Annotated in this window: 59 protein-coding genes (1 of these 59 cut by a window edge); 41 read left to right on the top strand and 18 right to left on the bottom strand. The window is 42.4% G+C overall.

Features of this window, described 5'->3' with window-relative positions; translation table 11 throughout:
- From AC1DQW_RS20845 to pdeM, 3 genes are all read right to left on the bottom strand, one after another.
- Positions 1–1,030, bottom strand: partial view of a fumarate reductase/succinate dehydrogenase flavoprotein subunit gene (locus tag AC1DQW_RS20845; RefSeq protein ID WP_477406393.1) — the 5' portion only. Its footprint begins 905 nt before the window's first position; 1,030 of the gene's 1,935 nt are visible here — the first part of the coding sequence; the start codon lies at positions 1,028–1,030; its stop codon lies off the left edge, out of view.
- 108 nt (positions 1,031–1,138) lie between these two features.
- Positions 1,139–1,918 (bottom strand): succinate dehydrogenase cytochrome b subunit, encoded by a 780-nt coding sequence (locus AC1DQW_RS20840; protein WP_477455824.1) that lies wholly within the window; start codon positions 1,916–1,918, stop codon positions 1,139–1,141.
- Between the two features lie 161 nt (positions 1,919–2,079).
- A complete protein-coding gene (pdeM, locus tag AC1DQW_RS20835) occupies positions 2,080–2,745 on the bottom strand; it encodes a ligase-associated DNA damage response endonuclease PdeM (RefSeq protein ID WP_477455823.1) in 666 nt (221 codons plus the stop codon).
- A 146-nt stretch (positions 2,746–2,891) separates the two neighbouring features.
- On the opposite strand from pdeM, the gene AC1DQW_RS20830 reads away from it, so the two are divergent.
- From AC1DQW_RS20830 to AC1DQW_RS20770, 13 genes are all read left to right on the top strand, one after another.
- Positions 2,892–4,496 carry a sensor histidine kinase gene (locus tag AC1DQW_RS20830; RefSeq protein WP_477455822.1) on the top strand — a complete coding sequence of 535 codons (1,605 nt, stop codon included), beginning with the start codon at positions 2,892–2,894 and terminating at the stop codon, positions 4,494–4,496.
- Position 4,497: 1 nt separating this feature from the next.
- Complete coding sequence (locus tag AC1DQW_RS20825; RefSeq protein WP_477455821.1) at positions 4,498–5,196, top strand: response regulator transcription factor; 699 nt, start codon at positions 4,498–4,500, stop codon at positions 5,194–5,196.
- Positions 5,197–5,605: 409 nt separating this feature from the next.
- Positions 5,606–6,025 (top strand): cobalamin B12-binding domain-containing protein, encoded by a 420-nt coding sequence (locus AC1DQW_RS20820; protein WP_477406399.1) that lies wholly within the window; start codon positions 5,606–5,608, stop codon positions 6,023–6,025.
- 12 nt (positions 6,026–6,037) lie between these two features.
- Complete coding sequence (locus tag AC1DQW_RS20815; protein ID WP_477455820.1) at positions 6,038–6,820, top strand: enoyl-CoA hydratase-related protein; 783 nt, start codon at positions 6,038–6,040, stop codon at positions 6,818–6,820.
- A 468-nt stretch (positions 6,821–7,288) separates the two neighbouring features.
- Positions 7,289–7,891, top strand: coding sequence for a hypothetical protein (locus AC1DQW_RS20810; protein WP_477413618.1), 603 nt, complete (start codon positions 7,289–7,291; stop codon positions 7,889–7,891).
- A 186-nt stretch (positions 7,892–8,077) separates the two neighbouring features.
- Positions 8,078–9,502, top strand: a complete 1,425-nt coding sequence (locus AC1DQW_RS20805) for a sigma-54-dependent transcriptional regulator (protein ID WP_477455819.1) — start codon at positions 8,078–8,080, stop codon at positions 9,500–9,502.
- Positions 9,503–9,504: 2 nt separating this feature from the next.
- Positions 9,505–9,720 (top strand): hypothetical protein, encoded by a 216-nt coding sequence (locus tag AC1DQW_RS20800; protein ID WP_477403071.1) that lies wholly within the window; start codon positions 9,505–9,507, stop codon positions 9,718–9,720.
- 159 nt (positions 9,721–9,879) lie between these two features.
- Entirely contained in the window at positions 9,880–10,923 is a 1,044-nt protein-coding gene (locus tag AC1DQW_RS20795) for an AI-2E family transporter (protein ID WP_477403069.1), read from the top strand.
- A 154-nt stretch (positions 10,924–11,077) separates the two neighbouring features.
- Complete coding sequence (locus tag AC1DQW_RS20790; RefSeq protein ID WP_477403067.1) at positions 11,078–11,344, top strand: YtxH domain-containing protein; 267 nt, start codon at positions 11,078–11,080, stop codon at positions 11,342–11,344.
- Positions 11,345–11,417: 73 nt separating this feature from the next.
- Positions 11,418–11,768 (top strand): phage holin family protein, encoded by a 351-nt coding sequence (locus AC1DQW_RS20785; protein WP_477455818.1) that lies wholly within the window; start codon positions 11,418–11,420, stop codon positions 11,766–11,768.
- Positions 11,769–11,773: 5 nt separating this feature from the next.
- Entirely contained in the window at positions 11,774–12,217 is a 444-nt protein-coding gene (locus tag AC1DQW_RS20780) for a hypothetical protein (RefSeq protein WP_477403063.1), read from the top strand.
- A 66-nt stretch (positions 12,218–12,283) separates the two neighbouring features.
- On the top strand, positions 12,284–12,934 hold the full coding sequence (gene trmB, locus AC1DQW_RS20775) for a tRNA (guanosine(46)-N7)-methyltransferase TrmB (RefSeq protein ID WP_477455817.1): 651 nt from the start codon (positions 12,284–12,286) through the stop codon (positions 12,932–12,934).
- A gap of 278 nt (positions 12,935–13,212) precedes the next feature.
- Positions 13,213–13,545, top strand: a complete 333-nt coding sequence (locus AC1DQW_RS20770) for an MGMT family protein (RefSeq protein WP_477455816.1) — start codon at positions 13,213–13,215, stop codon at positions 13,543–13,545.
- Here the strand turns inward: AC1DQW_RS20770 and AC1DQW_RS20765 are convergent.
- Both AC1DQW_RS20765 and AC1DQW_RS20760 read right to left on the bottom strand, forming a co-directional pair.
- A complete protein-coding gene (locus AC1DQW_RS20765) occupies positions 13,540–13,899 on the bottom strand; it encodes a VOC family protein (protein WP_477455815.1) in 360 nt (119 codons plus the stop codon). The two genes, AC1DQW_RS20770 and AC1DQW_RS20765, sit on opposite strands and share 6 nt — an antisense overlap.
- Positions 13,900–13,973: 74 nt before the next feature.
- Positions 13,974–14,351, bottom strand: coding sequence for a VOC family protein (locus AC1DQW_RS20760; RefSeq protein ID WP_477455814.1), 378 nt, complete (start codon positions 14,349–14,351; stop codon positions 13,974–13,976).
- A gap of 168 nt (positions 14,352–14,519) precedes the next feature.
- Between AC1DQW_RS20760 and AC1DQW_RS20755 the strand changes: the two genes are divergently transcribed.
- The 6 genes from AC1DQW_RS20755 (at position 14,520) to AC1DQW_RS20730 (ending at position 21,805) form a co-directional block, all read left to right on the top strand.
- On the top strand, positions 14,520–14,864 hold the full coding sequence (locus AC1DQW_RS20755) for a carboxymuconolactone decarboxylase family protein (RefSeq protein ID WP_477455813.1): 345 nt from the start codon (positions 14,520–14,522) through the stop codon (positions 14,862–14,864).
- A 21-nt stretch (positions 14,865–14,885) separates the two neighbouring features.
- Positions 14,886–15,449 (top strand): DNA-3-methyladenine glycosylase I, encoded by a 564-nt coding sequence (locus AC1DQW_RS20750; RefSeq protein WP_477455812.1) that lies wholly within the window; start codon positions 14,886–14,888, stop codon positions 15,447–15,449.
- A gap of 188 nt (positions 15,450–15,637) precedes the next feature.
- The gene (polA, locus tag AC1DQW_RS20745; RefSeq protein WP_477455811.1) at positions 15,638–18,445 is read left to right on the top strand and encodes a DNA polymerase I; all 2,808 of its coding nucleotides are present in this window, start codon (positions 15,638–15,640) and stop codon (positions 18,443–18,445) included.
- 421 nt (positions 18,446–18,866) lie between these two features.
- Positions 18,867–20,291 (top strand): glycogen synthase, encoded by a 1,425-nt coding sequence (locus AC1DQW_RS20740; RefSeq protein WP_477455810.1) that lies wholly within the window; start codon positions 18,867–18,869, stop codon positions 20,289–20,291.
- On the top strand, positions 20,288–21,550 hold the full coding sequence (locus AC1DQW_RS20735) for a glucose-1-phosphate adenylyltransferase (RefSeq protein WP_477455809.1): 1,263 nt from the start codon (positions 20,288–20,290) through the stop codon (positions 21,548–21,550). Before AC1DQW_RS20740 ends, AC1DQW_RS20735 begins: the two co-directional genes overlap by 4 nt.
- Positions 21,551–21,622: 72 nt before the next feature.
- Positions 21,623–21,805 (top strand): hypothetical protein, encoded by a 183-nt coding sequence (locus AC1DQW_RS20730; RefSeq protein ID WP_477403041.1) that lies wholly within the window; start codon positions 21,623–21,625, stop codon positions 21,803–21,805.
- A 96-nt stretch (positions 21,806–21,901) separates the two neighbouring features.
- On the opposite strand, the gene AC1DQW_RS20725 is transcribed toward AC1DQW_RS20730, so the two are convergent.
- The 3 genes from AC1DQW_RS20725 to AC1DQW_RS20715 all read right to left on the bottom strand — a co-directional run bounded on the left by AC1DQW_RS20725 (position 21,902) and on the right by AC1DQW_RS20715 (position 24,409).
- Complete coding sequence (locus tag AC1DQW_RS20725) at positions 21,902–22,582, bottom strand: metal-dependent hydrolase (protein ID WP_477455808.1); 681 nt, start codon at positions 22,580–22,582, stop codon at positions 21,902–21,904.
- A 31-nt stretch (positions 22,583–22,613) separates the two neighbouring features.
- Positions 22,614–22,928: a YbaB/EbfC family nucleoid-associated protein gene (locus AC1DQW_RS20720; RefSeq protein ID WP_477455807.1), complete on the bottom strand. Its 315-nt coding sequence runs from the start codon at positions 22,926–22,928 to the stop codon at positions 22,614–22,616.
- Positions 22,929–23,194: 266 nt separating this feature from the next.
- On the bottom strand, positions 23,195–24,409 hold the full coding sequence (locus AC1DQW_RS20715) for a serine hydrolase domain-containing protein (RefSeq protein ID WP_477455806.1): 1,215 nt from the start codon (positions 24,407–24,409) through the stop codon (positions 23,195–23,197).
- A 109-nt stretch (positions 24,410–24,518) separates the two neighbouring features.
- Here AC1DQW_RS20715 and AC1DQW_RS20710 point away from each other — a divergent pair, with 109 nt between their 5' ends.
- The gene (locus AC1DQW_RS20710) at positions 24,519–25,520 is read left to right on the top strand and encodes a tetratricopeptide repeat protein (protein ID WP_477455805.1); all 1,002 of its coding nucleotides are present in this window, start codon (positions 24,519–24,521) and stop codon (positions 25,518–25,520) included.
- A 44-nt stretch (positions 25,521–25,564) separates the two neighbouring features.
- On the opposite strand, the gene AC1DQW_RS20705 is transcribed toward AC1DQW_RS20710, so the two are convergent.
- The 3 genes from AC1DQW_RS20705 to AC1DQW_RS20695 form a co-directional block, all read right to left on the bottom strand.
- Entirely contained in the window at positions 25,565–25,936 is a 372-nt protein-coding gene (locus AC1DQW_RS20705) for a PIN domain-containing protein (protein ID WP_477455804.1), read from the bottom strand.
- A 7-nt stretch (positions 25,937–25,943) separates the two neighbouring features.
- Positions 25,944–26,174: a hypothetical protein gene (locus AC1DQW_RS20700; RefSeq protein ID WP_477413581.1), complete on the bottom strand. Its 231-nt coding sequence runs from the start codon at positions 26,172–26,174 to the stop codon at positions 25,944–25,946.
- A gap of 220 nt (positions 26,175–26,394) precedes the next feature.
- The gene (locus AC1DQW_RS20695; RefSeq protein WP_477455803.1) at positions 26,395–27,609 is read right to left on the bottom strand and encodes a CehA/McbA family metallohydrolase; all 1,215 of its coding nucleotides are present in this window, start codon (positions 27,607–27,609) and stop codon (positions 26,395–26,397) included.
- Between the two features lie 289 nt (positions 27,610–27,898).
- Here AC1DQW_RS20695 and AC1DQW_RS20690 point away from each other — a divergent pair, with 289 nt between their 5' ends.
- From AC1DQW_RS20690 to AC1DQW_RS20655, 8 genes are all read left to right on the top strand, one after another.
- Positions 27,899–28,843 (top strand): helix-turn-helix domain-containing protein, encoded by a 945-nt coding sequence (locus AC1DQW_RS20690; protein WP_477455802.1) that lies wholly within the window; start codon positions 27,899–27,901, stop codon positions 28,841–28,843.
- Positions 28,844–28,953: 110 nt separating this feature from the next.
- Positions 28,954–29,490, top strand: coding sequence for a YbhB/YbcL family Raf kinase inhibitor-like protein (locus AC1DQW_RS20685; RefSeq protein ID WP_477455801.1), 537 nt, complete (start codon positions 28,954–28,956; stop codon positions 29,488–29,490).
- Positions 29,491–29,563: 73 nt separating this feature from the next.
- Entirely contained in the window at positions 29,564–29,971 is a 408-nt protein-coding gene (locus tag AC1DQW_RS20680; RefSeq protein ID WP_477455800.1) for a DoxX family protein, read from the top strand.
- A 90-nt stretch (positions 29,972–30,061) separates the two neighbouring features.
- Positions 30,062–31,663 carry a fumarylacetoacetate hydrolase family protein gene (locus AC1DQW_RS20675; protein ID WP_477455799.1) on the top strand — a complete coding sequence of 534 codons (1,602 nt, stop codon included), beginning with the start codon at positions 30,062–30,064 and terminating at the stop codon, positions 31,661–31,663.
- Positions 31,664–32,108: 445 nt separating this feature from the next.
- On the top strand, positions 32,109–33,503 hold the full coding sequence (gene fumC, locus AC1DQW_RS20670; protein ID WP_477455798.1) for a class II fumarate hydratase: 1,395 nt from the start codon (positions 32,109–32,111) through the stop codon (positions 33,501–33,503).
- A gap of 69 nt (positions 33,504–33,572) precedes the next feature.
- Positions 33,573–34,181 (top strand): fumarate hydratase, encoded by a 609-nt coding sequence (locus AC1DQW_RS20665; RefSeq protein WP_477455797.1) that lies wholly within the window; start codon positions 33,573–33,575, stop codon positions 34,179–34,181.
- A gap of 2 nt (positions 34,182–34,183) precedes the next feature.
- Positions 34,184–34,978 carry a S1/P1 nuclease gene (locus AC1DQW_RS20660; RefSeq protein ID WP_477455796.1) on the top strand — a complete coding sequence of 265 codons (795 nt, stop codon included), beginning with the start codon at positions 34,184–34,186 and terminating at the stop codon, positions 34,976–34,978.
- Positions 34,979–35,077: 99 nt separating this feature from the next.
- The gene (locus AC1DQW_RS20655) at positions 35,078–35,521 is read left to right on the top strand and encodes a low molecular weight protein-tyrosine-phosphatase (RefSeq protein ID WP_477455795.1); all 444 of its coding nucleotides are present in this window, start codon (positions 35,078–35,080) and stop codon (positions 35,519–35,521) included.
- Between the two features lie 83 nt (positions 35,522–35,604).
- Here the strand turns inward: AC1DQW_RS20655 and AC1DQW_RS20650 are convergent, their stop codons facing one another.
- Complete coding sequence (locus AC1DQW_RS20650) at positions 35,605–36,141, bottom strand: GNAT family N-acetyltransferase (protein WP_477455794.1); 537 nt, start codon at positions 36,139–36,141, stop codon at positions 35,605–35,607.
- Between the two features lie 308 nt (positions 36,142–36,449).
- On the opposite strand from AC1DQW_RS20650, the gene hisS reads away from it, so the two are divergent.
- The 4 genes from hisS (at position 36,450) to AC1DQW_RS20630 (ending at position 41,726) form a co-directional block, all read left to right on the top strand.
- Complete coding sequence (gene hisS, locus AC1DQW_RS20645) at positions 36,450–37,823, top strand: histidine--tRNA ligase (protein ID WP_477455793.1); 1,374 nt, start codon at positions 36,450–36,452, stop codon at positions 37,821–37,823.
- A gap of 149 nt (positions 37,824–37,972) precedes the next feature.
- A complete protein-coding gene (locus AC1DQW_RS20640) occupies positions 37,973–38,578 on the top strand; it encodes a DUF4142 domain-containing protein (protein ID WP_477455792.1) in 606 nt (201 codons plus the stop codon).
- Between the two features lie 95 nt (positions 38,579–38,673).
- The gene (locus AC1DQW_RS20635) at positions 38,674–41,097 is read left to right on the top strand and encodes a zinc-dependent metalloprotease (protein ID WP_477455791.1); all 2,424 of its coding nucleotides are present in this window, start codon (positions 38,674–38,676) and stop codon (positions 41,095–41,097) included.
- Positions 41,098–41,342: 245 nt separating this feature from the next.
- Complete coding sequence (locus tag AC1DQW_RS20630) at positions 41,343–41,726, top strand: hypothetical protein (protein ID WP_477455790.1); 384 nt, start codon at positions 41,343–41,345, stop codon at positions 41,724–41,726.
- A gap of 73 nt (positions 41,727–41,799) precedes the next feature.
- Here AC1DQW_RS20630 and AC1DQW_RS20625 read toward each other — a convergent pair whose 3' ends face one another.
- Entirely contained in the window at positions 41,800–42,702 is a 903-nt protein-coding gene (locus tag AC1DQW_RS20625) for a nucleotidyltransferase family protein (protein ID WP_477413546.1), read from the bottom strand.
- Between the two features lie 89 nt (positions 42,703–42,791).
- Positions 42,792–43,907, bottom strand: a complete 1,116-nt coding sequence (locus AC1DQW_RS20620) for a M42 family metallopeptidase (protein WP_477455789.1) — start codon at positions 43,905–43,907, stop codon at positions 42,792–42,794.
- Between the two features lie 265 nt (positions 43,908–44,172).
- Here AC1DQW_RS20620 and AC1DQW_RS20615 point away from each other — a divergent pair, with 265 nt between their 5' ends.
- Positions 44,173–45,090, top strand: a complete 918-nt coding sequence (locus AC1DQW_RS20615; protein ID WP_477455788.1) for a DUF6340 family protein — start codon at positions 44,173–44,175, stop codon at positions 45,088–45,090.
- 150 nt (positions 45,091–45,240) lie between these two features.
- On the opposite strand, the gene AC1DQW_RS20610 is transcribed toward AC1DQW_RS20615, so the two are convergent.
- Positions 45,241–45,681, bottom strand: a complete 441-nt coding sequence (locus AC1DQW_RS20610; protein ID WP_477455787.1) for a GNAT family N-acetyltransferase — start codon at positions 45,679–45,681, stop codon at positions 45,241–45,243.
- Positions 45,682–45,778: 97 nt separating this feature from the next.
- Complete coding sequence (locus AC1DQW_RS20605) at positions 45,779–47,320, bottom strand: acyl-CoA carboxylase subunit beta (protein WP_477455786.1); 1,542 nt, start codon at positions 47,318–47,320, stop codon at positions 45,779–45,781.
- Positions 47,321–47,426: 106 nt separating this feature from the next.
- Between AC1DQW_RS20605 and AC1DQW_RS20600 the strand changes: the two genes are divergently transcribed.
- From AC1DQW_RS20600 to can, 5 genes are all read left to right on the top strand, one after another.
- Positions 47,427–47,759: a hypothetical protein gene (locus AC1DQW_RS20600; protein WP_477455785.1), complete on the top strand. Its 333-nt coding sequence runs from the start codon at positions 47,427–47,429 to the stop codon at positions 47,757–47,759.
- Positions 47,760–47,837: 78 nt separating this feature from the next.
- The gene (locus tag AC1DQW_RS20595) at positions 47,838–49,442 is read left to right on the top strand and encodes a SulP family inorganic anion transporter (protein ID WP_477455784.1); all 1,605 of its coding nucleotides are present in this window, start codon (positions 47,838–47,840) and stop codon (positions 49,440–49,442) included.
- A gap of 8 nt (positions 49,443–49,450) precedes the next feature.
- Positions 49,451–50,173: a carbonic anhydrase gene (locus AC1DQW_RS20590; protein ID WP_477455783.1), complete on the top strand. Its 723-nt coding sequence runs from the start codon at positions 49,451–49,453 to the stop codon at positions 50,171–50,173.
- A 321-nt stretch (positions 50,174–50,494) separates the two neighbouring features.
- Positions 50,495–51,253, top strand: a complete 759-nt coding sequence (locus tag AC1DQW_RS20585; RefSeq protein WP_477455782.1) for a YoaK family protein — start codon at positions 50,495–50,497, stop codon at positions 51,251–51,253.
- Between the two features lie 19 nt (positions 51,254–51,272).
- Entirely contained in the window at positions 51,273–51,935 is a 663-nt protein-coding gene (gene can / locus AC1DQW_RS20580) for a carbonate dehydratase (RefSeq protein WP_477455781.1), read from the top strand.
- Between the two features lie 140 nt (positions 51,936–52,075).
- Here can and pruA read toward each other — a convergent pair whose 3' ends face one another.
- Positions 52,076–53,713 carry an L-glutamate gamma-semialdehyde dehydrogenase gene (gene pruA, locus AC1DQW_RS20575; protein WP_477455780.1) on the bottom strand — a complete coding sequence of 546 codons (1,638 nt, stop codon included), beginning with the start codon at positions 53,711–53,713 and terminating at the stop codon, positions 52,076–52,078.
- A gap of 100 nt (positions 53,714–53,813) precedes the next feature.
- Entirely contained in the window at positions 53,814–54,008 is a 195-nt protein-coding gene (locus AC1DQW_RS20570) for a KOW motif-containing protein (RefSeq protein WP_477455779.1), read from the bottom strand.
- 189 nt (positions 54,009–54,197) lie between these two features.
- On the opposite strand from AC1DQW_RS20570, the gene AC1DQW_RS20565 reads away from it, so the two are divergent.
- From AC1DQW_RS20565 to AC1DQW_RS20555, 3 genes are all read left to right on the top strand, one after another.
- Positions 54,198–54,545 (top strand): MmcQ/YjbR family DNA-binding protein, encoded by a 348-nt coding sequence (locus AC1DQW_RS20565; RefSeq protein ID WP_477455778.1) that lies wholly within the window; start codon positions 54,198–54,200, stop codon positions 54,543–54,545.
- 102 nt (positions 54,546–54,647) lie between these two features.
- Entirely contained in the window at positions 54,648–55,058 is a 411-nt protein-coding gene (locus AC1DQW_RS20560) for a VOC family protein (protein WP_477455777.1), read from the top strand.
- A gap of 157 nt (positions 55,059–55,215) precedes the next feature.
- Positions 55,216–56,361, top strand: a complete 1,146-nt coding sequence (locus tag AC1DQW_RS20555) for a redoxin domain-containing protein (RefSeq protein WP_477455776.1) — start codon at positions 55,216–55,218, stop codon at positions 56,359–56,361.
- The last annotated feature ends 823 nt before the right edge of the window (positions 56,362–57,184 follow it).

Raw genomic sequence — 57,184 nt, 5'->3', positions numbered from 1 at the left:
CGTTACGTGAGGCCACGTCGCGCGGAACAAGGTTACCAAACGCCGGATATTTACGTTCCAGGAAGTAATCGCGGTCGTCCTCTTTAACCTGGTCGGCCCTAAGTGTTCCTTTACGCAACTGCTCGGCAATCTCTACAGTTTTAGGCGCCCAAACGCGACCATCGTTACGTAACGACTCAGACATCAGCGTAAGCTTTGACTGGTGGTCGCCGGTTACCGGGATACATGTTGGGTGAATTTGGGTATAGCAAGGGTTACCAAAGAAAGCACCGCGTTTGTGTGCTCTCCAGGCAGCGGTTACATTTGAACCGATTGCATTTGTTGACAAATAGAACACGTTGCTGTATCCACCGGTACATAACAATACCGCGTGGCCTGCATGTGTTTCAATAGCACCGGTGATCATGTTACGGGTAACAATACCTTTGGCATGGCCATCTATGGTAACAACATCCAGCATTTCGGTACGGGTGTACATTTTTACCTTGCCGGCGTGAATCTGGCGGTTTAATGCCGAGTAAGCGCCTAAAAGTAGTTGTTGCCCGGTTTGGCCGCGTGCATAAAACGTACGTGACACCTGCGAACCACCGAACGAACGGTTATCCAGCAAGCCACCATACTCGCGTGCAAAGGGAACGCCCTGTGCAACACATTGGTCAATTATATTAACAGATACTTCGGCAAGGCGGTACACGTTACCTTCGCGGGCACGGTAATCGCCACCTTTTATAGTATCGTAAAACAAACGGTGCACGCTGTCACCATCGTTCTGGTAGTTTTTTGCTGCGTTGATACCACCCTGTGCTGCAATTGAGTGCGCACGGCGGGGGCTATCCTGGAAACAAAAAGATTTTACGTTATAACCCAGCTCGGCCAATGAAGCCGCGGCTGATGCGCCTGCCAAACCTGTACCTACAATAATAATATCGTATTTACGCTTGTTGGCCGGGTTAACCAGCTTCAGGTCAAATTTATGCTTGCTCCATTTTTCGGCTAATGGGCCTTGAGGAATTTTAGCATCTAAACTCATTTCTTATCTATTTTATATTTAGTGAGTGGTTGATTGGGTGAGTAGTGAGTGGTTAATAACTCACTTGTCCAAACTAAATCAACCTAATCTAACTTAATCAACCTTTATTTAGCGTACAAAAAAATAGTAGTACACCGGCATGGCTGCAAAAAGCAGCGGAATAATCACCGCAAAGAACCATGTGCCTACCGCGTATACTATAGGCGTGTATTTACGGTGTACCCAGCCCAGTGTACGGAAAGCGCTTTGGAAACCATGCAGCAGGTGGAACGATAGTGCGCCCATAGCAATTACATAGAAAAGCACATACCACAAGTGGCTAAAGCTATATACCACACGTGCATGCAGGTTTTTTAACCTAACTATTTCTACATTGTTTTCGGTAGATACAGAGTGGTTAAAGTCTTCAGATGCCGGAGTATAAGCAGACTCGGTTGTTTTACCTGTTGCCAGATCTGTGCGGTACTCCTTAAAAGCAACATCGTTGGTATATTTATACTTGAACCAAAAATCGCCCATGTGAATCACGATGAATAAAAACAGGATTGAACCCAGCAACCCCATGTTTTTTGATGACCAGCTTGCATCAGATTTTGCGGCCACCGCATAACCAACCGGGCGTGCCTTACGGTTTTTAACCGTTAAAATAAGCGCGTATAGCGCATGTACCAGGATTGAAAGGTAAAGCAGGTATGCAATAACCTCGATAGGTGGAAAATGTGTTAAAAAATTGGCATACACATTAAAACCAAAGCCGTTATCGTTGCTAAATAACAACAGGTTGCCCCCAAGGTGTACTATAATAAAAGTACACAAAAACAAGCCTGTTAAAGCCATGATAAGCTTTTTTCCCAGCGATGAGTTAAAGGTTTGTTTAATTTCGCTCATTATGAATTAGATTTATTTTGGCAAAAGTATTTATTAAATGCCAAAAGATATAAATGCATCCGGCTTATTAACCGCGAAAAAGCTATTTAGAATCAATCTAAGAAATTACAATGCAATTACACTCCTTTTATGCGTAAAATGCTTGCTGCAAGGCCGCGTGGTTAGGCAATAACAATTACCTTATCCTTCAAAACAGCAAATATTTTATCTTTTCGCTGGCTGCGAATAGCCACTTTGCCGGTGAATTTGCCAAAGGAGGGTAGTATAGCCTGCCTGCCGCTAAATGCAAAACAGGGCAGGGTGATGCTTTGCCTTCCCTTGCCGCTAAGGTTTACCCCAGGGTGAATATGCCCGCAAAAAACATAACCGGCAGCGTTTTGCAGTGCATCATCGGGCAAGGGGTGGTGCAGCATCAGGAACGGAGCCATCAGCAGTTCATCATGTAGTTCGATGTTCAGTTTTTGGTAGTGGCTGTCGGCAATAATATCGTGATTACCTTTTATTAGGATGATCTGCAGAGCGGGGAACTGGCTGCGCCAAAGAATGAACCAATCCCAGTCATTGTTCATATCACTGTGGAACAGGTCGCCAAGGAACAGTAGCTTTTCGGGTTGATGTTCATAAATCAGGTCGGATATGGTAGCCAGGTCGCTTTGTTCCATATCCCTTGGCACGGCTATGCCTGCTTTACGGAAATGCCCTACCTTGCCAAAATGCACATCGGCAATAATTAAAGCTTTTTGCTGCTGCCAGTAAATGGCTTTTTGGGGTAGCAATAAAAGATCCTGGTTGAGTAAATTAAATGGGGTTGCCGCACTGATCGTCATAACAGGGCCAAAGTTAAAATTTATTTTTTGAGATGGATGAGGTAAGTGTTCATGTTTAACCTATCTTATTTAATGTTAAGCAATGTTAACAGATTGACCTGGTTGGTATTGGTGTATTTACTTTTACCTTCATCAATCAATTTAAAATGAAAAAGAAGCTTAAAGTTGTATTTGTTCTGATCGTATTATCGCTAACCGGAATTATCATTTTTCAATCCTATTGGAGCATTAATGCCTATAGCGTAAATAAGAAAACATTTGATGGTAATATTGATGTTGCCATGCAGGGCGCTTTGGACAGCTGCAAAAAAGATTATTTTGATTCTATCAGGAAAGTAATTGTAAAGCGGCTTTCGGCCCCTGGTACAGTTATTAAAATAGATACTCTTCATGAGGCGGATACCGTACATAAGCAGCTTAGCATCTGGATATCAAACCAGCAAACAAGACTTGGTGAGCCGTTCCATATAACTAATAATGCGTTTGATTTTTACCGGCGAAAAATAAGTCATAAAGCCACATTACCGGAGGTGGTTACAGAAACGGCATTTTATGTGCCTGCTTTAATGAATCAGATCGATATGATATTTAGCATGTCAGATATATCTGCTCATTACGGTGAAATAGCGGCATATTTAAAAGCGCATAGTAACATTCCAAGTGATAGCATATTTGCCCATCACCAAATAGTTAAGAGTGGTGTTTATGAATTGCCAGAAAATTACAGGCAGGCTGATAGTTTAAAGCTTAGCAATTATTTAAAAACAGCATTGCATAAAATGCGTATCTATTCGCCGTTTAACTTAAGTTTTTCTGAAAAACCAACATTACCGCAAAAAACAAATTCGCATTACAGCGAAACCAGTGAGTATTCTTATAACTATCACGGTTTTGTATTGCTAACCCACACAATTTTTAATCATTTATACACCAAAGCCAAATTTCGTAACCCGCAATATGCGGTTATAAAAGGAATGATAATTACTCTTTCGTTATCAGCGCTGCTTATTTTGTTTACCATATTTTGTTTTTACTACATTATTAAAACCCTGAACCAACAAAGAGCGCTGGGCGACTTAAAGGATGATTTTATTAATAACATGACGCACGAATTAAAAACCCCCATCGCCACTATTACTGTTGCTATTGAGGGACTGCAAAAATTCAATGTATTAAATGATCCCGAAAAGACCCGGCGTTACCTGGAAACATCACGTAAAGAATTGAGCAGGTTGAATGAATTGGTGAGCAAGGTGCTTGATGTAGCAGCTTTTGAAAGCAAGGAAATTACATTGGTAAAAGAGAAAATTGGAGTTGATGAAATGATAAATGAGCTCATCACTGCCGAAAAATCAAAAACAGATAAGGCAATAAACATTACCTATAGTAACGGGGACAACATAAGCCAGATAGTGGCAGATAAATTACACTTTAAAAATGTACTGCTGAATGTTTTGGATAATGCTGTAAAGTATAGCCACGAGCCCGTCGACATAAAAATAGACTTGTATAAAAACCATAACATGGCTGCTTTTTCCATTAAGGATAATGGGATAGGGATCCCGTCTGCACACCTTAACCGTATTTTCGAAAAGTTTTACCGTGTGCCTACCGGCAATGTGCATAATGTAAAAGGCACCGGCCTTGGCTTAAACTATGTTAAGTATATTGCAGAAGCTCATGGCGGCGGGGTTTCGGTAAAAAGTGAAGTGAATGCCGGGACTGAGTTTATTGTTTCGATACCTTTATAAGATGAATAAAACACGCATACTATTAGCCGAAGACGAGCTTTCCCTGGCGCATATTGTACGCGAAAGCCTGGAGGAAAACAGCTTTGAGGTAACATTGTGCGCCAATGGCGAGCAAGCCATACAAAAATATAAAAGCAACAAACCTGATATTTTAGTGCTTGATATTATGATGCCTAAAATGGACGGGTTTGAGGTTGCCAGGCAGGTACGCCGGGCCGACAAAATTACCCCGATCATTTTTTTAACCGCGCGTTCGCAACCAAAAGATGTTGTAGCTGGTTTTGAATCGGGCGCCAATGATTATTTAAAAAAGCCTTTTAGTGTTGAGGAATTGATTATAAGGATAAAAGTATTGCTAAGTGATAACCGCCTGCTCAATACTTCCGGGCAGGTAAAGGCGCTAAATGAAAGCTACCAGATTGGCAGTATTACTTTTGTCCCTTTTAAAAATGTGGTTAAGCAAGGCATCAATAATTGGCAGTTAACCAACCGCGAGAGTGATATCCTGAAACTATTATGTAAAAATCGGCATGAAGTAATACCACGCAAAATGCTCCTGGAAAGTATTTGGGGCGATGATAGTTTTTTTAACGCCCGCAGCCTGGACGTATTTATCAGCAGGCTGCGGGGGCATTTAAAAGCCGATCCCAACGTGCAGATCATTACCGTACGCGGATTTGGCTATAAATTGGTTTGGTGATTTTTAGTTATTAGCCATTAGGCTTTTCAGATTCAAAATTCATTAAGTGTTCGGAGGTACTCGCGCAAAGACGCTAAGGCGCAAAGGATCAACTCGTATTCCCTTAGATTCTCTCGCAGAGAAACCTGAGGTGGATGCCTGTTGCATTGTACACATTACTTAGTATACGCTCTCAAGGTCCTTTTTTAAAGAAAGCCCGCTGATGTATTAAAATTGGTTTGGTGAGTGTTGCAAAATAAGACGGCTTTTTGATTGCTGTAGCTATTGCCTCCTTACCATAGGATTAAGTTATACATAATTCCATAATATATTAAATAAAGCTTTCTTTGCGTCTTAGCGCCTTTGCGTGAGTCAAATAACACAACATCATAATTTTCTTATTACTTTTACCACAACCAATCCGGTTTACATGAGTAATACCTTTAACCGACCCATCCGCGTTTTAGTTGCCAAAGTAGGGCTTGACGGGCACGACCGCGGGGCACGCATTATTGCTACCTCGCTGCGCGATGCCGGCATGGAGGTAATTTATACCGGTTTGCGCCAAACACCCGAAATGGTGGTAAATACCGCCCTGCAGGAGGATGTGGATGCTATTGGTATCTCCATATTATCCGGGGCGCACATGACCGTTTTCCCCAGGATACTCAAATTAATAAAGGAGAAGGAGATGGATGATGTGCTGGTTACCGGCGGGGGTATTATCCCCAATGATGATATGATAGCGCTGAAAGAACAGGGTGTAGGCGAACTTTTTCCACCCGGAACCAGCACCCAGGACATTGTTAAATATATAACAGGCTGGGTACATGAGCACCGTAACTTTTAAATAACAGTTGCAATGAAATTTCAAAATTTATTGATCACCAACCAGGATCGCATACAATATATCACTATCAACCGCGAAAATAAACTCAACGCGCTTAATAAGGAAACCCTTGCCGAACTGCATACCGCTTTTTTTGATGCATTTAATAATTCGGCCATAGGCGGTATTATTATAACCGGGGCAGGAGCGAAGGCTTTTGTTGCCGGGGCCGATATCAGCGAATTTGCCGATCTGGATGCCGATGCCGGAACCTCACTTGCCCGCAATTACCAAACTAAAGTTTTTGACCAGATTGCTAATGGCAGCAAACCTGTACTTGCGGCTATAAATGGCTTTGCTTTAGGCGGGGGCCTTGAACTGGCCATGGCCTGCCATATCCGTATAGCTGCCGAAACTGCTAAAATGGGCCTGCCCGAAGTAACATTGGGATTAATACCCGGCTATGGTGGTACCCAGCGCCTGGCCCAACTGGTGGGCAAAGGCAAGGCGCTTGAAATGATACTTACAGCCGATATGATTACCGCCGCCGAGGCGCTCCATTATGGACTGGTTACACATGTAGTTGACCAGGGATCCCTGCTGGAAAAAGCCGGGGAGCTAATGCATAAAATACTGCTTCGGGCTCCTTTAGCCCTTGCTGCCGCTATCCGGTCGGTAAATGCAGGATTAAATGATGGCGTAAATGGTTTTCAAACCGAAATAGAAGAGTTTGGCAAATGCTTCGGCACCGAAGATTTTAAAGAAGGTGTAGCTGCTTTTTTAGGAAAACGCAAGGCGGAGTTTAAGGGAAAGTAAAAACCCCCTCTGATTCTATCTATTACGTATTTGCTAAAGAAACTCTTTTGTCATCCTGAAAGAAGTGAAGGATCTACTCTCCGCCATGCTTCTTCGTCCTGTACAGTCTGCGAATAGATCCTTCACTTCGTTCAGGATGACAAATCTACGTGAGCCCACAAAGAAAGATTGCGTAACTTTTTTTCTTCAAATTTCAGTCTCCATTGAGAATAATACCCATTTCACGCAGAAAAATTAATTTTTCCCCTTCCAAACCCATGTTGATTCTGCGTCAATTCTGACAATAAAAAAGCAATCGCTGCCTTATTTTACAATGAGCTGACCTTGATACCCGGATGGTCAAAAAATAAATTATTGTTAATCAAACGCTTAAATATTCGTGACTTTGGGATGAAAAATCATATATCATCTGGTGCTTTACTTTGCCATGTGTTTAAAACAAATAAAATCAAAAACACAACAATTGTTATGAAAAATACATTCAAAATTTCAGCTTTAATTTTAGCTTTTGCCGGATTGGGATTGGGCGCAAAAGCACAAACAACTACCACCACTACCAGCACTACATCATCAACTACTACCCCGGGTGGTATCCGTTACAGCATTGGTGTTGATGCGGGTATCCCTGTTGGCAATTTTAAAGATAACTACAAATGGAACTTAGGTGGTTCGGTACAGGCAGACATCCCTTTGTACAAAAACCAGTTATTTGCAACTGTTAACGCGGGTTACAACAATATTTTTGGTAAAAAAGATATTGGCGGTATTGCTAATCTTGATGCACCCGATTTTCATTTAATACCTGTAAAAGCCGGTTTAAAATTCTTCCCGGTTGAGAATTTTTATGTACAGGGTGAAGCTGGCGCGGCGTTTTTGCTAAACAAATCTGATGTTGGTGCCAATAAATCAACTGCCTTTGTTTATGCTCCACAAATAGGTGTTCAGTTCCCGGTAAGTGCGGGCAGCTTTATTGATGCAGGTGTACGTTACGAAGCAACTACCAAATATGCAAGCGGTGTTGATGCCAGTAAAGTAAACTTTATAGGTGTACGTGTAGCATACGGGTTTTAATATCGATCCTACTTATACCTATTAAAAAATTGAACAAAGAAGGGAGGCCAGATCAGGCTTCCCTTTTTTGTTTTCGGATATTTTTTTAACCTGTGAAAAACTATAATTAAATAAAACATCCTAAAATTAGCAACATTGTTTGTAACTTAACGGCTTTAATACATTTTACCACCTGTTATAACTAATATGAAGAAAATCCTCATCATTGATGATGAAGTTAATGTAGGCTTGTTGCTATCTAAATTTTTAACACGCAATGGCTTTGAAGTAAGCACCGCCACAAGCGGCACAGGCGGAATGGAGGCACTTAAAGAAGGCGAATACAACCTTGTACTTTGCGATTTTAGGTTGGAGGATACGGATGGACGGGAAATGTTACGTAACATCAAAACACAGTATCCAAAAACCGGTGTTATCATTATTACCGGCTACTCGGATATTAAAATGGCTGTTGAGCTCATTAAAATGGGCGCCTATGATTACATTACCAAGCCCTTGTACCCCGACGAAATATTAAATACCATTAATAAAGCCGTTGAAACACATTATGCCCTGGTTGAAGACACGGAAAATGCTACTTCTGTAGTAGCTGACAAGTCAAAAAGCAGGGAGCATAAAAAGCAGGTTTTTGCAAGTGAATTTGTTGCAGGTACCAGCAAGGCTTCAAAAGAACTTTTGAGGCAGATTGAACTTGTTGCACCAACCAACTACAGCGTGATCATTTTGGGCGAGAGCGGGACGGGTAAAGAGTCGGTAGCCAAAAGTATCCACCTGAACAGTCCGCGCAATAATCAGCCATTTATTGCTATGGATTGTGGTTCGCTAACCAAAGAGCTGGCTGCCAGTGAGTTTTTTGGTCATGAAAAAGGATCATTCACGGGCGCGCTATACACAAAGATAGGGCACTTTGAAATGGCCAACGGCGGTACCTTGTTTTTGGATGAGGTAGGTAACCTATCTTATGAAATTCAGGCCGCCCTGTTGCGTACCGTGCAGGAGCGTAAGGTTAAAAGGATAGGCAGCACCAAAGAGATAGACCTTGATGTGCGCATTATTATAGCTACTAACGAGAGCCTTCAGGATGGTATCCAAAAAGGAAAATTCAGAGAAGACCTGTACCATCGCTTTAATGAGTTTACCATTTATATGCCGCCTTTGCGCGATCGTGGTAACGATATTATGCTGCTGGCCGATCATTTTTTAAGAATAGCCAACAACGAACTGGGGCGCAATGTAGATACGTTTTCGCCCGAGGTGGTTGATTGCTTTATGAATTATCGCTGGCCGGGAAACATTCGCGAGCTAAAAAACGTGATCAGGAGGGCCGCATTACTTGCTGAGGATAATGAGATAACCATGAAAGCATTACCGCTGGAGATCTCGAACTTTAAAACACCATCGTTTGATAGCTTTCACAATTCATCAGTAAACGATGCTCCGGAAGTAAGGGAAAATCGCCATGATCTGAAAAACGCAGCGCTTGAGGCCGAGTATGAAACTATTATCAGGGTTTTAAGGGAAGTAAACTTTAACAAGACCAGGGCTGCCGAAATATTGAAAATAGACAGGAAAACATTGTATAATAAAATGAAGGCCATCAATCTTAAATAACGATGGGGTTACTGCAACAACATAGGGAAGGAGAGGATGAAAATATGCGCAAGCTGAAGCACGATATAAAAAATCAGCTTTCAAACATTCACCTTGCACTTGAGCAGCTAAAATATGAACTGCCCGATATTACTGATGATTGCCTGTTTTATATTGATACTATTACAACAAGTGCAACCAAAATAAATAACCTGTTAAACAATACGGATAAACCTTAAATACAGCGTATATTCTTTCAAAAACGCTAAAACTTTTTGGCGTTTTTTTGTTTATAAATGAAGAGAATCAATAGATAAAGATCAGCAGGGAACTTTTTGATCGTTAGTCTTATCCTGGCTCTTTTTTCCTGACTTTCTGAAAAAAACTCCAAGCCTTTAATGTCAATTTTTAACTATAAGCAGCGCAATAATATCATCCTGGCAAGCATCATTTTACTGGGATGTTTTTTGCTTTATGCGCTTAGCGGTTTGTTCAGCAGCATACTTGGGGCAATAGTGTTGTACACTATTTTCAGGCCGCTGTATATTAACCTGGCCGAGAAACGGGGCTGGCCAAAAGCGCCGGTTGCACTGCTCATTATTTTTACCTCCCTTATTATTATTGTTATTCCTTTTCTTACACTGAGTATTATGGTTGTAGGGAAAATATCAAGCATAAATCTTAAAGAGCTTCCCATTGAGCAATGGACTTCAAAAATTGATGCTTTTACAGGTGCAAACCTTAATCAGCCACACTTTGCCGAAGATACACTTCAAAAACTGGGCACTATTGCCACAGGTTTATTTCCATCCATATTAAGCAGCGCGGCCAGCATTATCATAACATTGCTGGTTTTGTACTTTATTTTGTATTTTATGCTTACGCAGATGAGGGAATTTGAAGCCGGATTACTTAAGTATGCGCCATTCAGGGAGCAGCATGCATTAAAATTTGCAGCCGCCCTACGCGATTCTACCTATTCGAACGTTTTAGGACAAGGAATAATAGCCATAACACAGGGAGTGCTGCTGGCCAACGGCTTTTTGATATTTGGCATACCCGATCCTGTATTCTGGGGGGTTATTGCTATATTTATTTCGTTTTTACCGGTTGTGGGCGCACCAACATTGTGTATACCGGCAAGCATAGTGCTGTTTGCGCAGGGACATAACTTGCAGGGCGTTTTGCTGCTGGCTTATGGCTTGTTGTTTATTGGTAATGTAGATAATTTTTTAAGGATGATCATCAATAAACGTATAGCCAATACGCACCCAATAATATCCATCATCGGGGTATTTATCGGGATACCTCTTTTTGGGATTTTGGGCCTGGTTTTTGGGCCGGTATTATTATCGTACTTTTTACTGCTGATGGAGATTTACGAAACCAACCGTTTGGCTGCCGACCGCCTGGAGCGGATACGTACTGTGCCGGAAAACTGACACGTATATTGGATACTTTTGTACACACAGCATCAAAAACGCAACAAACAAAAAACAATTTATACATTAATTGCATTCAAATAATACAATTAATGATATTTGGCAAGGTATTAGTATTAATCAATCAAATGTTCAATTTTTAAATTATATTACAATGAACGATAACACAAAAGTAGTTGTTGCTTTACTTGCAGGCCTGGCAGCAGGGGCAGCTTTAGGTATTTTATTTGCTCCGGATAAGGGAGATGAAACACGCGATAAGCTTACAGAATCATTAAAAAACCTGGGCGAATCTATCAAAGAAACCGCCGCGGCCGAAATTGATAACCTGGTTGGCTTAAAAGACAAGGTGGTTGGAAACATTAAATCAAAGATTAGGGGCGCTGAAGAAGAATACCAGGACGATTTGGAACACGCATAATTTTAAATTACCCGGATAATTCATCCTATATGAGTTATCCGGGATTATAAAATTATAATACAAACAAACACCTATGGAAGCCAAAAAAGAAACACCACCGCCATTACCACCTATTATTGATCAGTTAAAAGAATACGCCGAAACGCGTTTTAAGCTTTTAAAATATGAGGCTATTGAAGGTGGAACTTCAATTTTAGCAAGTATTATTACCGACGTAGTTGTCACAATAAGTATGTTGCTGGCTTTTATTTTTGCCAGCTTTACGCTTGCTTTTTATTTAGGTGATGTGTTTAACTCATTGTGGGAGGGCTTTGGATGCGTGGCGCTTATTTATTTAGTGATTGCGATTATTATAAAACTCAATAAAAATGCCATTGAGAAGCCTTTGGCTAACATTTTTATCCAGAAAATATTTAAAAGGTAAATACAATGAGCTATCAAATAAAAAGTATAAACGATCTGCAGGACGAGATTTTCAGGTTAAAAACGGTGGAAAGCCAGCAAAGCGTGGCGTTAAAGGCGCGCTTTAGCAGTCCTTCTGCCATATTTTCATCTGTTATGTCAATATTTCCGCGCTCGGTTGATAGCGAGGGTCGTGATCACGGGGTTTTTCACCCGGATATTATAAACCTGGTTTCCCGGTTGGTTATTCCGCTAACGTTAAACAAAACCATTTTTAAAAACTCCAATTTTTTAATTAAAACCCTGGTGGGGCTGGTATCTCAAAAAGCATCAAACTATGTTAACGAGGATTCGGTTTCGGGCATTTGGGGTACGGTAAAGGGGCTTTTTGAAAAATTCACCAAAAAGAAATCAAAGGATGATTACAAGCCCGCACCTTACAAAAAACCAGCAACAGGTGCAGTTGTTTAAGGCTATTTTAAACCCCATTCCGCTCAATTAACAGAAAAGCCTATTTTTGCACTTTATTTTTATAAAGTGGGAAAAGATAAGTTAAAACGATTTGCTGAAATTGATACTTTTAGTAATGTATTGCAATTAGATGCCGGTAAACCTTTTAAGGGCCAATGGAGCGCCGGTTTTTTTAAAAATGACAACCCCGTTGTTTTAGAGCTGGCCTGTGGTAAAGGCGAATACACTGTGAACCTGGCCAACTTGTTTCCCGATAAAAATTTTATTGGTATTGATTATAAAGGTAACCGCATTTGGCGCGGCGCCAAAACGGCTATTGAAGATGGTGTTGCTAATGTTGCCTTCCTTAGGATACAAATAGAAAACCTACTGGATTATTTTGCCGATGGCGAAGTTGATGAGATCTGGATTACCTTCCCCGACCCTCAACCCCAACTGAGCCGCGAAAAAAAACGCCTTACTTCGCCACGCTTTTTGAATAAGTATATTGAAATACTAAAGCCATCGGGCTGTGTTAATCTTAAAACCGATAACGATGGTCTGCATGCTTATACTGTCGAAAAAATCGAAGATTTGAAACTTAAATTGCACGCTAAAACCGAAGATTTGTATCATTCGCCATATGCCGATGAGGTTTTATCCATCAAAACTTATTACGAGAAAATGTATTTGAAAAATAATAAGAACATTAACTATCTTAAATTTTCGTTTGCGTAACAAGACTAAGAAGCTGTTTAAAAATAAAAAAAAAGGCCGTCATTGCGAGGTACGAAGCAATCCCCTACTATGCAGATCGGATTTGCAAAGCTACTCTGTAAGGTGGGGATTGCTTCGTACCTCGCAATGACGCGTGGATATGTGGTTCATTGGAGGTATAAAAACATTGATAAATCAAATTTAAACAGCTTCTAAGAGTAATCGCATTTAAGATTGTTAAATAATTATCAGCAACCAATTGTTCCGCATTTAGGTCTTAAACTTTTAGCTTTGATAACATGGAAGAAATTAACTTTTTTGATAAAGTTTACCAGGTTGCCCGGCTGATACCAAAAGGGAGAGTAACGTCGTATGGCGCCATTGCATCGTACCTGGGCACCAAAGGTTCATCGCGTATGGTAGGTTATGCTATGCAGGCCGCGGGTAAGGTTGATCCGCCGGTACCGGCCCACCGGGTGGTAAACAGGCAGGGATTGCTCACCGCCAAGTTTCATTTTGGTGGAAACAGGATGCAGGAAATGCTGGAAAGCGAAGGCGTAAAAGTAACTGACGACCAGGTGCAGGATTTTAAAACAGTTTTCTGGGATCCGAATATCGAGCTGGCATTATAGCATCTGCAGCAACTCCATCCGGTTTCCAAACGGATCGATAAAAGCAAAGCGTTCGCGGCCTGTTATTTTGGGTTCTTCCACAATTTCAATCCCATGATTTTTGAGGTGCCTGCGGGCAGCAACAACATCTGTTACCTCAAAAGCAGTATGCCTGATTGTGCGTGGCAGCGATGATTCAACACCAATGTGTAATTGAATATCACCTATATTAAACCAGTATCCTTTTGAGGTAAATACGTCTGGCCTTTCTATAACTTCCAATCCAATAATATCAGTATAAAATGCCTTTGCCTCCTCCAGTCTTTCTGGTGGCACACAAACATGTATATGGTCGGCACGTTTAAAATTGATCATAAGTTCCCTTTAAATCTCCCCCGGTAAGGGAGTCTTTTAATTTACTTTTTAAACCCTCCCTTCCGGGGATGGACCTACTCATCCTCCGCAAAAGTGAGCACATAATTGTTATTATCCTTTATTGAAAACTCAGTAGCGCCATAAAAAGTAGTTTCAAGGCCCTTTAATACTGGAACCAAATCCTTTATTCCTTCAAAAAATGTCCTGATGTTTTTAAGCTTGATGTAAAGCAGCATCGATGCGCCATCCTGCCGGCTGATTTCGGGTAGCTCCGCGCCCAGGCTGGCAAAGGTTTGGAACATGAAAGTAACGTTCCCTTTGGCCATCATGGCCCATACCAGGTCGGTGCCGGTTTCGGGCACCGTAACCACCAGGCCGAAACCCAAAAGCTGGTAAAATTTGATGGTTTCGTTAATATCCTTAACAAAAATATTTGGCGACAGGCTTTCCATGGTTTTTTTATTGCGTTGTAAAAATTGAAATTAATAATCTTGCGATAAAAATAAATATTTATAACTTTAAATGCTAAATAAATTAGTAAAATTGTAAAATAAATAGCTAAAAGTAATTTTATAAATTGATGCAGGCTATCACCAGTTCAATAACTCAATAATTTGAAAATGGGAAAACTAATAGAAGAATTTGACGCCTATCGTACTAAAATGAACGACAGGATAATGGAAACTGCCAACACTAACATTAAGCGTTTTTTTGCACTCGATACCACCAGCTATGCCGATGGCGCCCTCGACGTAAAAACCAAAGAAATGCTTGGCCTGGTAGCCAGCATGGTACTGCGTTGCGACGACTGCATAAAATACCACCTTGGCAAATGCCACGAGGCCGGTGTAAAACACGATGAAATGAACGAGATTTTTATGATAGCCAACTTGGTTGGAGGTTCGATCGTGATACCGCATTACCGCAGGGCAGTGGAGTATTGGGATGAATTGAATGAAGCTTAGCAAGTTTTAACAAAAACAATTATGTCAGATTCACCTAAAGAAATAACCCGTTGCAGTTGGCCGGGAACCGACGAACTCTACATCAAATACCACGACGAAGAATGGGGAAAGGAAGTTCACGATGACCATATCCTATTTGAGTTTCTCATACTTGAATCAGCCCAGGCAGGCCTGAGCTGGATCACCATTTTACGCCGTCGCGAAGGATATAGAAGAGCCTTTGCCAATTTTGACGTACACAAGGTAGCTGCTTTTACCAATGAGGATGTGGAACGGCTAATGCAGGATACGGGTATTATACGCAACCGGCTTAAAATTCTGGCGGCCATCAATAATGCTAAACTTTTTATCGGCGTACAAAAAGAATTTGACTCATTTGATAAATACCTGTACAGCTTTATGCCTGGTGGTAAACCTATTATAAACCATCACCACAAAATTCCGGCAAGTACTGCAGAGTCAGATGCCATTAGCAAGGATATGAAAAAACGCGGCTTCAAATTCTTTGGCACCACCATTTGCTACGCCCATATGCAGGCAACAGGCATGGTGAATGATCATATACCGGAGTGTTCTTTTAAATGAACACGAATTGTCACGGATTTAATCGAATTTCGCGAATTTTAATATATGCGAATGGTACGAATTGATTCGAATTTCACGAATTTTAATGGGCATGAATTGTCCCGGATTTAATTCTATTTTTGCATAAAGCTGTTGCAATGAATTCGTGAAATTCGCTTTGATTCGTGCAATTAGTGTTAAATAATATTATGAAAAAACTATTTCTTTTGGATGGCATGGCCCTTATTTACCGGGCGCATTTTGCTTTGAGTAAAAGTCCGCGGTTTACCTCGGGCGGGATGAATACATCGGCAGTAATGGGATTTACCAATACCCTCCTGGATGTTTTGAAAAAAGAAAAACCAACCCATATGGCCGTGGTATTTGATACCGAAGCCCCAACCGAACGTCATACCGATTATGAGCACTACAAGGCCCACCGCGAAGCCATGCCAGAGGATCTTTCCAAAGCATTGCCGTATGTAGTTAAACTTATATTAGGATTCAATATTCCCGTTATTACATCAGATGGTTATGAGGCTGATGACATCATTGGCACCCTTGCCAAAAAAGCCGAGCAAAAGGGTTACCAGGTGTATTGTATGACACCTGATAAAGATTTCGCCCAGCTGGTATCCGATAATATCCGCATTTACAAACCGGCCCGGATGGGTAACGAGATGGAGATATTGGGCGTTAAAGAAGTGCTTGAAAAATGGGAAATTGAACGCGTTGAACAGGTAATAGATATACTTGGTTTATGGGGCGATGCGGTTGATAATATTCCCGGTATCCCCGGCATTGGCGAAAAAACCGCTAAGGCGCTTATAAAACAATATGGTTCTATGGAAGAGATTATTGCCCATAGCCATGAGTTAAAAGGCAAGCAGCGCGAAAACATAGAGCAATTTGCGGATCAGGGTTTGTTGTCTAAAAAATTGGCTACTATCCTTTTGAATGTTCCAGTTGAGCTGGATGAGGCCGGCCTGGAAATCTGCGCACCAAGTAAAGAATTATTGGAACCGCTTTTTGCCGAACTGGAATTCCGCACCCTGGGGAGGCGTGTTTTTGGTGATGATTTTACCATAACCGAATTTAAATCGGCAGGCACGCAAACAGATTTATTTGGTGAGCCGGTTGCAACAGCCCGCACTACCATGACCGTGGATGTGGAGAATATTCACGAAGATTTTATCAGTGCCTCAAAAAACATTGATAACGTACCTCACGAATACCACCTGGCAGATACTTTTGAAGCACGTGCCAGCTTAATAGCCCTGCTGCAAAAGCAGGAATCTTTTTGCTTTGATACCGAAACCACCGGCACAGATGCCAACAATTGCGAGCTGGTAGGCATGTCTTTCTCGGTAAAGGCGGGCGAGGCCTGGTATGTGCCGGTACCGGTTGAACAGGAAGCCGTTAAAAACATTGTTAATGAGTTTAAGCCAGTATTGGAAAATGAAAAAATCGGCAAGATAGGGCAGAACCTGAAGTTTGATATCCTGATATTAAAGTGGTATGGTGTGCAGGTAAAAGGAAAACTGTTTGATACCATGATGGCGCATTACGTTATCGACCCGGATACCCGCCATAACATGGATATCCTTTCAGAAAATTACCTCAACTATAAACCGGTTTCAATCACCGCACTTATTGGTGCCAAAGGTAAAAACCAGGGCAACATGCGCGATGTAGAGATCGAGAAGATAAAAGAATACGCTGCCGAAGATGCGGATATCACCCTGCAACTAAAAGCAGTGTTTGAGCCTAAACTAAAGGAGGTTGAAAGCGAAAAACTGATAAACGAGATAGAGCATCCGCTGATATACGTTTTGGCTGATATTGAGTACGAAGGTGTAAAAATAGACCATGATACCCTGCGCGAGTTCAGTAAAGAGCTGGAAACCGATGTTGCTAAGCTCGAGAAAACGGTGTTTGAAAAAGCAGGCGTAAGGTTCAATATTGCATCGCCAAAGCAATTGGGCGAAGTATTGTTCGAGAAATTGATGCTCGACCCTAAGGCGAAAAAAACCAAAACCGGTCAGTACCAAACCGGTGAGGACGTGCTGCTTTCCCTGGCCGCCAAAAGCGATATCGTAAGGGATATCCTGGACTTTCGCCAGCTGCAAAAGTTGAAATCAACCTATGTTGATGCCTTGCCAACAATGGTAAACCCGAAGACCGGTAGAGTGCACACCTCTTATAACCAGGCTGTAGCAGCAACCGGAAGATTAAGCAGTGTTAACCCCAACCTGCAAAATATTCCTATCCGTACCGAGCGCGGCAGGGAGGTGCGTAAAGCCTTTATCCCAAGAAATGCCGGCCACAGTATTGTATCTGCAGATTATTCACAAATAGAACTGCGCATTATTGCCGAGATCAGCAAAGATCCAAATATGATGCAAGCCTTTGTTGATAACCTGGATATCCATACCGCCACTGCCGCCAATGTTTACGGCATTGCGTTGGATGAAGTAACCAGCGAGCAACGCCGCAATGCCAAAGCCGTTAACTTCGGCATTATTTATGGGCAATCGGCTTTTGGTTTGTCCCAAAACCTCGGTATCCCGCGTAAGGAAGCTGCCGACATTATTGAACAATATTTTACCCAATTCCCGGGTATAAAACAATACATGGGCGATACCATGAACTTTGCCCGCGAAAACGGTTACGTATGTACCCTGATGGGCCGACGCAGATATTTGCGCGATATTAACTCCGCCAACGCGACTGTGCGTGGTTTTGCAGAGCGAAACGCTATAAATGCCCCGATACAGGGTTCGGCTGCAGATATGATCAAGATAGCCATGATCAATATTCACCGCGAGTTTAAAGCTCAAAACCTGGATGCCCGCATGACTATGCAGGTACATGATGAGTTGGTGTTTGATGTACCACATGACGAGATCGAGATAGTAAAACCCATCATTATGCATAACATGAAAACGGCAATTAAAACCACGGTACCTATAATAGTGGAGATTGGTACGGGATTGAATTGGCTGGAGGCACATTAACTTTGATGGATGGTGATTAAATGAGGTTAATTGAGTGTTTGATTAGGCCACTTCATTTGATATCTGTTATTAATAAAATAAAAATTAGTCGTGCCGAATTTATTTCGGCACCCTAAAAGCAAGTGTATACTTTTGCATGTCTTATACTTGGTATGTGGGATGCCGAAATAAATTCGGCATCCCATAAGTATTAACAAATAGGCTTCTTGCAGGCTTTTTGCTCTCCCAAACTCAACTTAGTGTACCCAAACACTTATCTCTTCCTGGTACATTTTTCTCGTTTTTCTGCCAATCTCTCAACATAAGCAGTAAATATTTAATAAGATTTTTACAATTTATTATCTAAATTTCAAAAACTATATTAATTATTATAGGTTTCTCTTTTGGTAATCTTTCCTTAAATTGAGCCAATAAAACCTAAATGAAAATATTCCACCTGAGTGCCGAATGTTACCCTGTTGCCAAAGTTGGCGGCCTTGCAGATGTTGTTGGCGCACTGCCTAAATATCAAAACCTGGCGGGTTTGCAGGCAGCTGTTGTGATGCCTTATTATGACCGTAAATTTACCCGTGAAAACGAGTTTGATGTTGTATTTAGTGCCGTTACTTTATTAAATACGCGCCGTCTTTATTTCGAAATTTTAAAGGAGAAGACCGATAAACTCGGCTTCGAGCTTTTTTTGGTGAGGATACCGGGCTTGCTTGACCGGGAGGATGTATATAGTTATCCCGACGAAAGGGAGCAGTTCATCGCTTTCCAACTGGCTTTTTTAGATTGGATCAGCTACTCGCAGCAAACCCCGGATATTATCCATTGCCATGATCATCATTCGGGCCTGGTGCCGTTCCTGCTTTATCATTCCAAATTATATAAGCGACTGGCAAATGTGCCAACCGTATTTACTATACACAATGGTCAGTACCACGGCGCTTTTGGCTGGGAACAGCTGCCTTATTTGCCCGAGATTGATATGTCGGCAATTGGCTTGCTTGATTGGGCCGCGGGTATAAATCCGTTAGCTGCTGCCGTAAAATGCAGCTGGTTGTATACTACGGTTTCGCCAACTTATTTGCGCGAACTTACCATCAATTCAAACGGACTGGAGTACCTTTTCTATGTTGAAAGAGCTAAAGGGTACGGTATCATCAACGGTATTGATACCGAAGTTTGGAATCCCCAAACCGATCCTATGGTGCCCAATCATTTTAATATAAAAACACTGGCTAAAGGCAAGCAGGCCAACAAAGAAGCCCTTTGCACCCGCTTTGGTTTAAACCCCGAAAAACCATTGTTTGTGTTTATCGGCAGGTTGGTTATCGAAAAAGGCGCCGATCTGCTACCCGATGCCATTGACCGTACACTGGCCGAATATGGAGACGATGTTAACTTCTTTATATTAGGCTCGGGTGATACGGATATGGAAATGGACCTGCTGGATCTTAGAGATAAGTATCCCGGCCGTTGCAATGTTTTTATTGGCTATGATGAATCATTGGCCCATGTAGTGTACGCCGGTGCCGATTTCCTGCTAATGCCATCGCGTGTTGAACCATGCGGGCTTAACCAATTGTACTCTTTACGTTACGGCACCATGCCAATTGTACGCAGTACCGGCGGACTAATAGATTCGGTAATTGATTTTGGCGATGAGGGGGGCTACGGTATCCGCTTTAGCCAGATTTCTGTTGATGATATTTGCCATTCTATTACCCGCGCTAAAATACTTTACCAAAACCCCGCCCAACTACAAATACTCCGCAAGCGTATGATGGCCCTCGATTTTTCGTGGGACCGTTCGGCCAAAGAATATATAAACCTTTATGAAAGTTTAAAACCTCAACTATGACATCTAAAGTAATCTCAATTGTGCTTGGCGGTGGCCAGGGCAGTCGTTTATCGCCACTTACTGCAACACGTTCAAAACCGGCTGTGCCAATTGCCGGTAAGTATCGCCTGGTTGATATTCCAATTTCGAATTGCCTGCACTCGGGTATTACGCGCATTTATGTGTTAACACAGTTTAACTCCGCATCGTTAAACAAGCACATCAAAAACACCTATCACTTCAGCAGCTTTAGCGATGCTTTTGTTGATATTTTGGCTGCTGAGCAAACGCCATCAAGCGTTGCCTGGTTCCAGGGAACTGCTGATGCAGTAAGGCAAAGCCTGCATCATTTGGCAGTACATGAATTTGAGTATGTACTGATCCTATCCGGCGACCAGTTGTACCAGATGGATTTTGAGGATATGATTGATAAACATATGGAAGCAGGTGCCGAAATTTCTATAGCAACAATTCCTGTTGATGCTGCAGATGTACCAGGTTTTGGTATTTTAAAAGCTGATGAGAACAGCATGGTAACGGCATTCATCGAAAAACCAAAATCAAACTTTGAAAGCTGGGCATCTGAGGTAAGCGATGAAATGCAGGCCGAGGGCAGGGTTTATCTGGCATCTATGGGGATTTACATTTTTAACCGTAAACTTTTATATGATTTATTGGAAGGCAATGACCGTACCGATTTTGGTAAAGAGATCATCCCGCAATCAATAGTTGAGCATAAAGTACTAAGCTATCAATACGAAGGTTACTGGACAGATATTGGTACCATCCCATCATTTTTTGACGCCAACCTGGGTTTAACAGACGAGATCCCTAAGTTTAACCTTTTTGGCGAAAATCATATTTATACCCGTGCGCGCATGCTGCCGCCATCAAAGGTATCAGGTACAACTTTAAATAAATCTATCATCGCCGATGGTTGTATCATCAGTGCAAAAACAATTACACGCTCCATAATCGGTATCCGTACCCGTATTGGGGTTGAAACAGAAATTGAGAACTGCTATGTAATGGGAAATGATACCTACCAAACGTTGGAGCAGATTGCAGAACTGAAGTTAAGCGCATCGCCGTTAATGGGTATAGGCGACAGGTGCAGGATTAAAAATGCCATTATTGATAAAAATACTTACATCGGCGACGACGTTGTTATCAACTGTGGTGAAAAACTGGAAGACGGCGATTATGGCACCCATACTGTACAGGATGGCATTGTAGTTGTTAAAAAACGTGCTATTATTCCTAACGGGACGATTATTTAATTTGGCAGAAAATAAAACAATCTGTAGTTAATTCGTTATATATAGTATAAAAACTATAAAACATAAGAAGCTATGAAAAAGGTACTTTGTATGATTGCTTTAGCAGCGATCTCTTTTGGAAGCGTTTTTGCACACGGGGCCCCGGTAAAATCTTCAAATGGTGTTATGCAAACTGATACCACCAAGAAAAAAATGAAAAAGAAGATGAAGAAGGATACAACAATGAAAAAAGACACTATGAAAATGAAGAAGTAACCTTCAGTAACAAAAAAGCCTCCTGATTATGTCGGGAGGCTTTTTTATTTGTGTCCGGGGTCATCCTGAAACAAGTTCGGTATGACCATTAAAAAGCTACAGATCCATTGTTTCACCAATAGCAGGCAGCTTTAAATTCAATCCTGCTTTAATGAATTTTTCCCTTACATCGTCTTTATCAATTTTTATAACCGGGAAAGAATCGTAATGGATCCCGATGATGTTTTTACAATTGATGAAAGCGCTGGCTTTAATGGCATCATCAGCACCCATGGTATAATTATCGCCGATAGGTAAATAAGCCCAGTCGAGGTTTTCATCTGCCAGCAGTTTCATATCATAAGTAAGCGCGGTATCACCGGCGAAGTAGATTTTTTTACTTTCAACAGATAGCATGAAACCGGCAGGGTTACCACCTGGTGAGCCATCGGGCAGGGTACTGGAGTGCACCGCGTTCACCATTTTAACCCGGCCAAAATCGAAATTAAAACCACCGCCAATATTCATTCCGTGTACATTATCAACACCTTTGCTGTTAAGCCAGTTGGCAATTTCGGCAATACAGATAACTTTGGCGCCGCTATTTTTTTGTACTTCTAATAAATCGGCAACATGATCGCCATGGCCATGTGATACCAGGATATAATCTGGCTTTATGCTTTTGAGGTCAATATTTTTCGCCAGCGAATTGTGTGATATAAAGGGATCAAACAATAGTTTTTTACCACTGCTTAATTCTATTTCAATGGTTGATTGACCGTAATAAGTAGTTTTCATAGTAAATAGTATTTGTATATTTTTAGGGGGCTTACTTGCCAAATAAGCTGCCTAAGCCGCCCATACCGCCAAGCATTTCCTTGGTCATGGCTGCCATTTCGGCCTGGCTTATATTATCTGCTTGTTCCATGGCTTTGTTAAAGGCCACAACCAGTAATTCTTCCAGTTCTTCTTTATCAGCATCAGCCAAAAAAGCACTATCGATATGCACCGATTGTACCACTTTATTAGCATTGGCAGTAACCGTAATTTTACCACCTTCGGCAGTGCCTGATACAGTGATGGCATCCAGGCGTTTTTTTGATTCGCCAGCCTTTTGCTGGGCTTCCATTAATTTATCAAACATAATATTTTACTAAATGTGCAGATGTGCAAATTACAGATGTGCAAATATGCAGATGTGCAATTGTTTAAATGAATTGATACTTAAATTTTACAATTGTAAAACCAAATAGTTTTAAGGCAATTCTCACTACTCACTACTCACTACTCACTACTCACTACTCACTACTCACTACTCACTACTCACTACTCACTACTCACTACTCACTACTCACTACTCACTACTCACTACTCACTACTCACTACTCACTACTCACTACTCACTACTCACTAATCATCACTTGTATCGCCATTACCGTTGTAGGCGCTTTTACGCACAACAGGCATACCGGCGGCTTTAAAAAGGTCGTCGAGTTTTAGCAGGCTGCCATTGGCTAAGTTTGATAACAGTACAACCGTGATATCGTTTTTCATATCGCGCAGGTAAATGTGCCTGAAACCATGCCACCAGCCGGTATGGTAAATAACCTCCTGGCCTGGTGCGGTAAATGTACGCCAGCCGTAGCCATAGCTAAAGTGGCCATGCAGCATAGGGTTGCGGGGTACATATGCCGAATCGAGGGTAGCCTGTTTTAATAACAGGCCAGCGCGCAAAGCTCGGTCAAATAAAAACAGGTCGCCAACGGTGCTGTAAATTCCTTTATCGCCCACCGGGCCATCCAAAAAGTTTTGTGCAACAGAATATCTCCACTGACCACGATCATGGCCTATAACATGCACCGGGATTTTGTCATACACCGCTTTGGAATAAACATTGGTATGCGCCATACTTGCAGGCTTAAATACATTATCTTTCATGAACTGCGTGTACGATAGGCCGCTCACTTTTTCGATAATAGAACCCAATACCATAAAGTTGGAATTGTTGTAAAGGAATCTTTTGTTGGGCACATTAAATGGTCGTGGTTTATAGTCGGCAATCATTTTCATGGCATCGGCATTGGAGAGTCCTTTCCTTTGGTTAAGATGCTGACTGCGGTATATATCGTCAACAAAATATACGTAATTCATCATACCCGAGCGGTGCGTAAGCAGCAGGCGGATGGTAACCCCATCATAAGGGAAATCAGGAAAAAATTTCTTCACATTATCATCAAGGCTAAGCTTGCCGCGCTCCATCAGCATCAATATGCCGGTAGATGTCATGGTTTTTGTTACCGAGGCCAGCTCAAACTGGTAGCTTAGCTTAAGGCTGTCGCGGTGCAGGTAATCGGCCCAACCAATGGCCTTCTCATAAACTATTTTGCCTTTTTTGGCTACAAGTACATTGCCGTTAAAGCCACGGGTGCGGTGCAGCTCCTGCATTACCGCATCTATCTTTTTATCAGCTTGTTTTGGGTTGTAGGCAAGTAGGGCAGTAGTATCTAAAGGTTTGCCGGTAACGTGGTTAGCGTCCTGGTTTTTGTTTTTATTTTTTGATGAACAGGCTGTTAAAATCAGCAGGGAGGTAGTAAACGAAAGGACGCTTTTATACAGTAACTTCATAAGTAAATTTCTCACTCTTAAACGAAAGCGAAAATTAGAAATTATACATCAGGTATCTATTAAAGTTTTTATTTTTTTCTTTTAGTTAAATCTCTTTGTATGTTTAAGTATGAATTTCATTAAAACCATCCGCCTCATTATACCCGTTTTACTGTTTTCTGCAGCTGCTTACGCGCAGGAGACTGATGTTGCTACCCTTATAAAGCAAGGAATTCAACTAAACAACGAGCATAATTACTCGGGGGCGATTGAAAAATATAGGCTGGCTTTAGCAACCGAGCCCGAAAACGCACAGGCAAATTACCAGCTGGCTTTTAGTTTAAATGCATTGGGTAAGGGAACAGAAGGTATCCCTTATTTAAACAAGGTAATAAAGGCGAATAGTAACTTCACCGGACCGGCCTACGAACTTTTAGGCGGAATTTATGATAGTAGCCATCAACCACAGCAAGCCATTGATGCATATAAGGAGGGACTTAAAATTAAACCCGACTACCAGCCACTGTATTTTAACCTTGGGATAGCCTATTTCCGCGTCAAACAGTATGCCGAAGCAGAACAGGCAGCAATTGAAGCTATCAGGCTCGATCCTAAACATGCCAATAGCCAGCGACTTTATGGCCTGGTTACTTTTCATCAAAATAAACGGGCGGCGGCCTTAATGGGGCTTTGTAGTTTTTTACTGCTTGAACCCGATGGCCCGCGAAGCGACGAAGCCTATACCAATATGCAAAGTATTTTAAAAGGCGGAACGCTTAAAACAGAAGATGCCAAAGCCGAACCTTCCACCGTTGCCCTGAACAGAACTTTGAACGCAGCTATAGCCAGGGCAAAACCCGGCTCAACCGCTGTTGAATTATTGGAGAACCAATTACAGGCTGTATTTGAAGCCATTGGCCAGTTAGCAGAGAAGCAAAAGGGGAACGATTTTTTCAGGCATTATTATGCCGGATTTTTTTACCAGTTGAGTAAAACTGATAATATGTCCGCCTTTGCCAGGCTGATGGGTTTAAGCGGCAATAAGGAAGTCAATAATCAATGGCTGCAGCAAAATGAGGATAAGCGCAAAGCGCTGGATGCCTGGGTAATAGGAGCAGAAAGAAAATTTTAAAATAGCCTCTTTTATCGAACCTTATGATTAAACTTCAGTGCTCATCACCATTTTTCAATAAGAATATCTTCAATCTCATGAAAATGTTTATCACGTGTAATCAGGATTAAATTATGCTGTTTTGCAGTTGCAGCAATCCATATATCGTTTGAAGGTATGGGTTTACCTTTTTTGAAAAGTGCAGCAGTAATTTCTCCGTAATGCTGTGAAGTATTAGCGTCTATGTCGATTACTGTACATAAACTAAGGAAGGCTTCGAGTTTCTTTAAATGTTTTGGTTTATTTGAAACTCTATTTATACCTATGTATAATTCTCCTAAAACAATTGATGAGATGTAAAAGACGCCAATTTCATTTATCTTATCAGCGATAGCTTTATTACCTGAAAAAACTTCAATGACAATATTTGTATCCAAAAAACAACTATTTCCAGTCATTCTCATCTATTGTTTCACAGGCTTCCGCAATAGCATTTTTCATGGCTTCAGCTTCCTTGTCCGAAAGAATACCTACAAAATCATAAATGTTAGTTTTTTCAGTATCGGTTTTCAGTGCATTTTTTTTTAATACATTCTCCAATGCAATCCAAATTGATTCACTTTTTACTTTGAGTATCTCCTCAATTAAATGTAATTTTTTTGCTTCCGAATACATAGCTTAAATGCGCTGTTAGTATTACAAAATTAACAAAAAAAATCTGGCAATAAGAAACACGCAGGGTAATTTGATAAAACACGTAGCTTTAGAAGCCCTGGCAGAAGCAGAAAGAAAGTTTTAAATTGCTTTTTTTATTTTCAAAATCTTGTCCCCCGGAGCCCTATTATGAAGTGACCCCGAGGGATGAAAGAATTATTTATCAGCTAACGTGTTTCGATCAAAAATTCGGATCAAAATTAAAGAAGATCGGGTTCGATAGTCCAACCATGTTGCCGCTCAGCGCCATTGATCCGGGAACCTGTGGGTAGGGTGTAGACGTCCCCTGAACTTCTACACGATAATAGCTCCGTTCAAGTATAGCCGGGGTATCGGTAAACTCAATCACAGGCGTTTTGCCGGTGGTTTTGAAAGTGCCAAACGGGCTGCCATTTTTCACCACGTTAATGGTATACTCGCCATCGGCGGGGATATTTCCGGTGAGCTGAACACGGAATTTTACAGGCTTGCCTGTGGCTTTGGTATTATCGCCCATCATCATATCTATTTTACCATCCTGGTTTACGTCTGCATAAAATTCAATACGTGGTGCGTATGGGTTTGAGCTAATGGATACCCGTCCATTTGTGAGCGCGTCTATTACAGCCTGCGAGCTGCGCGACGTGGCAAATACCCAGGTTGTTGGGGTGCCAACATAGTTTGCCTTGGCCTGGTAGCTGTTCTTGGTTTCCTTATCGGGCGAATCCGGAACGCCATGGTGCGCGTCGCTTCCGCCTCTGCCTGTCAGCTTGCGACCGGATGACAGCATATCGTCCCAGATCATGATGGCATTGGCATTTTTCGACCAGATTGCCGAGTTCCATACCTCGATAGAATTAACCATATCGTACGAATATCCGAAATGATCTTTCCCGCTTGGGTGGTTGGCCGAAAGGTGGATGCCGAGCTGCTTTTTCACCGCTCCTACCACCACATCGCGCTGATCGCGAACGTCATATAACCGCTGGTGATCATAAGGTACGGCCGAGAAGGCATTGCCATGACCGCGGGTTGTGGTCCATTCGGCGCTATACAGCAGCAGTACCGAGTCTGATTTAAATTCCGGGTCGGCCCAGGTATGGTTGGCTACGTCGCCATTCACATGGTTATCGTGGTCGGTAATGGCTACAAAATCGATGCCTGCCGATTTAGAAAAGGCGATGATCTTGCTGATTGGGTTGTTGGACGATTCGGTACTGTGGCGGGAATGTACATGCAGTTCGCCCTTTAACCAAACACCTTTGGTAAGGCTGGCTATTGGCGGCAGTGCACCAACTTCGGTAGCAGCCCATGGATTAGTGTGGGGTGCCTGGGCTAATGCTATATTCGCTGTCAACGCCGCAATGATAACCAGTAACGCTGTACGGATTGTTTTTTTGTAATTGTAAAAAGTCATATCAAATTAATTAACGGGTAGTATGTTTGGCACGCAACATACCCCATTCATATTAATTGAATGTTAGGGTAGGCAAAATGAATAAGATTGTGACAATGCTATTTGTTTAGGCGTCTACCTCGCAGGGAGATCGGGGCTATGAAGTTAACGAATTGACAGGCTGCCCCATCGGAGCAAAACATTTGTAGCACTTGTAATTTGGGGCTCCAAAGCGCATGGGACAGCTTGGTCAAGCCACAAGGAATATTCATGTAAATCGGAATTGATAACAAAATAATACATTTGTTATATGTACCAGAAAACAACACATATTCCATTTATAGAAACCATTTCAGATTTCTTTAAATTTTATGGTATGGGTGCTCCACTTCACCCGGAAATAATGTGTATGAAACTGGAGGATCAACCAGACGAGAGGTTATTAGATATGCCTTTGTGCAGGTCGAATTTTTTCAGGGTTATTCACTTTACCAATACAAATCTAAGCTTTACAGGAGGCGAAAAAATTTATACAATTTCGGATAACTGTATGTGTTTTACTTATCCCGGGAAACTGGAATCCTGGACGAGAAAGGGGCCGCTTACGGGCTATGTTACCTATTTTACTCCTGCATTTTTAGGGTTGGACATGATGGGTAAGCATTTTGATTCTGACTACCCATTTTTCAACTTTAACTCGGAACCTGTTTTATATTTATCCTCAGAAGACACGTCTGGCATAATAAAGTGTGCCGAAGAAATGATCAAAGAAATGTATTCAACGGCACCCGATAAATTAGAAATGTTGAAGAAGATATTGCAGGTGTATCTGCATCATGTCAAACGTATATACAATAACCACGTTAAGGCCTTTACGGAGGAAACAAGGATCCATAAATCGCTATTTAATAGATTCCGGCTAATCCTGGATGAAACGGTTCATCAGCTGCCTTTGCAAACTAAAGTAAGCCCTGTTAGCGTATCGCTCATCGCCAAACAATTAACGGTTAATCCTAATTATCTCAACTCATTAATCAAAGTACTCTCGGGCAAAACCGCATCAACTCATATTCAGGAAAAATTAATACTGGAAGCTAAATCATTTTTGCTGCATACCGAAATACAGGTGGCCGGGATTTCATATAGGCTTGGCTTTGAAAATCCTTCTTACTTCAGTCGCTTTTTTAAAAAGAATACGGGTTTGTCGCCATCTGATTTTCGTGAAAAATTCACTCCAGGTAAGGCCCATCTGTAAATTGTATCCACTTTACTATAAATTGTACTAACGGGAAGTATATAGGCATTTTAGCTTTGGTGATAGATTATTAATCATTTTTACCGGTTATTAAAAAACACCAAAGTAACATGAAACGATCCCTTCTTATTTTATTGGCAATTGGATTTACGGCAATTGCGGATGCCCAAACGTTCACTTTAAAAAGTAATGACATTGGAGGTCAGGCTACCCAAAAACAGTTTCTGAATGGTTTCGGTTGTACCGGTGAAAATATTTCCCCGGAGTTGCATTGGGAGAATGCCCCCGCTGGTACGCAAAGTTTCGCGGTAACTATGTATGATAAAGATGCGGCAACAGGAAGCGGCTTTTGGCATTGGGTTGTATACAACATTCCGGCTGCCACTACCGGGCTTGCTTCCGGTGCGGGGGATATCTCAAAAGGCCTGATGCCTAAAGAAGCAATGCCCGGCATTAATGATGCAGGTATGCCGGGGTACGGTGGCCCTTGCCCTCCTCCAGGTCCTCCGCATATGTACATTATAACGGTATATGCATTAAAGTCAAAGTTATCACTAAGCAAAAATGCCACCCCTGCCATAGTGGGGATGACTATAAATAATAACCTCATTGTCAAAGCATCACTTGTGATGTATGGACAGCAGTAGACACTATCTGGGGTAGTGATAGAGACACACAACTCTACTAAATAATTTTATTCAACCATTAATTTAATAAAACATGAAAAAGATCTTGAATCTCAGTTTTATTCCGGCTAATGTTGACCTGGCATTGCTAACATTGCGATTATGGGCTGGAATAAGCCTTTTTGGCAAACACGGCATTGAGAAGTTTACAAACTTCTCTCAAATGCAGCAGCATTTCCCCGATCCATTGCATGTAGGTGTAACTGTAAGTTTAATTTTTGCATTAATATCTGATGGTATTTGCTCGCTGTTGGTTATGCTTGGAATCGCAACAAGACTTGCAGCACTTTTTATTGTGATTAATCTATTGGTTGTTTTTATCACGTTGCACCATTTTTCCTTCGGGCAGGACCATGCAGAACTTGTTTATGTTTACCTCGGCTGCTACCTCACTATTATGTTTGCAGGAGCCGGAAAATATAGTGTTGATAGTAGATTATAACATGTTTAAAATCACATGCTGACCAATATTCCGATATAAAAAACAGACGCAATAAACTCAATTGTACATCCACTATTAACTTAAAAAACCATGAGCTTAAAACGGTTACTGTTTACTGTCATTTGTTTATTGTTCGCTGTTATTTTGTGCCAGGCACAAAATAAAACCAGTATCAAGTTATTCCGGTTCGGAAATGAGGGCGACGAAAAACCTGGTGTGCTTACCGCAAATGGCAAAATGCTGGATGTATCCGCTTTCGGAGAAGACTACAATGAAAATTTTTTTGCGGGGAACGGGATCAAACGATTGGAAGAATGGGTAGTTAAAAATAGTTCCATTTGCCCGCAAGTTCCATCACAAACGCGAATGGCTTCCTGTGTGGCAAGACCATCAAAAATCGTAGCTATCGGGTTGAATTATGAAGAGCATATCAAAGAAGGCGGTGCACCAACTCCGACCGAACCCGTCATATTTCTAAAGGCTACCTCTGCACTTTGTGGCCCATACGACAATGCTATTATTCCCGCGGATGCCCTGAAAATGGATTATGAGGCAGAGCTGGCTATTGTAATAGGCAAAAAAACGAGCCATGTAGCGGAGGAAAATGCACTTGACTATGTAGCGGGCTATACAGTGATTAACGATTACAGTGAAAGAGCATGGCAGTTAGAAAGACCTGGAGGGCAATGGGATAAAGGGAAAAGTGCCGACCATTTTGCTCCCCTTGGACCTTACCTGGTAACCCCGGGAGATATCGGCGACCCTCAGCATGTAAGAATATGGTTGACCCTTAATGGAGACACCATGCAAAATGCTAATACCAGGAATATGATATTTAATATCAAAAGACTTATTAGTGAAGTAAGCAAATATATGACATTGCTGCCAGGAGACGTTATTGCTACCGGAACTCCATCCGGTGTAGGGCTTGGGCGCAAACCACCGGTATATCTTAAGCCAGGCGACGTGATCTCATTGGGAATAGAAAACATAGGAACACAAAAGCAAACTGTTGTAAGTGGCATGGAGCTTATATTGGGAAAAGAAGCCTACCAGGATTACCTGAGATGGGTGGCTTTGGGTATCGGCGGCCTTCCCCATACATTGGAGGGATATCGTACCGTTAAGAGAATAGGCCTGCAAATGAAGGATCCATTAGATATTCGCCGTGTTGCCGGAGAAATTGGCAAACCGGGCGATATAAAGACGCTTTTTAATTTACCCAAAAGAAATGGGGCCAAACCAACAATAGCACCATTTGCTGTGCCGCACCGGCAAATGGACCAACATAATGATACGCTGATAAGGAACGTGCAGAAAAAAATATTTGATGCGCAGGTGGCCGATAAAGCCTTTGACCTTGTCTATAAAACCAGCTATCTGGAAAGAAATAATGCAGGAATATTTCTGAGAGATAGTGCATCTGGCAATCCGACTGTAGTGCCTGTTTCGCACGCCGAGGTGGGGCATATTCATCCTTCTGACGGATCTATGCATATCATTCTTAGTCCGAGTGATACCAAAAAAGTAATTGAAAAAGGATGGGGTGAACTGCATGGGCTTGCTGGGGAGGGACGCGCCGCAAAAACCTACATGATGATATATGCTCCAAGAAATGAAATGGAACTTGAAGTAACAAAAAAAATTCTGCTTGCCGGGGTTAAATACGCAACGCGTATACCCGGCAAATAGTTTATAATCTGATTTTACCTTTATGATTTAACTGCATATAGGCTATTGTTTTCAATTTTCTTCGGGAATTGTCAATTTCGCTGACAAATGAAGATGTAAAAAAAAAATAGATAGCAAGGTGAGGCAGCGGATAAAGCCAACCGTGATCACCACTAAGCCCCAGGCACAATCATAGCAGGTGGCCATTTGTAAATCGGGTGCTCATTCAACTTATCAAAAGTTGAGTAGTTTAAAGTACTACTCAACTTTTTTTGCGGGAAGGGCGGGATTTGAACACATCAGACATTTTACATAAACTTATCAAGTTAACTTTTCGATCCGCCCAAACCCGAGGTGAAGGAAAACAACGATTTAAAATCTTCCCCCTCCATCACAAAAAGATTACCATTTCCTCATCACCCGCATCATATAAAAGCATAACTTTGCCCCTGCAAAATTTAATGCTATGAGTTTCAGAACCGAACACGATACCATGGGCGAGGTACAGGTACCTGCCGATAAATACTGGGGAGCACAAACAGAACGTTCACGCAACAATTTTAAAATTGGTCCGGAGGCCTCAATGCCAAAAGAGATCATTGACGCGTTTGCCTACCTGAAAAAAGCTGCCGCTTATACCAATACCGATCTTGGCGTACTATCTGCCGAAAAACGTGACCTGATAGCACAGGTCTGTGATGAGATCCTGACAGGCTCGCTGGCATCAGAGTTTCCGCTGGTGATCTGGCAAACGGGTTCGGGCACGCAATCAAACATGAACGTGAACGAGGTGGTGGCCAACCGTGCGCACGTGTTACAGGGTAATAAACTGGGCGAAGGCAAAACCTTTATCCACCCCAATGATGATGTGAATAAATCGCAATCATCAAACGATACTTACCCAACGGCCATGCACATCGCTTCGTATAAGATCCTGATGGATGTAACCATCCCGGGAATTGAAAAATTGCGCGATACTTTGCAGGCAAAAGTTGAAGCCTTTAAATCGGTAGTGAAAATCGGTCGTACCCATTTAATGGATGCTACGCCGCTTACTTTAGGCCAGGAGTTTTCTGGCTATGTATCACAATTAAACCACGGTTTAAAAGCCCTGCGTAATACTTTAGATCACTTATCTGAGCTTGCCCTTGGCGGTACAGCCGTGGGTACCGGCATCAACACCCCAAAAGGCTATGATGTTAAGGTGGCCGAATACATTGCCCAGTTTACCGGCCTGCCATTCATTACTGCCGAAAATAAATTTGAAGCGCTGGCCGCTCATGACGCCATTGTAGAAAGTCATGGTGCTTTGAAACAAATAGCGGTATCATTAATGAAAATAGCTAACGATATCAGGATGCTGGCTTCTGGTCCGCGTTCGGGTATTGGCGAGATCCATATTCCCGATAACGAACCGGGTTCATCCATTATGCCGGGCAAAGTTAACCCAACCCAAAACGAAGCCGTTACCATGGTAGCTGCACAGGTGATGGGTAACGATGTAACCATCTCTATTGGCGGATCCAACGGTCATTATGAGCTTAACGTATTTAAACCGGTAATGGCTGCCAACTTCCTGCAATCGGCAAGGTTAATTGGTGATGCCTGCGTATCGTTCAATGATCATTGCGCGGTTGGTATCCAACCAAATTACGAAGGCATTAAAAAGCACCTCGAAAACTCGCTGATGCTGGTAACCGCGCTTAATCCGCATATAGGCTATGAAAACGCAGCCAAAATTGCTAAGACTGCTTTAAAAGAAAATAAATCGTTACGCGAAGCTGCCATTGGTTTAGGTTTGTTAACCAACGAACAGTTTGACCAATGGGTTAGGCCCGAAAATATGATAGGTAGTTTATAAGCCTCACCCCAAACCCCTCTCCTAAAGGAGAGGGGCTTTTTATTTACTGCTTTGAATCGCATTTTAAATATGCCAAAACCCTTTAGCTTTTACCTTTCAGCTTTCACCTCAAAAAAGGCTTTCAGCTTTCAGCCTTTGGCTTTCAGCAAAAAAAACTTTTACACTTCGCCTTTTACCTTTCGCTTTAAAAGAGCCTTTTACCTTTTACCTCTCGGCTTTTACCTCAACTCCTGCTCCATGAATCCCAACGTTCAAAAACCGGGTGTTAAATACTTGCAGGGCGAGTGGCGGCAGGATACTGTACCGGCGCAAAAAGGACTGGTTACTTATTCGCTGTACGATCTGAAATTCAGCTGCGATTCTTTTTTGATGAAGATAAGCACCGTAAGCAAAGTAAATTATGGGGCCGATACCTGTATGAACAGCGGCCATTGGACCGAGTACATCCGTGGTACCTATGTGCAAAAGCAGGATACGCTGCACCTTAAAGGCCAGTTTTGCAATGCTGATGGCAGTTATAAAGACGAGAAAAGCTGTTTCCGCTATGGTGATTACGAGGAGTTTTATAAGGTTAAGCAAAAGGCGGATTCTTTAATTGAATTTACAAGTACATCCAACGTAATACCCATTAACGCGCGTTTAATTAAAAGAACAAGTTGCATCCCAAAACCACTATGAAGATGAGCACTAACTTTTTCAAAAAGATCATCCTTTTTGTAGCTGTATGCTACATCCCATTGCAAGGCATGGCATGGGGAACCAATGGTCACCGTATTTGCGGGCAGATAGCAGATAGCTATTTAACCCCAAAAGCACGCAAGGCTATCCAGGCCATTTTAGGTAACGAATCAATCGCTATTACCAGCAACTGGGCCGATTTTATTAAGTCAGATCCGGCTTACGGCTACCTGTACAACTGGCATTTTATCGACATGGATAAGGCTTATACCTACCCCGAACTGCAAACCTATTTAAAAGCAGACACGGCTACAGACGCTTACACCAAAATGAATTTTTTGATTGCCGAACTGAAGAAAAAAACTACCACCAAAACCAACAAATTGCTTTACCTGCGCATGCTGATACATATTGTGGAGGATGTTCATCAGCCTTTTCATACCGGTCATACCAGCGATAAGGGCGGCAACGATTTTAAAGTACAGTGGTTTGGCAAGGATAGCAACCTGCATTCGGTTTGGGATAGCCAGCTGATAGATAATCAGCAATTAAGCTATACCGAATACGCTGCATGGATAAACCACACCACGGCTGCGCAACGTGCGGCCCTGCAAAAAGACCCGATCAGCAAATGGCTTTTTGAAAGCAACCAGCTGGCCGAAAAATTTTATGCCGACATTAAACCAGGCGATAACCTGAACTACAAATACAATTTTAGCCACATAGGCACCCTTAACCAGCAATTGCTTAAAGCAGGCGTACGTTTGGCAGGAGTGTTGAATCAGATATTTGGTTGAATTTTGGAGGCGAAAGGTAAAAGGTTAAAGGCAAAAGGTTAGGCAACCCTGATCAAAAAACCTTTCGCCTTTTACCTTTCACCCTTTACCTTAAAGAGAATGAAAATACTAATGGTTTGCCTCGGCAATATCTGCCGTTCGCCGCTGGCCGAGGGGATTATGCAGCACCTGAGCGAAGAACAGGGCCTTGGATGGAAAATTGATTCGGCAGGGACCGGTAACTGGCATGTAGGAGAGGGCCCCGACAGGCGGTCGACCCGCACTGCGCGTAATCATGGTATCGATATCAGCAACCAGGTTTGCAGATTATTCAGGCAAGGTGATTTTGAAGAGTTCGATCACATATTTGTGATGGATAAATACAACCTGGGCGACATCCTCGATATGGCTGGTAATGATGAACAGGCCCAAAAAGTAAAGCTGTTATTGGGCGATAAAATAGTACCCGATCCGTACCATGATGATACCCAGTTTGAGCCTGTTTTTACACTGATTGAAGGCGGCTGTAAGGATATTATCAGGGCGTTGACAAGCCCCCTCTAAATGGCGTAGCCATCATGAACACAATCTTCTTCAATTAAATTGTGAATAATCTCCCCCGGAAGGGGAGACTTCAAAATATGGCTCTAAAAGCCCTCCCTGCCGGGGAGGGTTGGGTGGGCCTGCTTACTCACCCTAAAAAACGGCAGATCCTCTCCATACCAAAAAGCTTCACCGCGGCGCTCAAACCCGGCTTTAGTTAAAACCTTTTGTGATGCAAGGTTATGCGGGTGCGTTACTGCGCAGATCTCTACCAGGCCAACTTTATTTAAACCATAATTAACCAAAGCTATAGTAAGTTCGGTGGCGATGCCCTGGCCCCAGTATTTGAGGTGCAACCGGTAACCCAATTCAATACTATTGCTGTCAGATTCGCTGGGTCTCAGCATGCATACACCTATGAAATCATCATCGGTCGCATTAAATATTCCCCAGCGACCCAGGCCCGTTTTGTTTTTATAATCCCTAAGCGTATCCTTAAAAACCTGCTTGCTTTCTGCCGGGGTACGCTTTTTTACATATTGGGTAAGGCGTTCATCCTCATCCATCAAAAGCGAAAGTTGTTCGTCGGCAGCAATAAATTCACGTATCAGCAGGCGGGGCGTTTGAGTGATAATATTCATGGTTTTCAAAAATATATTAATTGGAGGTTGGTAGGAACTGTATAAGGTAAAAAGAGTGTCATAATGAAGCATCTCTAAATTCCGTTTCTCATGTGAGAGTTTTTAAAACGTTTTTGAAGTCTTCTCCTCCGGGGAGGGTTCAAGGTTATTAAGTTAAAGAGGTTTTTCGCGCAAAGACCCAGAGGTGCAAAGTGACTTGCTTTTTTTTCTTTGCGTTTTTGCGCKAAATTAAAACTTTAATATTTCTCTCAACTTATGGCAGTGAGGGGAGGGTTGGGAGGGGCTAAGCTTTTTTGTACATTTGCCGCATGGCATCCATCAAACCATCCGTACCTAAAGGAACCCGCGATTTTTCACCTGTAGAAATGGTGAAACGTAACTATATTTTCGATACTATTAAAAGTGTTTTCCGTAAATACGGCTACCAGCAGATAGAAACTCCTACCATGGAAAACCTATCAACCCTGACTGGTAAATATGGTGATGAGGGGGATAAGCTGATATTTAAAGTGCTGAACAGTGGCGATTATTTGGCCAAGGCAAGCCCTGAAAAACTGGCTACACTTAACTCAAACGCCATAACTTCGGATATCTCCGAAAAAGCCCTGCGTTACGATCTTACTGTTCCTTTTGCCCGTTACGTTGTGATGCACCAGAACGAGATCACGTTCCCGTTCAAGCGTTTCCAGGTGCAACCGGTTTGGCGTGCCGACAGACCGCAGCGTGGCCGTTACAGGGAGTTTTACCAATGCGATGCCGATGTAGTTGGCTCCGACTCATTGCTGAACGAAGCCGAGTTTGCACTGATCTATGATGAGGCTTTGGGCAAATTGGGCCTGAAGGATTTTACCATCAAGATCAATAACCGCAAAATCCTGTCGGGCATAGCCCAGATCATTGATAAGGCCGATAACATTATTGATCTTACGGTTGCTATTGACAAGCTGGATAAGATCGGCCTGGATGGTGTTATAAAAGAACTATTAGAGCGTGGCTTTACTGAAGCCGACATAGAAAAAATAAAACCGGTTATTTTACTGGAGGGCTCCAACACCGAAAAGCTGCAAAGGCTGCGCGAAGCCCTGGCCTCATCAGAAACCGGCCTGAAAGGTTGCGAAGAGATAGAAACCGTTTTCAAATACATCGAAAGCTGCCCGCTGCAAACCGCAAAGCTCGAACTGGATATCACCCTTGCCCGCGGCTTAAACTATTACACAGGCGCCATTTTTGAGGTTAAAACCAACGAGGCAGCCATGGGCAGTATCGGCGGCGGCGGCCGTTATGATGATCTTACCGGTATGTTTGGTTTAAAAGGTCTTACAGGGGTAGGTATCTCCTTTGGTGCCGACAGGATATACGATGTGCTCGAAGAATTAAACCTTTTCCCAACCGCGGCAAACCAAAGCACCCAGGTACTCATCTGTAACTTCGATAAGGAAGGCGAAACTTATGCACTGCCTTTATTGCAACAGCTCCGCAGGCAAAACATTAACACGGAGCTTTATCCGGCAGGTGCCAAAATTAAAAAGCAACTGGATTATGCCAATAACAAAAACATCCCCTATACGGTAGTAATCGGGGGCGATGAAATGCAAAGCGGCCTGTTAACCTTTAAAGACATGGCCAGCGGTGTGCAGGAAAAATTAACAGCTGATGAGGTTGTGAAGAGGATGGTAGGGTAACGACGTGTTATCATAATGATGGGTTTCAAACCCATCGTTATGGGGAGGAACGAAATGTTCCAATACTAAATTAATATATTTTACAATTAAGAAAATAAAACTTATCTCAGTGAAAGTTGTTGCCTATAAAAACAATATAAATCACTACTATGAAAAAGTTAAGTTTAATAGCGATGTTGGCAATTGCCGCCATGTCGTTCCAATCATGCGGCGGTGCCAAAGACAGTAAAGATGCTGCCGACAGTACAAATGCAGTTAAAGATTCATCAACAATGGCAGCAACCGACACAGCAGGCATTACCGGTGCACATGGTATAGCCGTTGACGAAAAAGATGCAAAATTTGCTACAGATGCAGCAAACGGCGGCCTGGCCGAAGTGGCTTTGGGACAACTGGCCGGCGAAAAAGCTATGAATGCTAAGGTAAAGGCGTTTGGGGCCATGATGGTTACCGACCATACCAAAGCAAACGATGAGCTTATTGCTATTGCTAAGCAAAAAAACATTACTTTACCAACTGAACCTGATGCCGATCACCAAAAAAAGAAAGCGGATCTTGCTGCAAAGACAGGTGCCGACTTCGATAAAGCTTATGTAGATGCTATGGTAGATGGCCATAAAAAAGTAAAATCGATGTTTGAAGATGCCGCTAAAAATTGCAAAGATGCCGACCTTAAAGCATTTGCAGAAAAAACCTTACCTGTTATAAAAAGTCATTTAGCCGAAATTGAAGCCATCCAAAAAGGGATGAAATAATTAATGCTGATGTTATAAAATGACAGAGAGGGGGTAATTTTTACCTCCTTTCTGTTTTTATGCCTATTTTAGGGCTTAACAATAAGTTGGCACCTATGAAAAAAGTTTACTTCCTATTATTTCTCCTTTCTTTTTCCTTTTTTTATGTTAAAGCCCAAAAGGCAGACGAAATAGAAGCCAAAATTAAGGGCTTTACCAAATACACCGGGTACTTTAACTTTTATTGGGACGAAAAAACCGGGAAGATTTTTTTGGAGATAGATAAGTTAGACCAGGAATTTCTTTATGTAAACTCTTTACCTGCAGGCGTAGGTTCAAATGACCTGGGTTTGGATCGCGGCCAGATTGGTGATAGCCGGATTGTAAAATTTGTGAAAAGCGGTCCTAAGGTATTATTGATGCAACCCAATTACAGCTACCGCGCTATTAGTGATAATGCCGATGAACGTAAATCTGTTGCCGAAGCCTTCGCACAGTCAGCCATCTGGGGATTTACAGCTGTAGCACAGGACGGGAATAGGGTACTGATAGACTTTACTCCCTTTTTGCTGCGCGATAACCATAAAATTGCCGATAGGCTGAACGATAATAACCAGGGAAGCTTCGGCTTTGATGAAAGCCGCTCGGCAGTATACCTGCCCAATACCAAAAGCTTTCCCGATAATTCGGAGTTTGAGGCTACCATAACCCTTACCGGCAAGGCAAAGGGGACCGAGATAAGCTCTGTAACGCCCGACCCAAATTCGGTTACGGTGCGGATGCACCAGTCTTTAATAAAGCTGCCCGATGGCAACTATAAGCTGCGCAAATTCGATCCCCGCTCCGGGTACTATGACGTAGAGTACATGGATTACGCTACACCTATAGATCAGCCAATTATGAAAAGGCTATTAAGTCGTCACCGGCTCGTGAAAAAGGAACCTGCGGCTGCCATGAGCGAACCGGTGAAGCCTATTGTTTATTATGTTGACCGCGGCGCTCCCGAGCCTGTCCGTAGCGCCTTGATGGAAGGTGCCGGCTGGTGGAACCAGGCTTTTGAGGCAGCAGGCTATAAAAATGCTTTCCAGGTAAAGTTGTTGCCCGAAGATGCCGATCCGATGGATATCAGGTATAATATTATTCAGTGGATCCACCGCTCTACCCGGGGATGGTCATACGGCAGCGGAATTACTGACCCGCGTACCGGCGAGATCATTAAAGGCCAGGTTTCGCTCGGTTCGCTGCGCGATAGGCAGGATTTTTTAATTGCCGAGGGATTGGTACAGCCTTATGAGGACGGCAAACCGGTAAGTGACAAAATGTCGCAGCTTGCTCTCGCGCGTTTAAGGCAGCTTGCAGCACATGAAGTTGGGCATACATTAGGCTTGCAGCATAATTTTACAGCAAGTGTTAATGGCCGGGCATCTGTAATGGATTACCCGCCGCCGGTGGTTAGTTTAAATACCGATGGCACTATCGACCTGAGCAAGGCATACGGTAAAGAGATAGGCGAATACGACAAACGAGCCATCCTTTACGGCTACCAGGATTTTGCGGCCGGAACAAACGAGGACGAAGCCTTAAAAGGCATCATCACCGAAACCATTAAAAAAGGCTTTTTATTTATATCTGATGATGATGCCCGCCCCGCAGGCAGTGCACATCCGCAGGCACACTTATGGGATAGCGGTACCAATGCCGCTGATGAGTTGAATAGAATAATGGTGCTGCGTAAACACGTATTGGATAATTTTTCTGAAAAGGCAATTCGCCAGGATGCGCCTATGGCTACACTGGAAGAAGTATTGGTGCCAATGTATTTGATCCACCGTTTCCAGGCTGAGGCCGCTTCAAAAATGCTGGGCGGTTTGTATTATACCTTCGCTTTAAAGAAAGATGGACAGATCACTACTAAATTTGTGCCGCCATCAGAGCAATGGAAAGCTTTTGCCGCGCTGATGGGCACCATAAGTCCTGATGCCCTTGCCCTGCCCGAAAAGCTAATAGAAAAAATACCCCCACGGCCTATTGGTTATCCACGTACAAGGGAAACCTTTAAATCGCATACGGGCTTAACTTTTGATCCGATGGCGGCTGCAGAATCGGCAGCGGGCGCAACGCTATCGTTTATGCTGCAACCAGAGCGGGCGGCAAGGCTGATTGAATATCAATCGCGCGATAATACACAGCCGGGTTTGTTGTCTGTATTGAATAAACTGGTGGCCCAAACCTGGAAAGCCCCGCAGCCAACCGGTTATAAAGGCGAACTACAGCGATTGGTGAATAACTTAACGCTAAAACAGATCCTCACCCTGGCTGCTAATACCAAAGCATCAGAAAGTGTACGCAGTATTGCCCTGTTGCAGATTGATGAGTTAAAAAAATGGATGCAAACGAATTTGAATACAGCAAATGATAGTCGTAAAGCCAATTTATTGTTCGGTTTGTCGCAGATCAGCCAGTTCGAGCGAAATCCTGATAAGTTTCAGCCGGCGACAGTCTTGAATATGCCCGACGGATCGCCGATCGGGATGGATTAGGGGAGATCGTCATTTATTACCGACGAAAGTCAAAAACACGCCGATGAAAGCCGGATATTACGCTATGAAAGCGTAATTGGTTGATTATTAGTGTTTATATGCAGGTTTGCCGATTGAAATAAGTTCTTGGTCTATAATTATATAACCGCCGTCTATTGCATTTTTTTGATGCTGAAAGATGTTGTTGATTTGAATATTGAAACAGAAAACAAAATTCAAAAACAATATTTAAAATCGAAAAGATCATGAAAAATTCAATCAAATTATCAGCATTATTTTTGTTATTAAGCGCAGGCATTTTTGGTGCAACAACTGCAACAGCTAAAACACTTACCGAAGGATCAAAACCCGTTATAACATTATCCGTGATGAAGCAAGGCCGTGGTGTTGCAGTAAATGTGGTGAAGGCTGACGCCGGCAAATCAGTAGTAAAAGTGTACGATAATGACAGCCATCTATTAATAAAAGACTTTTTGCCAAATAAAGCTGTGGCTTCAAAAGGTTATGTTTTAACCGACCTTGAAAATGGCGATTACACCATTGAAGTAGCCTCAAACAATACTGTAGTTACAAAAAACATCCACATATATGATGAGGATCAAAAGAAAACCTTCTTTTTTGTTGACTAAGTTCAGCAATAGCTATAAAACCAAAAATCCCGCCATAATAAGCGGGATTTTTGGTTTTATACTTTTATCAATTTTAATCCCAAAGTTTTTCGGGATAGGTACCATTGGCTACCAGTTCTGATATACTCTTTTGCACAATCGGCTTATCTTCTTTATAAGTTACTCCAAACCATTTTGATCCGGTAGGGATAACTTTAAACGACGCCGTACCTGTTTTTATCAGTTCATCTGCAACTAAAGGAATAAAGAACTCCGATTTTGGATTTTCTTCATTCGCGGCAACAAATTCCCTGAACATTTCTTCGCTTTGACCAAAAACAGCAGGAGTAAAGCCCCAAAAGTTCATAGATACACGGGTATCATTGCTCAGTGCATGCTCGCCGGTGGCATCTTTATAGGCAACGCTGCCATCTTCTTTAAAGTAAACTTCGGTACGCTCGTTGATCTCGACCATGTTACCTTTATCATCAACTTTACAAACGCCGCGGGATACAGATCCATAGTCAGAAAGGGTCCTGTCTATCTGGTAACCTATCAGTGAGTAGGTATCATCAGCAACTTCAGTGGTTAAAAATTTGGCCATTTTTTCAAACGAATCGTAACCATAAAAATCATCGGCATTAATCACGCAAAAAGGTTCGCTTACCTGGTTGCGGGCAGCAAGTACCGCGTGGGCAGTGCCCCATGGTTTTGCACGTTCAATGATTTTATCGATCCCGAAAGGTTTCAGATCAAAACTTTGAAAAATGTAGTCTGTTTCAATACGGCCTTTCAGTTTGGGTTCAAATATCGCTTTAAAATTGTCCGCAAATTCCTCGCGGATGATAAAGCCAACTTTGCCAAAACCTGCCTTAATGGCGTCGTATATCGAATAATCGATAATTGTTTCTCCGTTGGGGCCAAAGCCGTCAACCTGTTTCATGCTGCCGTAGCGGCTGGCCATACCTGCGGCCAAAATAAGTAGTGTGGGTTTCATAGAGTGTGTATGTGGGGCATTTATTTACTAATATCTATTAATGGTGTATAAGGGAATGGCTTAGGGTTGAAATTGTTTTGATGGTTATGTTATTTGATGTATCTGAAATCCTGCCCCGCCTTAATATTTAACAAAACTTCGTATATCAAACGGATAACATTGTCAACATCTTCTTTATGGATCATCTCGACAGTAGTATGCATATAACGGAGTGGTAAGGATATTAACGCCGATGGTACACCATCATTTGAGTAGGCAAATGCATCGGTATCGGTACCTGTAGACCGTGATGAAGCCTGGCGCTGAAAAGGGACCCCCGCTTTTTGTGCTGTTTCGATAAGCAGCTTATTCAGGTTGTTTTGTACCGCCGGAGCGTATGATACTACCGGGCCACGACCGCAAGCCAGGTCGCCCTGGGTTATCTTATTGATCATTGGAGTTTGGGTATCATGCGTAACATCGGTTACGATGGCTACATTCGGTTTAATTTTGTGGGCTATCATTTCGGCGCCACGTAAGCCAATCTCTTCCTGTACAGCGTTTACGATATACAAGCCAAATGGTAATTTTATATTGTTCTCTTTAAGTAAACGGGCAACTTCGGCAATCATAAAGCCACCGGCACGGTTATCCAGTGCCCGGCCCACATAATAACGATCATTAAGGATCATGAATTCATCCTCATAGGTAATAACACATCCAACATGGATGCCTAATTTTTCCACCTCATCTTTAGAGGTACAACCGCAATCTAAAAAAATATTTTTCAGCGTTGGGGCTTCCTCTTTTTCGCCGCCCAAACGGGTGTGGATAGCAGGCCAGCCAAACACCGCTTTTACAATACCATTGTCAGTATGAATGTTTACCCTTTTTGACGGGGCTATCTGGTGGTCCGAACCGCCATTGCGAATCACGTAGATTAAACCATCGCTGGTAATGTAATTTACAAACCACGATATTTCATCGGCATGTGCCTCAATCACTACCTTGTAATCGGCTTTTGGGTTAATGATACCAACTGCAGTACCATAATTATCTACATAATGATCGTCGATATAGGGCTTTAAATATTCGAGCCATAATTCCTGGCCTTTCCATTCAAAGCCGGTAGGTGAGGGGTTGTTAATATATTTCTCGAAAAAAGACAGTGAAGTTTCGTTTACTATTGAAATATGTGGAGCGGAATCAGATTTTTTTTTAGCCATGTTTTTTTAGTAACCTTACATTGAGCAATAAGCAAATATAATAAAGTGGCTGATAATGCACAAAATAACTTGCCATAATGGAAATAAATACATGTTTTTATTATAAATTTAATACTTGAATGTCCTGAATTGATGTTTTTTTAATTATTTGGCGAATTAAACCATTTGATTAATTATTTGTCATTAACTGTAAGTTTTACAGTAATCTGCAAATCCGGGTTATTTACAATAATTTTGATCTTTATTACCTAATTCATACCATATCGTGAAACGATTTGCCCCATTTTTTATACTGATAAGTGTCCTTTTAGTATCATGCAGCGTGCCGCAGTATGTTACAGTGCCTGTTAATTATGGCCCTAAGCTGGGCTTTAGGCATGATACCACCACCATTGTAATAATTAATCGTTTTAAGCCCGATTCTATAAAGGTAAGGGACAATAGGAAAAAGGCGGCGTTTAAAGCGGGTGCCTATACGGCCATTGCTACCGCTGCAGATCAGCTGAAGTATTTAAAGGGGGTGAACACCATAAAGCTGGCTGATTCTTTAAATTTAATGGTAAGCACCGATTCGGTAAAAATGCTGGCCGCTAAATATAAAGCGCATTATGTTTTAACGCTGGATAATTTTAACACGGGTATTTATGTAGATAACTCGATATATGATGGTAACCAGGTTGTTTATTATACTACCAAGGTTAAAACCGGTTTTACATTGTATGAAAGTAATGGCTTATACTTTAAAAAACTGAGTGGTATGGCCGATGTTCCGCAAAACAATGAAGGTTATCCCGGTGGGTTTGCCTCGCTGTTTTTTCACCCTACTATACATGGTAGTATCCCGGCTATAAATGCGGCTGCACGGGAAGCTACTTTGGATGCCCTTAAAGATTATCTCCCTTTTTCAATATCAAATGACAGACCGCTTTATGCCGATAGCGGTCCGCTTGAATCAAGTGTGGCGCAGATAAAAGCCGGAAAGTTTGATTTGGCTTTTAAGATCCTTAACCCTTTGATTGATGGCGTTGATGTAAAGCTGGCCAGTAAAGCGGCTTATAACCTGGCGGTTGTTTACGAAGCGCAGGGCGATATTGACGAAGCGCTTAAAACCGCCAAACTATCGAACGAGAAAAATCAGAATGAATACGCAAAGGCGCTTATTGTTGATTTAATGAAAGAGTAATTTTGATGTGCAGATGTGCAAATTTCAGATCTGCAGATGACGTCTGAATTTACCGAATTAATAGAATGCCGTTCATAATTCTGCCCATTCCTAAATTCTTAAAATTCAGGTTCAGGCAAAAAGGCATTTGCACATCTGATACCTGCACAGCTAAATTATCTTCTCCAATATCTCGTAATCAAAACCATTTTTGGAAAATAGCCGGCCCGTTTGGTTAAAGTTGGCTTTTAAGTAAAACCCCATGGCGGATAAGCGGGCATTACACCATAAACGTTTGCCTCCGTTTGTAACTGCAAAACCTGTTATGTGATTTAGCAACTGCCCTCCAATGCCCATACCCTGTACCGATTCATCAACAGCAAATTTACGGAACTGGAAATCATCACCCTTTTGAAACAGGGATACCACGCCAACAATGGCGTTATTTTTAAACGCTGCAAAATGCAGGCCTTCGTTATCTTCATCCATTTCCATCTCATACAACCTTTGGGCAGGGTACAATATCCGTTGCCGTAATCGCCAGGTAAGCTCGGGACGGATCTGTTCGATCGATATTTCGGATTTCGGATGTTCAATTTCGGATTTGGTCATTTTGCATTTCGGATTTAGTATTTGGAAACCTTTGATCTTAGTTAAATGAGCAGTTCAAAAATAAGTAATTCCGAAATCTCAAATCCGATATCCGAAATCACAACGGAATATTCCCGTGCTTTTTCCTTGGGTTATTTACTATTTTATTCTCCAGCATTTTAAATGCATGGATGAGTTTAATGCGGGTTTCTGCAGGTTCAATTACTTCATCTATGAAACCACGTTCGGCTGCGCGGTATGGATTGGCAAAGGTATCGGAGTAGAGTTGCTCCTTTTCTTTCCAGCTGGCCTCCTTATCTTCGGCCGTGCTGATCTCCCGTTTAAAAATGATCTCGGCTGCGCCTTTGGCACCCATTACGGCAATCTCGGCCGATGGCCAGGCATAGTTCATATCGGCACCAATGTGTTTGGAGTTCATTACATCATAAGCCCCGCCATAGGCCTTACGGGTAATTACTGTTATGCGCGGAACGGTAGCCTCGCAAAAGGCGTATAGTAATTTAGCTCCGTTGGTGATAATTGCGTTCCATTCCTGGTCGGTACCGGGTAAAAAACCGGGTACATCCTCAAACACCAGCAACGGTATATTGAAGCTATCGCAAAAACGCACAAAGCGTGCCGCTTTGGTTGAACTGTTAATATCCAAAACGCCGGCCAAAAATGCCGGCTGATTAGCTACAATGCCAATACTACGGCCTGCAAGGCGGGCAAAACCAACAACAATATTCTCGGCAAAATCCTTATGGATCTCTAAAAATGATCCGGTATCTATCACATGATCAATAATTTCACGGATATCATAAGGAATTGATGCAATCCCGGGCAAAAGCGTGTTCAGTTCGGGGCGAAGTTCATTGCCGGTTTCGTAGGGTAAGGCAGGGGCCCGGTCCTCACAATTCTGCGGCATATAGCTAAGCAGCTTTTTGATGTTTTGGATGGCTTCTATTTCATTGGTACAGGCAAAATGTGTAACCCCCGATTTGGTGGCGTGGGTTGTGGCGCCGCCAAGCTCTTCGGAAGTTACCACCTCGTGCGTAACCGTTTTTACCACATTTGGCCCGGTTACAAACATATAGGAAGTACTCTCTACCATTAAAATAAAATCGGTAATGGCGGGAGAGTACACAGCCCCGCCTGCGCAGGGCCCCATAATGGCCGAAATCTGTGGCACAACACCCGAGGCCATGGTATTGCGGTAAAATATATCGGCATAGCCGCCTAATGAAACGACACCTTCCTGGATACGTGCACCTCCAGAATCATTTAGGCCTACAACCGGAGCGCCATTTTTGATAGCCAGGTCCATGATCTTGCATATCTTTTCGGCATGGGTTTCAGAAAGCGACCCGCCGAAAACAGTAAAATCCTGGGAAAATACATAAACCAACCTGCCATTTATGGTGCCATAACCGGTTACAACGCCATCGCCGGGATATTTTTCTTTCTCCATTCCAAAGTCGGTTGAGCGGTGGGTCACCAGCATTCCGATCTCCTGGAACGAGCCGTCATCCATTAAAAAATGCAAACGTTCACGGGCGGTTAGTTTCCCTTTTTTATGCTGACTTTCAATGCGTAATGTTCCTCCGCCTTCAAATGCCTTTTGGCGTTTTTGTCTTAATACTTTTAGCTTTTTATCCACAATTCAGGTTGTTTGTAACACCTTAAAAATAGTAATTTAATTGTAAGATGTGGGTAAAACTGCTATAACATGCTTTAAAGATCGATTTTTGTCTATCTTTGTAATAATGAAGATCAGGAAATTTAAAATACTGGTAGTTGCAATGTTTATGAGTGTCTTTGTATTAAAGATGGCCATATCGCTTGCTCCCGTATTTTTTTACCTTGACAGCAAAGCCGTAAGCTCGGTTATCCTGCAATTGGAGCAGGAGTCAAAAGCTGAAAAAGATTCGCCTGATAAGGATACTTTTAAGGAGAAAAAGGTTTTTGACGCATACGATTTACATAGTGTAGCCTTTATCACATTTATAGTAGAAGATAAAGTACTCCACAACCAGGAGCATTCTCTGTACAAACAGGTTTACCACCCGATAGTACCCACCCCGCCTCCCAACGTTTAGATGAATTACCCGGATAATTACTTATCCGGAGTGTAACGCTTTACAATTCATTTAAATTTTCATTCAAACACAATTCTTATGTCAATTAAGCAAGGTGGGTTTGCCATGGGCAGTCTTAACCTGAAAAAATATTTTTTGCCCAAAAACTTAAAAAGAGATCTTCCGGCAAGCCTTGTAGTATTTTTAGTAGCCTTACCATTATGTCTGGGTATAGCACTAGCCTCGGGTGCGCCGCTGTTTGCGGGTGTACTAACAGGTATTATTGGTGGTATAGTTGTTGGCTCATTAAGTGGTTCGCAATTGAGCGTGGCTGGTCCGGCGGCTGGTTTAACGGTTATTGTATTAAATGCCATAACCAGCCTTGGTTCCTACGAAACGTTTTTGCTGGCCCTTGTGCTGGCCGGGGCGTTCCAGATGCTGCTTGGCATTTTAAAAGCAGGAGTTATAGCCAACTATTTCCCTTCGGCAGTAATTGAGGGGATGCTGGCCGCTATAGGTATCATCCTTATCATGAAGCAATTTCCGCATGCAGTAGGTTACGATGCCAGTTTTGAGGGCGATGAAAGCTTTAGCCAGGCAGATGAGCACAATACATTTTCGAGCATACTGGGTGCAGTAGCTAAGATCAACTACGGAGCTGTGATAATCAGTTTGGTTTCATTAGCGCTGATGATCTATTGGCCAAGATTTAAAAAACTGGCCATGGTACCCGCACCTTTATTAGTGGTGTTAGCAGGTATTGGTTTGAGTATGGCTTTTGCGGGTACCGGTTTTGCCTTGCTTGATAAACAGTTTGTGCGGATACCAATAGTAAATAGCAGTAGTGAATTTTTTGCTTTATTTAAAACAGCTGATTTTCATGCGATAGGTAACAAACAGGTATGGATAACAGCCTTTACCATAGCCGTTGTAGCCAGCCTGGAAACACTATTGAGTTTGGAGGCGGTTGATAAAATTGACCCGATTAAGCGAATTTCGCCAACAAATCGTGAGCTGGTAGCACAGGGGATCGGGAATATCACCAGCGGACTTTTAGGTGGTCTGCCCATGACAGCTGTTATAGTGCGTTCATCGGCAAATGTAAATGCCGGTGCCCGTACCAAAACAAGTGCAGTGATTCATGGTTCGTTGCTGATGGTATCACTATTGTTTATCCCTACGCTTATCAACCTTATACCGCTATCATGTTTGGCAGCCATCCTGCTCATGACAGGTTATAAACTGGCCCGCATATCGCTGTTTAAGCACATGTGGCATTTAGGTTTAAACCAGTTTATTCCTTTTGTGGTAACTATAGTGGCTGTTGTTTTGACGGATTTGTTGATTGGAGTTGGCATTGGTATGCTGGTTGGGATCTTTTATATCCTGCGCACCAATTTGCGCAACCCTTATTTTTACCAGATCATCAAAAATGGCAATAAAAATGTAATCATCATCAAACTTGCCGAAGAGGTTTCCTTTTTAAATAAAGCGGCGATACAAATCACTTTAACAAGCTTGCCAAGTGGTACCGATGTGGTCATTGATGCATCAAATTCGCGTTACATAGATCCGGATGTGTTGGAGATCATCCACAATTACAAGCATAACGCCTATACAAAAGGCATAGTTGTGCAATTACTTGATGTAAAGGAGAAGTACGATATACCTCCTTTAAAAGAATTAATGTATAACCCTAACTAAGAAAAATCATGGCACTTATAGAAGATAAAAAGAACGACAAACCGGTAATTGATACCAATAACATAACACTGGCCCAAAAAGATAGTTATAAAGCGTTGATCCGCGGTAACGCCGAGTGGGTAGAACGGAAGCTAAAAGAAGACGGCGATTTTTTTAAAAACCTGGCAAAAGGCCAAAATCCGCAAGTGTTGTGGATAGGCTGCTCAGACAGTCGTGTACCAGCAAACGAGGTTACCGGCACCAAAGCGGGCGAAGTGTTTGTGCATCGCAACATTGCCAACGTATGTGTACACTCGGATATGAACATGCTGAGTGTGCTGGATTATGCAGTTAATGTGCTTAAGGTAAAACACGTGATAGTGGCAGGGCATTATGGTTGTGGCGGAGTGGCTGCTGCGATGAGTAATAAACAGTTTGGATTGATTGACAACTGGCTGCGTCATATTAAAGATGTGTACCGCCTGCACAGTCATGAGCTTGATCGCATTACCGATGAAGTTCAAAAGCTAAACCGCCTTGTTGAGCTTAATGTGAGCGAACAGGTATACAATTTATGTAAAACATCCATCATTCAAAACGCCTGGATGGAACGCCACGATCTTGAAGTGCACGGCTGGGTTATCGACCTGGGTACCGGCCTGGTGAAGGATATTAAAGTAAGTAGCAGCAACCCGCATAATTTAGGTTATGTGTATGAACTGGATAGCCTTGAGGCCGTGGCTTCGCATTAATATTTATGGAGATAGCTTTTCTGTGTTTGATTGACACAGATAGGTTTATTATGTTTGATTAACCCCGGTTCATAAAAATGGCCGGGGTTTTTAGTTTAAAATGAAGTTATTGCTGAACTTGTTTCAGCATTTCACATAACCGGGTATTCACCTTGCCTGTTGCGGCTTGTCATATGTGGGCAAAATAAAATTCGGGACGACTGAAGATTGTCAACCGGGTTTACATAGCAGTTTTTAAAAATTAAGTCTTTTACTTGCCGATTGCACAATCCACTAAATTTTTATCCTATTTTTAGGCGTTTTTAATAAACAGCGTTTACCATGCTAAGGCAATCAAAAGAAGATCGCACTTTAAAACAAAACCTATTGCTTGCATCGTCAACAGCATTTGTATCGGGCGTTACCAATGTTGCAGGGATGGTTGCGTTTTTGGCTTTTACCTCAAATATCACCGGGCATGTGGCCAACCTGGCCAAACATATTGTTGAGCAGAATTTGAGGGAGGTCACTGTTTTCGTTATCTGGCTGCTGCTGTTTTTTGCCGGAGCGTTTTTATCCAATTTTATAGTACGTTCACTGGAACGCAAAAGCCGTTACAAGGCTCATTCGGTACCAATTATCATCGAAATTATATTACTGCTATTTGTCGCTGTATATGGTCATAACTTTTATAAAGAGACCGACCTGGAACGCGAAATAGTTATAGGAGTTATTATATTTTCGATGGGATTGCAAAATAGCCTGGTATCAACCATATCGGGCGGACTCATCAAATCAACCCATTTAACAGGTTTGTTTACCGACCTGGGCGGTGATGTATCTGAGTGGCTGCACCCCAACGTTGAAAAAACTGCTGTTATTCGTAATAAAATAATGGTGCGTCTTACAGTGCTTTCTTTTTATTTTATCGGAGCTATTGCAGGCGGATTTTTATTTAACCTGTACGAGTTTGCTATTTTTTACTTCATACCATTAATTTTGCTTACAATATTGTATTATGATCTTTCGCCCATTGCATTGCACAAAATAACCCGTGTGTTTTGGACGACGAAAACGAACCAGTATAAAAAATCTTCCTAACTGATAAACTAAAAAAACTATGTGCGCTAAAAAGTTAATACACGATACCAGCCATATCACCTACGAGAGCCTGTTAGATGGTAATAAGCAATTTATTGCCGATGCTTTAGCCGAAGACCCTGAGTATTTTGCAAAACTTGCCAACGGGCAAACGCCACCGGTACTTTGGATTGGTTGTGCCGATAGCCGCGTACCGGCCAACCAAATCACCAATACCTCGCCAGGTGAAATTTTTGTGCACCGTAATATTGCCAACATGGTTATCCATTCGGATATGAATATGTTATCGGTACTGGATTATGCTGTAAATGTATTAAAGGTAAAACATGTTATTGTAACCGGTCATTACGGCTGTGGGGGCGTAATAGCAGCCATGAGTAACCAACAATTCGGATTGATTGACAACTGGCTACGTCATATTAAAGATGTTTACCGCCTGCATGCCGATGAACTTGACGCGGTTGAAAACGAACAGGAACGCACTAACCGCCTGGTAGAGTTAAATGTAATAGAAAACGTTTACAACCTGTGCAAAACCTCTATTGTACAAAATGCCTGGAAACAAGGCCAGGAATTGGCTGTACATGGTTGGGTTTACAGCATCAGCACCGGCAAAATTAAGGATATGAAGGTAAGCACCAGCGACAATGCCAATTTGGGCGATGTGTTTAAGTTTAAATAGAAGGAGAATCAAGAGACAAGAATCAAGAATCAAGACCGGAGAAAAGTTGGCAATAATCTTAAAAAAAGCACAGGGAATACATTTTCCTGTGCTTTTTTTGATCTATTCAAAAGTCTTGTCTCTTGATTCTTGACTCTATCCTATATTTCCTTCGCCAAAAACGGGTACCTGTAATCCTTAGGCGGATCAAAAGTTTCTTTGATGGTGCGGGGAGATACCCAACGTAACAGGTTGATCATAGAACCGGCTTTATCGTTAGTGCCCGATCCCCTGGCGCCGCCAAATGGCTGCTGACCAACAACAGCTCCTGTTGGCTTATCGTTAATGTAGAAGTTTCCAGCTGCGTTACGTAAATGTTGTGTTGCTTTGGCAATAGCATACCTGTCCTGCGATATAATAGAGCCTGTAAGCGCGTAGATAGATGTTTTGTCTACAATGTCAAGCACCGCATCAAATTGATCGTCCTCGTACACGTAAATGGTTAATACGGGGCCAAAAAGCTCTTCGCACATGGTTACATAGTAGGGATCTTCCACTTTTAACACAGTTGGCTCAATAAACCAGCCTTTGCTTTTATCATAGCTGCCACCGGCAACAACTTCAACACCTTCATCAGTCTTGGCATCATCAATGTATTTAGCGAGTTTATCAAACGATACTTCGGTGATCACTGCATTAATGAAATTCTCAAAATTCTCAACCGGACCGATCTTGAACGACGTAATATCACGCTGCATATTGGCTTTTACCGCAGGCCATAAAGAGGCCGGTACGTAGGCCCTGGAAGCAGCCGAACATTTTTGCCCCTGGTACTCAAACGCGCCGCGAACAAGGGCGGTACTTACAACATCGGCATTGGCGCTTGGGTGGGCAAGTACAAAATCTTTACCACCGGTTTCGCCTACAATGCGCGGGTAGGTTTTATATTTATGAATGTTGGTGCCTATTGTTTGCCAGATGTTCTGGAACACTTTGGTTGAGCCGGTAAAATGGATACCTGCAAAATCGGGGTGGTTAAATATTACGTCTCCTGCAACGGGGCCGTCAACGTAGATCAGGTTGATCACGCCAGCCGGTACACCGGCTTCTATAAAGATCTTCATGATTACATTGGCAGCGTAAATTTGCGTATATGCCGGTTTCCAAACCACCACGTTGCCCATCATGGCGGCCGATGCAGGTAAATTACCGGCAATAGCTGTAAAGTTGAATGGTGTTAAAGCAAACACAAAGCCTTCAAGCGGGCGTTGTTCCAAACGGTTCCAAACGCCTTTGCCCGATACGGGTGGCTGTTGTTTGTAGATCTCGGTCATGTACTCCACGTTAAAACGCAGAAAATCTATCAGCTCACAAGCCGAATCGATCTCGGCCTGGTAAGCATTTTTAGATTGGCCAAGCATGGTAGCCGCGTTTATAGCAGCACGGTACGGACCGGCTATCAGGTCGGCGGCTTTTAAAAAGATGGCCGCACGCTGCTCCCAGGGCAGGTTTTCCCAATCGGCTTTGGCAGCAAGGGCTGCATCAATGGCGGCGGTAACGTGGCTGGCATCACCTTCGCTAAAGGTGGCTAATAAATGTTTATGATCATGTGGCGGACGAATTTCCAGCTTTGTACCGGTGCGAACTTCCTTGCTGCCAATGTACATGGGTATATCTAACTGCTGCGCGCGGGCTTCGTCTAAAGCAGCCTTAAGGGCAACACGCTCTAAACTTCTGGGTCCATAGTTTAAAACCGGCTCGTTTACAGGAGCCGGGACATTAAAAAATCCTTTAAGCATAATGGGTCGTCAATTAATAGGGGCAAAGATAGGTATTTTGGGGTGGATGGCGGGTGGGGGGATTGTCAAAATGTTGATGGGGTTGAAGGCGGCTCATATCTCAGGAATTTTCTTGAGTTACCACAACTACATTCTTACCCAACGTTTTGAATCTTACACCGTTTTTTTGTTCAACGGTAATGGTAATATGTCCTGTTTTACTCGTGTTTATATCGCTCACTTTGCCAGATTTTCCAATATGTGTTCCTCCAACAACTTTGCATTCGTCCCCATCCTTTAAATTTTCTGTAGCCATATTTATCTTTTGTTTAGTTTGTATTTTTCTGTTTATAATCTGCGCTCTGGTATTCTGGCCTCACGCGTAAACGCTATCTGGTATGAGCAGCACCTCCCGGTTTACGAGTAGAAGATTTGTTTTATGTCCTAATCATTCGTACATTGAATTAAAGGTAGTCAATGGAACCCGAAATACAACCTGATAGTTATGACTATAGAAACCATTCAAGCCATTTGCCATAAACTGCCCGGCGTTACAGAAGACATTAAACTGGGCGAGCATTTATGTTTCAATGTAGGCGGTAAAACTTTCCTGTTTACCGGGCCCGATTCGGTGCCGCCAACCGCATCTGTAAAAGTACCGGATGATGATTTTGAAGAAACCCTGCAAAAGGACTGCTTTTCGCCCCAGGCTTATATCGGCAGGTATAAGTGGGTGCATATAGCTGATATCAGCTGTTTGAGCGTCCACGACTGGGAGTTTTACATCAAACAATCTTACCGACTTATTGCCGAAAAGCTCCCGGCCAAAGTGCGCAAGCAAATAGGGATGTAGGTAAGGCTGTCAGTAATCGCCCTTTAATTGTCGTATTTGCACCGTATGGGTTTGGGGGGGATAGATTTACATTTGTATTGTAACATTTAACAACAAACTATCATGGCAACACAAATTTTTGTAAACCTTCCTGTTAAAGATCTTAACAAATCAATCGAATTTTTTACCAGCCTGGGTTATACCTTCAATCCGCAGTTTACCAACGAAGTAGCCGGCTCGTTAGTCATAAGCGATACCATTTTCTTTATGCTGATAACGGAGCCTTTCTTTAAAACTTTTACCAAAAAAGAAATTGCTGATGCCACCCAGGTAACAGAGGCCATCAACTGCATCTCCTTAGATAGCAGAGAAGCTGTTAACGAAATGATAGCCAAAGCCGTTGCTGCGGGTGCCACCACACCAAACGACAAGCAAGACCATGGCTGGATGTACGGCTGGGGTTTCCAGGACCTTGACGGCCACCTATGGGAGTTTGCGTATATGGACATGAGCCAGGCGCCGCAGCAGGTATAAAGATGAGTATCAAGTCGTTAGTATCAGGTATCAAAACAAATTGAGGCTGGTGGTAAGCAACTTTCTACAGTCAATTATGGGGCACTAATTCTGCTCCGAAAAAATTATTCTTTCATCTTAAAACAGAAGAAAGTATATTTACTGAAAAGAAACTACCATGAAAAAAATTTGTTTGATTGCTTGGTGCTTGCTGCCTCTTTCGTTAATGGCGCAACAGAATTTTAATATAAACGGTAACGTAAAAGGGTTAAAAGCCGATGATAAAGTTTACTTGTTTTACCAGGTGGACGGCCAAACAAAAACAGATTCGGCAATTGTGCAGGGTGGTGGTTTTCATTTTACCGGTAAAGTTCCTCAACCGTCGCAGGCAACAATCTGCCTTAATAAAAATCTGTTGGTGAACAGGGCTGCCAAGGGCGAGATAGTAGATATGTTCCGATTTTATGTAGAACAAGGAAAATTAAATCTTAACGCGGCCGACTCGCTTAAGCATATAGCCGTTACGGGATCGAAGATAAATGATGAGAATAAAGTATGGCAGGGGTTGCGTAAGCCTGCTGAAACTAAACTAACTGCATTGGATAAGGAGTTTGCCATGCTAACCGATTCACAAAAAAAGGATGAACATGTTTTTAACGGATTGATTGCCCGGGAAAAACAATATATGCAGGAGCTAAATGTTGCGGGCCTGGAATTTGCCAAAACCCATCCAGACTCATACCTCAGCCTTCTTACCTTAAAACAGGCCGCGGCCAATGCAGAAACAACCGAAGCTGCAGCGCAGGCCTATCATAATCTTACGGCTTCATTAAAAAACACAGAGATAGGGAAGTGCATTCCCTTATTGTTAGCCTCGGCTGCCAAAACCCAAATTGGCAACCCTGCAATTGATTTTACGCAAACCACTCCCGAAGGAAAGGCTGTAAAGCTATCTGATTTTAAAGGCAAATATGTACTGATAGATTTTTGGGCAAGCTGGTGCGGTCCGTGCCGCCAGGAAAATCCTAATGTAGTTGCCGCATACGGCAAGTATAAAGATAAAGGATTTGCCATTTTAGGCGTTTCGCTTGATAATCCCGGTAAAAAGGACGCATGGGTAAAGGCCATTGCAGATGATAAGCTGGCCTGGACACAGGTGTCGGATCTTAAGGGCTGGGATAATATTGTAGCACTACAGTACGGGATACGCAGTATTCCTGCTAATTTCCTGGTAGATCCGGACGGAAAAATTATTGCCAAAAATCTGAGAAGCGAAACGCTGAATACTAAACTGGCTGAATTGTTTGACGGGCCAGCAAAGTAAAAGCAAGGGATTTGTACAGCAGCCTACGAAAGTATCAAGTAGTTAGTATCAAGTAGCAAGACAAAAAACAGGTTATTACTCAAGAGTAGGGAATTTTCCATTCCTCGTAGGAGGGATTGCTTCGTATCTTATAATGACATTGTAAGTTGTTGATTGTCAGTATATATTAGCACATGAACCTCTTACCCGTCATTGCGAGGAACGAAGCAATCCCCGATTTACAGAGTAGCTGTGCAAATCCGCTCTGTATTTTGGGGATTGCTTCGTCGTACCTCCTCGCAATGACGTATTAGACTTTCAAGGTGTAAAGGCCTGTCAGTCTGAGCCTGTCGAAGACTCGCGCGGAGGGGCCTTTGCCCGCTATGCTTCGACAGGCTACCCATGACATGTTTGCAAAAAAAAGCCTTTTGTCATGCTGAACGTAGTGAAGCATCTATTATTCGCCATGCCTCTTCGCCCTGTACAGTCTACAAATAGATCCTTCACTGCGTTCAGGATGACAAACTTTTTAAAACGTCATTCCCCCTTCAGAGTTTCGCGAAATTTTACCACTCAGCATGACAGCCCTTTTAGTAACGTCATTCCCCCTTCAGAGTCCACGGATTTTACCACTCGTATTATAGGTCTACGATATATCCAAATTTTATTTAAAAGAGTTGTTTTTAGGCGACTCTTTTATAGTTCTCCACATAGGTTTCACCTCTTTTCACTAAAGAGAACATTCTAAGGATCAACTTGAATTTTACATTGTTAAGCACTAGCGAGTAATCTTTTCTTTTGAGTAAGCGTTCTGCGTATGCACGAATTTCAGGGTCATGAATGA

The sequence above is a fragment of the Mucilaginibacter sp. P5_A4 genome, assembly GCF_056400605.1.
The sequence above is the reverse complement of the archived record's forward strand: the minus strand, read 5'-3'. Positions and strand labels throughout refer to the sequence as shown.

What these genes read in the sequence shown, in the direction of transcription:
- AC1DQW_RS20840 (WP_477455824.1), bottom strand. Translation starts at nt 1,918, where the DNA reads ATGAGCGAAATTAAACAAACCTTTAACTCATCGCTGGGAAAAAAGCTT.
- pdeM (WP_477455823.1), bottom strand. Translation starts at nt 2,745, where the DNA reads ATGACGATCAGTGCGGCAACCCCATTTAATTTACTCAACCAGGATCTT.
- AC1DQW_RS20830 (WP_477455822.1), top strand. Translation starts at nt 2,892, where the DNA reads ATGAAAAAGAAGCTTAAAGTTGTATTTGTTCTGATCGTATTATCGCTA.
- AC1DQW_RS20825 (WP_477455821.1), top strand. Translation starts at nt 4,498, where the DNA reads ATGAATAAAACACGCATACTATTAGCCGAAGACGAGCTTTCCCTGGCG.
- AC1DQW_RS20820 (WP_477406399.1), top strand. Translation starts at nt 5,606, where the DNA reads ATGAGTAATACCTTTAACCGACCCATCCGCGTTTTAGTTGCCAAAGTA.
- AC1DQW_RS20815 (WP_477455820.1), top strand. Translation starts at nt 6,038, where the DNA reads ATGAAATTTCAAAATTTATTGATCACCAACCAGGATCGCATACAATAT.
- AC1DQW_RS20810 (WP_477413618.1), top strand. Translation starts at nt 7,289, where the DNA reads ATGAAAAATACATTCAAAATTTCAGCTTTAATTTTAGCTTTTGCCGGA.
- AC1DQW_RS20805 (WP_477455819.1), top strand. Translation starts at nt 8,078, where the DNA reads ATGAAGAAAATCCTCATCATTGATGATGAAGTTAATGTAGGCTTGTTG.
- AC1DQW_RS20800 (WP_477403071.1), top strand. Translation starts at nt 9,505, where the DNA reads ATGGGGTTACTGCAACAACATAGGGAAGGAGAGGATGAAAATATGCGC.
- AC1DQW_RS20795 (WP_477403069.1), top strand. Translation starts at nt 9,880, where the DNA reads ATGTCAATTTTTAACTATAAGCAGCGCAATAATATCATCCTGGCAAGC.
- AC1DQW_RS20790 (WP_477403067.1), top strand. Translation starts at nt 11,078, where the DNA reads ATGAACGATAACACAAAAGTAGTTGTTGCTTTACTTGCAGGCCTGGCA.
- AC1DQW_RS20785 (WP_477455818.1), top strand. Translation starts at nt 11,418, where the DNA reads ATGGAAGCCAAAAAAGAAACACCACCGCCATTACCACCTATTATTGAT.
- AC1DQW_RS20780 (WP_477403063.1), top strand. Translation starts at nt 11,774, where the DNA reads ATGAGCTATCAAATAAAAAGTATAAACGATCTGCAGGACGAGATTTTC.
- AC1DQW_RS20770 (WP_477455816.1), top strand. Translation starts at nt 13,213, where the DNA reads ATGGAAGAAATTAACTTTTTTGATAAAGTTTACCAGGTTGCCCGGCTG.
- AC1DQW_RS20765 (WP_477455815.1), bottom strand. Translation starts at nt 13,899, where the DNA reads ATGATCAATTTTAAACGTGCCGACCATATACATGTTTGTGTGCCACCA.
- AC1DQW_RS20760 (WP_477455814.1), bottom strand. Translation starts at nt 14,351, where the DNA reads ATGGAAAGCCTGTCGCCAAATATTTTTGTTAAGGATATTAACGAAACC.
- AC1DQW_RS20755 (WP_477455813.1), top strand. Translation starts at nt 14,520, where the DNA reads ATGGGAAAACTAATAGAAGAATTTGACGCCTATCGTACTAAAATGAAC.
- AC1DQW_RS20750 (WP_477455812.1), top strand. Translation starts at nt 14,886, where the DNA reads ATGTCAGATTCACCTAAAGAAATAACCCGTTGCAGTTGGCCGGGAACC.
- polA (WP_477455811.1), top strand. Translation starts at nt 15,638, where the DNA reads ATGAAAAAACTATTTCTTTTGGATGGCATGGCCCTTATTTACCGGGCG.
- AC1DQW_RS20740 (WP_477455810.1), top strand. Translation starts at nt 18,867, where the DNA reads ATGAAAATATTCCACCTGAGTGCCGAATGTTACCCTGTTGCCAAAGTT.
- AC1DQW_RS20735 (WP_477455809.1), top strand. Translation starts at nt 20,288, where the DNA reads ATGACATCTAAAGTAATCTCAATTGTGCTTGGCGGTGGCCAGGGCAGT.
- AC1DQW_RS20730 (WP_477403041.1), top strand. Translation starts at nt 21,623, where the DNA reads ATGAAAAAGGTACTTTGTATGATTGCTTTAGCAGCGATCTCTTTTGGA.
- AC1DQW_RS20725 (WP_477455808.1), bottom strand. Translation starts at nt 22,582, where the DNA reads ATGAAAACTACTTATTACGGTCAATCAACCATTGAAATAGAATTAAGC.
- AC1DQW_RS20720 (WP_477455807.1), bottom strand. Translation starts at nt 22,928, where the DNA reads ATGTTTGATAAATTAATGGAAGCCCAGCAAAAGGCTGGCGAATCAAAA.
- AC1DQW_RS20715 (WP_477455806.1), bottom strand. Translation starts at nt 24,409, where the DNA reads ATGAAGTTACTGTATAAAAGCGTCCTTTCGTTTACTACCTCCCTGCTG.
- AC1DQW_RS20710 (WP_477455805.1), top strand. Translation starts at nt 24,519, where the DNA reads ATGAATTTCATTAAAACCATCCGCCTCATTATACCCGTTTTACTGTTT.
- AC1DQW_RS20700 (WP_477413581.1), bottom strand. Translation starts at nt 26,174, where the DNA reads ATGTATTCGGAAGCAAAAAAATTACATTTAATTGAGGAGATACTCAAA.
- AC1DQW_RS20695 (WP_477455803.1), bottom strand. Translation starts at nt 27,609, where the DNA reads ATGACTTTTTACAATTACAAAAAAACAATCCGTACAGCGTTACTGGTT.
- AC1DQW_RS20690 (WP_477455802.1), top strand. Translation starts at nt 27,899, where the DNA reads ATGTACCAGAAAACAACACATATTCCATTTATAGAAACCATTTCAGAT.
- AC1DQW_RS20685 (WP_477455801.1), top strand. Translation starts at nt 28,954, where the DNA reads ATGAAACGATCCCTTCTTATTTTATTGGCAATTGGATTTACGGCAATT.
- AC1DQW_RS20680 (WP_477455800.1), top strand. Translation starts at nt 29,564, where the DNA reads ATGAAAAAGATCTTGAATCTCAGTTTTATTCCGGCTAATGTTGACCTG.
- AC1DQW_RS20675 (WP_477455799.1), top strand. Translation starts at nt 30,062, where the DNA reads ATGAGCTTAAAACGGTTACTGTTTACTGTCATTTGTTTATTGTTCGCT.
- fumC (WP_477455798.1), top strand. Translation starts at nt 32,109, where the DNA reads ATGAGTTTCAGAACCGAACACGATACCATGGGCGAGGTACAGGTACCT.
- AC1DQW_RS20665 (WP_477455797.1), top strand. Translation starts at nt 33,573, where the DNA reads ATGCCAAAACCCTTTAGCTTTTACCTTTCAGCTTTCACCTCAAAAAAG.
- AC1DQW_RS20660 (WP_477455796.1), top strand. Translation starts at nt 34,184, where the DNA reads ATGAGCACTAACTTTTTCAAAAAGATCATCCTTTTTGTAGCTGTATGC.
- AC1DQW_RS20655 (WP_477455795.1), top strand. Translation starts at nt 35,078, where the DNA reads ATGAAAATACTAATGGTTTGCCTCGGCAATATCTGCCGTTCGCCGCTG.
- AC1DQW_RS20650 (WP_477455794.1), bottom strand. Translation starts at nt 36,141, where the DNA reads ATGAATATTATCACTCAAACGCCCCGCCTGCTGATACGTGAATTTATT.
- hisS (WP_477455793.1), top strand. Translation starts at nt 36,450, where the DNA reads ATGGCATCCATCAAACCATCCGTACCTAAAGGAACCCGCGATTTTTCA.
- AC1DQW_RS20640 (WP_477455792.1), top strand. Translation starts at nt 37,973, where the DNA reads ATGAAAAAGTTAAGTTTAATAGCGATGTTGGCAATTGCCGCCATGTCG.
- AC1DQW_RS20635 (WP_477455791.1), top strand. Translation starts at nt 38,674, where the DNA reads ATGAAAAAAGTTTACTTCCTATTATTTCTCCTTTCTTTTTCCTTTTTT.
- AC1DQW_RS20630 (WP_477455790.1), top strand. Translation starts at nt 41,343, where the DNA reads ATGAAAAATTCAATCAAATTATCAGCATTATTTTTGTTATTAAGCGCA.
- AC1DQW_RS20625 (WP_477413546.1), bottom strand. Translation starts at nt 42,702, where the DNA reads ATGAAACCCACACTACTTATTTTGGCCGCAGGTATGGCCAGCCGCTAC.
- AC1DQW_RS20620 (WP_477455789.1), bottom strand. Translation starts at nt 43,907, where the DNA reads ATGGCTAAAAAAAAATCTGATTCCGCTCCACATATTTCAATAGTAAAC.
- AC1DQW_RS20610 (WP_477455787.1), bottom strand. Translation starts at nt 45,681, where the DNA reads ATGACCAAATCCGAAATTGAACATCCGAAATCCGAAATATCGATCGAA.
- AC1DQW_RS20600 (WP_477455785.1), top strand. Translation starts at nt 47,427, where the DNA reads ATGAAGATCAGGAAATTTAAAATACTGGTAGTTGCAATGTTTATGAGT.
- AC1DQW_RS20595 (WP_477455784.1), top strand. Translation starts at nt 47,838, where the DNA reads ATGTCAATTAAGCAAGGTGGGTTTGCCATGGGCAGTCTTAACCTGAAA.
- AC1DQW_RS20590 (WP_477455783.1), top strand. Translation starts at nt 49,451, where the DNA reads ATGGCACTTATAGAAGATAAAAAGAACGACAAACCGGTAATTGATACC.
- AC1DQW_RS20585 (WP_477455782.1), top strand. Translation starts at nt 50,495, where the DNA reads ATGCTAAGGCAATCAAAAGAAGATCGCACTTTAAAACAAAACCTATTG.
- can (WP_477455781.1), top strand. Translation starts at nt 51,273, where the DNA reads ATGTGCGCTAAAAAGTTAATACACGATACCAGCCATATCACCTACGAG.
- pruA (WP_477455780.1), bottom strand. Translation starts at nt 53,713, where the DNA reads ATGCTTAAAGGATTTTTTAATGTCCCGGCTCCTGTAAACGAGCCGGTT.
- AC1DQW_RS20570 (WP_477455779.1), bottom strand. Translation starts at nt 54,008, where the DNA reads ATGGCTACAGAAAATTTAAAGGATGGGGACGAATGCAAAGTTGTTGGA.
- AC1DQW_RS20565 (WP_477455778.1), top strand. Translation starts at nt 54,198, where the DNA reads ATGACTATAGAAACCATTCAAGCCATTTGCCATAAACTGCCCGGCGTT.
- AC1DQW_RS20560 (WP_477455777.1), top strand. Translation starts at nt 54,648, where the DNA reads ATGGCAACACAAATTTTTGTAAACCTTCCTGTTAAAGATCTTAACAAA.
- AC1DQW_RS20555 (WP_477455776.1), top strand. Translation starts at nt 55,216, where the DNA reads ATGAAAAAAATTTGTTTGATTGCTTGGTGCTTGCTGCCTCTTTCGTTA.